Annotated in this window: 36 protein-coding genes and 1 other annotated feature (1 of these 37 running past the window's edge); of the genes, 32 read left to right on the plus strand and 4 right to left on the minus strand. The window is 49.9% G+C overall.

What is annotated here, in order from left to right; translation table 11 throughout:
• The 17 genes from D7Z26_RS15785 to D7Z26_RS15865 all read left to right on the plus strand — a co-directional run.
• Positions 1 to 1,179: the 3' portion of a hypothetical protein gene (locus D7Z26_RS15785; protein ID WP_120977931.1), read on the plus strand. The gene continues 81 nt to the left of window position 1, outside the view; 1,179 of the gene's 1,260 nt are visible here — the last part of the coding sequence; the start codon falls outside the window, past its left edge; its stop codon occupies positions 1,177 to 1,179.
• The gene (locus D7Z26_RS15790) at positions 1,154 to 2,272 is read left to right on the plus strand and encodes a glycosyltransferase family 4 protein (RefSeq protein WP_120977932.1); all 1,119 of its coding nucleotides are present in this window, start codon (positions 1,154 to 1,156) and stop codon (positions 2,270 to 2,272) included. The genes D7Z26_RS15785 and D7Z26_RS15790 overlap by 26 nt, the downstream gene beginning before the upstream one ends.
• Entirely contained in the window at positions 2,242 to 3,402 is a 1,161-nt protein-coding gene (locus D7Z26_RS15795; protein ID WP_120977933.1) for a glycosyltransferase family 4 protein, read from the plus strand. Before D7Z26_RS15790 ends, D7Z26_RS15795 begins: the two co-directional genes overlap by 31 nt.
• Positions 3,402 to 4,427, plus strand: coding sequence for a GDP-mannose 4,6-dehydratase (gene gmd, locus D7Z26_RS15800; protein ID WP_120977934.1), 1,026 nt, complete (start codon positions 3,402 to 3,404; stop codon positions 4,425 to 4,427). Before D7Z26_RS15795 ends, gmd begins: the two co-directional genes overlap by 1 nt.
• A 31-nt stretch (positions 4,428 to 4,458) precedes the next feature.
• A complete protein-coding gene (locus D7Z26_RS15805) occupies positions 4,459 to 5,406 on the plus strand; it encodes an SDR family NAD(P)-dependent oxidoreductase (protein ID WP_120977935.1) in 948 nt (315 codons plus the stop codon).
• A complete protein-coding gene (locus D7Z26_RS15810; RefSeq protein WP_120977936.1) occupies positions 5,390 to 6,829 on the plus strand; it encodes an MOP flippase family protein in 1,440 nt (479 codons plus the stop codon). The genes D7Z26_RS15805 and D7Z26_RS15810 overlap by 17 nt, the downstream gene beginning before the upstream one ends.
• A gap of 35 nt (positions 6,830 to 6,864) precedes the next feature.
• Entirely contained in the window at positions 6,865 to 8,223 is a 1,359-nt protein-coding gene (locus D7Z26_RS15815) for a sugar phosphate nucleotidyltransferase (protein ID WP_120977937.1), read from the plus strand.
• A 4-nt stretch (positions 8,224 to 8,227) separates the two neighbouring features.
• Complete coding sequence (locus tag D7Z26_RS15820; protein ID WP_120977938.1) at positions 8,228 to 9,121, plus strand: glycosyltransferase family 8 protein; 894 nt, start codon at positions 8,228 to 8,230, stop codon at positions 9,119 to 9,121.
• Positions 9,118 to 10,041, plus strand: a complete 924-nt coding sequence (locus D7Z26_RS15825) for a glycosyltransferase family 8 protein (RefSeq protein WP_120977939.1) — start codon at positions 9,118 to 9,120, stop codon at positions 10,039 to 10,041. Before D7Z26_RS15820 ends, D7Z26_RS15825 begins: the two co-directional genes overlap by 4 nt.
• A gap of 30 nt (positions 10,042 to 10,071) precedes the next feature.
• Positions 10,072 to 11,310, plus strand: a complete 1,239-nt coding sequence (locus D7Z26_RS15830) for a glycosyltransferase (protein ID WP_120977940.1) — start codon at positions 10,072 to 10,074, stop codon at positions 11,308 to 11,310.
• A 102-nt stretch (positions 11,311 to 11,412) separates the two neighbouring features.
• Entirely contained in the window at positions 11,413 to 12,546 is a 1,134-nt protein-coding gene (gene rffA / locus D7Z26_RS15835; protein WP_120977941.1) for a dTDP-4-amino-4,6-dideoxygalactose transaminase, read from the plus strand.
• A gap of 26 nt (positions 12,547 to 12,572) precedes the next feature.
• Positions 12,573 to 13,490: a glucose-1-phosphate thymidylyltransferase RfbA gene (gene rfbA / locus D7Z26_RS15840; RefSeq protein ID WP_120977942.1), complete on the plus strand. Its 918-nt coding sequence runs from the start codon at positions 12,573 to 12,575 to the stop codon at positions 13,488 to 13,490.
• Entirely contained in the window at positions 13,487 to 14,713 is a 1,227-nt protein-coding gene (gene lhgO, locus D7Z26_RS15845) for an L-2-hydroxyglutarate oxidase (protein WP_120977943.1), read from the plus strand. Before rfbA ends, lhgO begins: the two co-directional genes overlap by 4 nt.
• Entirely contained in the window at positions 14,710 to 15,735 is a 1,026-nt protein-coding gene (locus tag D7Z26_RS15850) for an NAD-dependent epimerase/dehydratase family protein (RefSeq protein ID WP_120977944.1), read from the plus strand. The genes lhgO and D7Z26_RS15850 overlap by 4 nt, the downstream gene beginning before the upstream one ends.
• Positions 15,736 to 15,750: 15 nt before the next feature.
• On the plus strand, positions 15,751 to 16,521 hold the full coding sequence (locus D7Z26_RS15855; protein ID WP_158602341.1) for a 4'-phosphopantetheinyl transferase family protein: 771 nt from the start codon (positions 15,751 to 15,753) through the stop codon (positions 16,519 to 16,521).
• A gap of 19 nt (positions 16,522 to 16,540) precedes the next feature.
• Positions 16,541 to 19,111 carry a non-ribosomal peptide synthetase gene (locus D7Z26_RS15860; protein WP_120977946.1) on the plus strand — a complete coding sequence of 857 codons (2,571 nt, stop codon included), beginning with the start codon at positions 16,541 to 16,543 and terminating at the stop codon, positions 19,109 to 19,111.
• Positions 19,112 to 19,139: 28 nt separating this feature from the next.
• Complete coding sequence (locus D7Z26_RS15865; protein WP_120977947.1) at positions 19,140 to 20,231, plus strand: acyltransferase family protein; 1,092 nt, start codon at positions 19,140 to 19,142, stop codon at positions 20,229 to 20,231.
• Positions 20,232 to 20,294: 63 nt separating this feature from the next.
• Here the strand turns inward: D7Z26_RS15865 and D7Z26_RS28010 are convergent, their stop codons facing one another.
• Complete coding sequence (locus D7Z26_RS28010) at positions 20,295 to 23,057, minus strand: glycosyl hydrolase family 28-related protein (protein ID WP_120977948.1); 2,763 nt, start codon at positions 23,055 to 23,057, stop codon at positions 20,295 to 20,297.
• A 321-nt stretch (positions 23,058 to 23,378) separates the two neighbouring features.
• On the opposite strand from D7Z26_RS28010, the gene cls reads away from it, so the two are divergent.
• A complete protein-coding gene (cls, locus tag D7Z26_RS15875) occupies positions 23,379 to 24,821 on the plus strand; it encodes a cardiolipin synthase (protein ID WP_120977949.1) in 1,443 nt (480 codons plus the stop codon).
• Positions 24,822 to 24,825: 4 nt separating this feature from the next.
• Here the strand turns inward: cls and ligD are convergent, their stop codons facing one another.
• Positions 24,826 to 25,710: a non-homologous end-joining DNA ligase gene (ligD, locus tag D7Z26_RS15880; RefSeq protein WP_120977950.1), complete on the minus strand. Its 885-nt coding sequence runs from the start codon at positions 25,708 to 25,710 to the stop codon at positions 24,826 to 24,828.
• A gap of 186 nt (positions 25,711 to 25,896) precedes the next feature.
• Between ligD and D7Z26_RS15885 the strand changes: the two genes are divergently transcribed.
• Together D7Z26_RS15885 and D7Z26_RS15890 are read left to right on the plus strand one after the other, a co-directional pair.
• Complete coding sequence (locus D7Z26_RS15885) at positions 25,897 to 27,537, plus strand: MDR family MFS transporter (RefSeq protein ID WP_120977951.1); 1,641 nt, start codon at positions 25,897 to 25,899, stop codon at positions 27,535 to 27,537.
• The gene (locus D7Z26_RS15890; protein ID WP_120977952.1) at positions 27,509 to 28,450 is read left to right on the plus strand and encodes an ATP-dependent DNA ligase; all 942 of its coding nucleotides are present in this window, start codon (positions 27,509 to 27,511) and stop codon (positions 28,448 to 28,450) included. Before D7Z26_RS15885 ends, D7Z26_RS15890 begins: the two co-directional genes overlap by 29 nt.
• 17 nt (positions 28,451 to 28,467) lie before the next feature.
• Here the strand turns inward: D7Z26_RS15890 and ku are convergent, their stop codons facing one another.
• Entirely contained in the window at positions 28,468 to 29,361 is an 894-nt protein-coding gene (gene ku, locus D7Z26_RS15895; RefSeq protein WP_120977953.1) for a non-homologous end joining protein Ku, read from the minus strand.
• Positions 29,362 to 29,476: 115 nt separating this feature from the next.
• On the opposite strand from ku, the gene D7Z26_RS27515 reads away from it, so the two are divergent.
• The 3 genes from D7Z26_RS27515 to D7Z26_RS15905 all read left to right on the plus strand — a co-directional run bounded on the left by D7Z26_RS27515 (position 29,477) and on the right by D7Z26_RS15905 (position 30,504).
• On the plus strand, positions 29,477 to 29,650 hold the full coding sequence (locus D7Z26_RS27515; RefSeq protein ID WP_199731721.1) for a hypothetical protein: 174 nt from the start codon (positions 29,477 to 29,479) through the stop codon (positions 29,648 to 29,650).
• Positions 29,647 to 29,835: an H-type small acid-soluble spore protein gene (locus D7Z26_RS15900; protein WP_120977954.1), complete on the plus strand. Its 189-nt coding sequence runs from the start codon at positions 29,647 to 29,649 to the stop codon at positions 29,833 to 29,835. The genes D7Z26_RS27515 and D7Z26_RS15900 overlap by 4 nt, the downstream gene beginning before the upstream one ends.
• Positions 29,836 to 29,940: 105 nt before the next feature.
• Positions 29,941 to 30,504, plus strand: coding sequence for an FAD-dependent oxidoreductase (locus D7Z26_RS15905; RefSeq protein ID WP_120977955.1), 564 nt, complete (start codon positions 29,941 to 29,943; stop codon positions 30,502 to 30,504).
• A gap of 69 nt (positions 30,505 to 30,573) precedes the next feature.
• On the opposite strand, the gene D7Z26_RS15910 is transcribed toward D7Z26_RS15905, so the two are convergent.
• Positions 30,574 to 31,302: a CAP domain-containing protein gene (locus D7Z26_RS15910; protein WP_120977956.1), complete on the minus strand. Its 729-nt coding sequence runs from the start codon at positions 31,300 to 31,302 to the stop codon at positions 30,574 to 30,576.
• A 280-nt stretch (positions 31,303 to 31,582) separates the two neighbouring features.
• Here D7Z26_RS15910 and D7Z26_RS15915 point away from each other — a divergent pair, with 280 nt between their 5' ends.
• The 9 genes from D7Z26_RS15915 (at position 31,583) to D7Z26_RS15955 (ending at position 39,865) form a co-directional block, all read left to right on the plus strand.
• Positions 31,583 to 32,497: a hypothetical protein gene (locus D7Z26_RS15915; protein WP_120977957.1), complete on the plus strand. Its 915-nt coding sequence runs from the start codon at positions 31,583 to 31,585 to the stop codon at positions 32,495 to 32,497.
• 126 nt (positions 32,498 to 32,623) lie between these two features.
• Complete coding sequence (thiL, locus tag D7Z26_RS15920) at positions 32,624 to 33,658, plus strand: thiamine-phosphate kinase (RefSeq protein ID WP_233566951.1); 1,035 nt, start codon at positions 32,624 to 32,626, stop codon at positions 33,656 to 33,658.
• Between the two features lie 9 nt (positions 33,659 to 33,667).
• Entirely contained in the window at positions 33,668 to 34,189 is a 522-nt protein-coding gene (gene tsaE, locus D7Z26_RS15925) for a tRNA (adenosine(37)-N6)-threonylcarbamoyltransferase complex ATPase subunit type 1 TsaE (protein ID WP_120977992.1), read from the plus strand.
• Positions 34,186 to 35,004 (plus strand): tRNA (adenosine(37)-N6)-threonylcarbamoyltransferase complex dimerization subunit type 1 TsaB, encoded by an 819-nt coding sequence (tsaB, locus tag D7Z26_RS15930; protein ID WP_120977958.1) that lies wholly within the window; start codon positions 34,186 to 34,188, stop codon positions 35,002 to 35,004. The genes tsaE and tsaB overlap by 4 nt, the downstream gene beginning before the upstream one ends.
• A gap of 19 nt (positions 35,005 to 35,023) precedes the next feature.
• Positions 35,024 to 35,503, plus strand: a complete 480-nt coding sequence (rimI, locus tag D7Z26_RS15935; protein WP_120977993.1) for a ribosomal protein S18-alanine N-acetyltransferase — start codon at positions 35,024 to 35,026, stop codon at positions 35,501 to 35,503.
• The gene (tsaD, locus tag D7Z26_RS15940; protein WP_120977959.1) at positions 35,500 to 36,582 is read left to right on the plus strand and encodes a tRNA (adenosine(37)-N6)-threonylcarbamoyltransferase complex transferase subunit TsaD; all 1,083 of its coding nucleotides are present in this window, start codon (positions 35,500 to 35,502) and stop codon (positions 36,580 to 36,582) included. Before rimI ends, tsaD begins: the two co-directional genes overlap by 4 nt.
• Positions 36,583 to 36,676: 94 nt before the next feature.
• Positions 36,677 to 36,943 (plus strand) — a binding site (T-box leader).
• A 95-nt stretch (positions 36,944 to 37,038) separates the two neighbouring features.
• Positions 37,039 to 37,263, plus strand: coding sequence for a hypothetical protein (locus tag D7Z26_RS15945; RefSeq protein WP_120977960.1), 225 nt, complete (start codon positions 37,039 to 37,041; stop codon positions 37,261 to 37,263).
• A 152-nt stretch (positions 37,264 to 37,415) separates the two neighbouring features.
• Entirely contained in the window at positions 37,416 to 39,011 is a 1,596-nt protein-coding gene (locus D7Z26_RS15950; RefSeq protein ID WP_120977994.1) for a 2-isopropylmalate synthase, read from the plus strand.
• 35 nt (positions 39,012 to 39,046) lie between these two features.
• Entirely contained in the window at positions 39,047 to 39,865 is an 819-nt protein-coding gene (locus D7Z26_RS15955; protein ID WP_120977961.1) for a class I SAM-dependent methyltransferase, read from the plus strand.
• The last annotated feature ends 520 nt before the right edge of the window (positions 39,866 to 40,385 follow it).

Consider the following 40,385-nt stretch of genomic DNA (forward strand, 5'->3'; position numbering starts at 1 on the left):
TCCGTGCAAGGCACGACAATCGCCTATGTGTTTGCTTTGGCATCCGTTGTCGTCGTTCTATTCGGATCTGTATTCAGGGAGAAGCTGTACATCAGCAACATCGTTCTCTTTATTCTGCTCTATATTCTGCTTTATCTGCTGAGTCAATTCGGATTGCTCTATGGCCATGCGGTAGATTTTACCGGAATCAATCTCGTCGATAAAGAAAAGCTGAACGTATTTTTCAGGAGCAGCTCCATCACGCAATCTTTATATTTATTTTCCGGCGTATTAACTTTTCTATTCGTCAAAAATTTCTACAAAGAAACTTGGGATCGTTACATTTACATAGGGGCTTTAATTATCGCGGCGTATGGATTTTACGAAATTACGTACTTCCAAGTTTTTCATACGAACGGAGACTTCGTCAGTAATCGAATGTTCGGCGAACATACGGGAAGCTGGTTTCAACTGACGCAAATCGGATCGTTGACGATCGAGAGGCTTAAGAGCTTGACGGGAGAGCCCAGCATGGCCGCTTTTACTTTGCTTCCGTATTGGATTTACGCATTGCACAAACGAAAATATTTGATCCAGTTTATTTTTCTAGCGGCCCTCCTACTGACCACGTCGACCACGGCCTATATCGGGATTGTCCTATATGGAGCGTGCATGATCGCCTTCTTCAGACTCAAAGACAAGTTTAATGCCATGATTCCTATCCTTTGCCTCATCATGGGCTTAGCTCTATATAACCCTATCAGCAACTATTTCAAATTGTTCCTCTGGGACAAGTTTTTTACGACGAATATCTCCGGCACGGAAAGGCAGAATAGTTTCGACTTTCACTTGGATTTCTTTCATCATCTTTCTTTAATGAACAAGCTTTTCGGTATCGGATTCGGCGTTATTAGATCCGCGGATATGTTCAGTACGTTACTCGTAAATGTGGGAATTGTCGGGATACTCCTCGTTACGCTCTTCTTTCTCGTTCCGATCGTAAAGTTGAGACGTTCATACGAGAACAATGGACTGAAAATTCTGATCATCGTCATTTATGCGACGATGATGATGGCCGTTTCCGAATTCGCGTATCTCCCAACCTGGTTATTCTTGGGAATTGCTTATAACAAGTTGAACCAACAAAAACGAACGAGTAGCGAGGCGGGGCAGCATGACCTTAAAAAAGATTTATATTAACGCCAGATTTTTAACCCAGTCCATAACCGGGGTGCAACGTTATGCGATCGAATTGGTTAAGTCGATCGATAGGCTTATCGATCGCGGCGATATCGACGCATCCGAGCTCAAATTTACGTTAATCGCTCCGCGCGGAGCGATTAACGGATTGGAGCTCAAACATATTGAGGTTAGATTCGTAGGTAAGCTAAAAGGCCATCTGTGGGAACAATTCGAGCTTCCTTTCTTTACCGGAGACGGTCTCTTGCTAAATCTGTGCAATACCTCTCCGATCGTCAAGCGGAATCAGGTCACCACGATCCATGATGCATCCGTATACGCCGTTCCGCAAACCTATTCCTTTCTTTTTCGGGCTTGGTATAAATTGCTGTTTAGCGTTTCGAAGGTGATCTCCAGATCGATCATCACGGATTCGGACTTCTCTAAGAAGGAGCTGATTCAATATTGCAAAATCGCCCCCTCCAAGATTCGTACGATCTATCTTGGTAAGGAGCACATTCATGATCATAACGCGGATCCCTTGTTTTTATCGAAGATTAATGAGGGTAGGCCATTCCTACTGGCGGTCAGTTCGATGAGTCCGAATAAAAACTTCGGTTCGATCTTGCAAGCGGTCGAGTTGATGGGGAAGGTGGACTTCGATATCGTGATCGCGGGCGGAACCAATCCCAAAATATTCAGTTCGTCCCACCCAACGGACTTAAGCGCATATCGCTATCTGGGCTACGTGGATGACAGCCAACTGCGAACGTTATACGAGAATGCGGATTGCTTTATTTACCCGTCCTATTATGAGGGGTTTGGACTTCCACCGTTGGAAGCGATGGCATCCGGATGTCCGGTTATCGTATCGAATACGGCTTCATTACCCGAGGTTTGCGGGGATGCGGTTTTGTACTGCGACCCTCACAGCCCCAAGCAGATCGCCGAATCGATTCATCGAATGATGGGAGATCCCCAATTAAGAGCAAATCTTCGTACGAAAGGGCTAGAACGGGCCAAACAATTCTCGTGGGAGAAGTGTTCCGGAGAGATCGTTGCATTGATACGGGAGGTACTGAAATGCGAGTTGCCATCGTCCACGACTGGTTGACCGTTTACGGCGGCGCGGAGAAGGTGCTGGAGCAAATCATCCTGCTCTATCCGGATGCCGATATTTTTAGCTTGGTAGATTTCTTGCCGGACGATCAACGGGATTTGATTAAAGGCAAGCCCGTGCAAACCTCATTTGTCCAGCGTCTTCCGTTCGCCAGAAGAAAATACCGGTTATACCTCCCCTTAATGCCGTTAGCGGTAGAACAGTTCGATCTATCCGGATACGACCTGGTCATCTCCAGCTCCTATGCGGTCGCAAAAGGCGTATTAACCGGGCCGGATCAATTGCATCTTTGCATGTGCCACTCCCCGATCAGGTACGCCTGGGACTTGCAGCATCAATACTTAAAAGAAACGGGATTAAATAAAGGGTTAAAAGGACTTCTCGCCAAGTGGATGCTGCACAAAATCCGTCTGTGGGATTATCGTACGTCCGATGGCGTCAACGGTTTTATAGCGAATTCGGAGTTCATTTCACGGCGGATTTGGAAGGTTTACAGAAGAGAATCCACATTGATATATCCGCCTGTCGACGTTAGCGCTTTTACTTACCATGCGGAGAAAGAAGATTATTACTTAACCGCTTCGAGAATGGTGCCGTACAAAAGAATCGATTTAATCGTCGAAGCCTTTTCTCGGTTGCCGGATAAAAAATTAGTCGTTATCGGGGACGGACCGGAGTTCGATAAAATTCGCGCAAAGGCCGGTAATAACGTGCTTATGCTCGGGTACCAGCCTTTCGAAGCGTTAAAAGAAAAAATGCAAAGGGCTAAAGCTTTCATATTCGCGGCCGAGGAAGATTTCGGAATCGTTCCCGTCGAAGCCCAAGCGTGCGGTACGCCCGTAATCGCATTTGGCAAGGGAGGGGCATTGGAAACGGTAAGAGGATTAGACAGCCATGCTCCAACGGGAGTGTTCTTCGAGGAACAAACGGTTTCTTCCCTTGTCGCTTCCATCCTCCGTTTCGAGGACAGGCTAGATGATATCGCTCCCCAGGCTTGCCGGGAAAACGCGTTGAGATTTTCCAAGGAGAGATTTCAATACGAATTCCGGCAATACGTCTCCGAACAGCTCAAACTTTTCGATTCCGATTGGAATAAACAAAACAATAAGCGGGAGGTAATCTAATGCGATCCGTGCTGATTACAGGCATTACGGGGCAAGATGGCGCTTACTTAGCCCATCTACTGTTAGGCAAAGGTTATAAGGTATATGGACTTCTTGCTCGTAGGAGCACGTGTACGTTATGGAGATTGGAGTATCTTGGGATCTCTAAACAAGTGGAATTAATCGAAGGCGATATGGCGGATCTCTCTTCGTTGATCCGTGCGATACAAATCGCCAAACCGGCCGAAATTTATAATTTAGCGGCTCAAAGCTTCGTGGGCACGTCATGGGATCAACCGATTCTTACGGCGCACGTCACCGGCTTAGGGGTTCTAAATTTGCTCGAGGCCATTCGGCTTACGGATCCGGGCATTCGGTTCTATCAGGCCTCTACGAGCGAAATGTTCGGGTACATTCAAGAAGCGGTCCAATCCGAAACGACGCCTTTTCATCCTAGAAGCCCCTATGGGGTAGCTAAGTTGTACGGACACTGGATCACGGTTAATTATCGGGAAAGCTTCGAGATGTTCGCATGCAGCGGCATCTTGTTTAATCATGAATCGCCGTTAAGAGGAATCGAGTTCGTTACGAGAAAAGTAACGGACGCGGTCGCGAGAATTAAGCTCGGCAAGCAAACGAAGCTGCACTTGGGCAATATTGATGCCAAACGAGATTGGGGATTCGCGGGGGATTACGTGGAAGCCATGTGGCTGATGCTTCAGCAGCAAGAGGCGGATGACTACGTAGTCGCTACCGGATATACGACGACGGTTAGGGAAATGTGCAGGATCGCATTCGAATACGTCGGGCTGCATTACGAGGATTACGTTATGCACGATCCTAAACTTTATCGGCCGGCTGAAGTCGATATTTTGCTAGGCAATCCCGAAAAAGCAAATACGAAACTAGGGTGGGAAGCAAGAACGCCGCTCGAGCAACTCATTCACATGATGGTGGATGCCGATCTTAACCGCGTAAAAAAGGAAGGTTCCTCATTGGTCCTGGTCGGCGAGAAAGACTGGAGCAAATCATTGGCCAGCTTCTAACGGGAATTTATGCGGAAATAGGTGAATAAGGATGCGAGTATTGGTAACCGGAGCAAGCGGGTTCGTAGGCACGTATCTGGTCATGAAGCTAGCGGAAAGAGGCCATCAAGTATACGCCTGCATGCGCAATAGAAGCAACGCGTTTCAGGAGCCCGTTAATAACTTGTTTTTCGATTTGTCGGATGAGTCCATGCTGTTCGACGCAATGGAAATCGCGAAGCCGGAAGGGGTTATTCATCTGGCGGCCCAAAGCGAAGTCAGAGTCGCTTGGGCCGATCCGATGCAAACCCTGATAACAAATGCGGGGCACACCGTAACCTTGCTTAAATCCATTATTAAGTTATCGCCTTATGCCAGAGTAATAACGGTCGGATCAAGCGAGGAGTATGGCTGGACCGGCAAGCTAGGTGCTCCCCTCACGGAAGAGGACGCTTGCTTGCCTCAGAATCCTTATGCAACCAGCAAGCTGGCCGCAGGTCAATTAGCTTTGCAAATCGCGAGTCATAACGACTTGAACTTGATTCATGCGAGGCCGTTCAACCATTTCGGTCCCGGTCAAAGAGAAGGGTTCGTGATCAGCGATTTTGCCTCCCAGATCGCGAGAATCGAGAGCTTGAAGGCTCCTCCTATCATTAGAATCGGCAATTTGTCAGCGGAAAGGGATTTTACGGATGTTCGCGACGTAGTGGACGCTTATATCAAGCTGCTAGAAACCGAGACCGGCAGGGGCGTCTACAATATTTGCTCGGGCAAACCCATCAAGATTAAAGAAATACTGGATTTTTTCGTTTTGCAGTCCCGACTGCCCATTGAAATTCAATCGGATCCCTCGAAATTCAGAAAATCGGAAGTACCACTATTCGTAGGTTCCTCTAACAAACTAGTTCAAGCAACAGGGTGGAAACCTATCAGGGATTTTGAAAATAGTTTAACTGAAACTCTAGATTGGTGGCGTAGGGGCAATGTCATTAAGAACTAAAGGAATAACGGCAATGAAATGGTACAGCATGGCAGCGGTTTGCATAACCCTCATCCAGCTTCTTCAATTCGTCGTGCTTTCCCGAATACTGACCCCTTCCGATTACGGCCTTATCGGCATGATTACGGCGGTAGTCAATATTTTCATGGGATTCAGCGATATGGGAATATCCAACGTAATCATTCAGAGACAGAATATGTCCAATAACAATCTGTCCAGTCTGTATATCCTTAACTTGATGATTTGCGGGATCGTTTGCGCGATTGTTTGGGTACTCGCTCCGACGATCGCCTGGTTCTACCATGAACCCCAACTGGTCCCGTTAATTCACTGGATGTCTTTTATATGCGTCATCCCGGCAATCGGCCAACAATTTCAGATCTTGTTCCAGAAGGAAATAAAGTTCAATAGCACAACCTTAATCGAAATCCTTTCCCACGTCATTAGCTTCACGGTCGCGATAGCGACCGCCTACTTGGGGTTTGGGGTATATGCTCTTGTTTGGTCGTTCTTGGTCAATGTTTCGGTAAAATCCATTGGACTCGTTATCATAGGCCGCAAAGTCTGGAAGCCGACGCTGCACTTCGCTTGGGTGGATGTCAAAAGCTTCATTAGCTTCGGAATTTATCAAACGGGGACCAGCGTATTATATACGGTTAATTCCAGAATCGACTATTTGATCTTAGGAAGCACGCTCGGCGCCGAGAAACTCGGATACTACATGTTCGCCTATCAATTATGCATCATCCCCATGCAGAAATTAAATCCAATGATCGCGCAAATTTCGTTGCCGATCTACGCCAAAATCCAAAACGAAATCGATTTGCTCAGAAAAGGGTATTTGCAGATGATCGGGATGATCAGCTTTATTTGTCCGCCTATTTTTTTCGGATTGATGGTCACGGCGCATAATTTCGTTCCTCTCATTTTCGGTAGCCAATGGGAGCCGAGTATCATTATCGTGCAGATTTTATCGGGCGTCATGTTAATGCAATCCGTCACGACGTCTGCCTCTTTATTGGCGGCTAAAGGAAAAGTAAACATAACGTTTAAGTACATGCTCATTAGCATGGTCGTACAGTTTCCGGGCGTGGCGTTAGGCGCTTATTTGGGAGGTACGCTGGGCGTAGCCATAGCGTATTTATTCGTGCAGTTTATTTTGTTCCTGATTCATTATTTCTATATTATCCGGCGAATCTTAGGCTCTTGCTTCCGGCAATATATCGGCAGCATGTCCCAAGGCGTGTTATACAGCGCGAACATGGCGGTGTGCGTATTATTGATCAATAAGTTCGTTAGGTTCCATTCCGAGTACGTTCAATTATCGATACAGGTGGGGGCCGGCGTTATTTTGTACGTGACGGTATTTTACTATTTCAAAAGGGATCTGCTTCGCAGCTTGTTTCGGAGAGGCGTCAATTAACGGACTGATTACCTGGGAAAGGACGTGTGGAAAAGATGAAGTTGGTTTTGCTTTCCGGAGGATCGGGGAAACGCCTATGGCCGCTATCGAACGATCGGAGATCCAAACAATTCTTGAAGGTGCTCATGAACGAAGACGGAGAAATGGAGTCGATGGTTCAGAGGGTATGGAGACAGTTGAAGGAAGCGGGATTGCAAGAAACCTCCTACTTGGTAACGGGAGCCTCCCAATTAGAAATACTTCAAAGCCAGCTTGAAGACAGGGAACGAATAATAGTGGAGCCCGAAAGGCGGGACACGTTTCCGGCAATCGCTCTAGCCGCAACCTATTTATACTCTATAGAAGGGGTTTCTTTGGACGAAGTCGTAGGTTTGTTGCCTGTCGACCCGTACGTCGAGGCAAGTTTTTTCGATAAAATTAGGGAGCTCGAGAGCACGATTGAGCAGACGGGAGCCGATATCGCCCTAATAGGCGTAAAGCCCCTGCACCCTTCGGAAAAGTATGGCTACATCGTTCCCGAAGAGCAGGAAGAAAACGCGGAAGCCCATATGAAGGTCAAGTTTTTTAAGGAAAAGCCCTCCGAATCTTTAGCGCAGTCGCTTATTCAGCAAAACGCGCTATGGAATTGCGGGGTTTTTGCTTTTAAGTTGGGCTATATTATCGAATTGCTTATCGGTAACGGATATCCGATTCAGTACGAGGAAATGAAGAAGCAGTATCGCAAGCTCCCCCAAATTAGTTTCGACTATGAGGTCATCGAGAAAGCCGATCAAGTGGTAGTAAACACTTATTACGGATACTGGAAAGATTTGGGTACTTGGAACACGCTTACGGAAGAAATGAGCACGACCACGTTAGGCAATGTCCTACTATCCGAGGATTGCATCAATACGCACGTCATTAATGAGTACGATGTGCCCGTAACCGTTATCGGATTGTCCGATATTATCGTGGCTGCCAGCCCTGACGGCATTCTTGTCGCGGACAAGCAATTGAGCCCCAAAATTAAAGATCTGCTAAAGGATAACGTGCAACGCCCGATGTACGAGGAAAGGCAATGGGGAAGTTATCGTGTTCTAGACTTCAAACAAACCGGCGAAGGACATGAAACGCTAACCAAAAGAATCAGCCTCTCCGCGGGGAAAAGCTTGGATTACGAGATGCACCTTCTAAGAGAAGAGATCATCATGATCGTCTCGGGAACCGGGGAATTTACGATTAACGGGACGACGAAGCCGGTAAAGATCGGAGACGTATTATCGATTTCGGCGGGTAACGAGCATAGTCTCGCTACGAAAAGCGGGTTGGAATATATCGAAGTCCAGATTGGAGATCAGCTTCTCGAAGATGACAAAATTTCCTTGATCAATCCCTTCTTAAGGAGGAGTAAGTAACATCATGAATTCTAAGGAGATCCACGTGGTCGCGGGAGTCGATAACAACTATGCGCAGCACCTCGGCGTCACCTTCGCATCTTTACTCGCCAACGTTCCTCAAGAAACCTCGGTTCGTTTATACATCGTTCACTCAGGATTATCCGTTGATAATCAATCGAAGCTGGAGAGCACGTTCAAGCGATTCGGCGCCGACATTCGCTTTATCGCGATTGATGGTGCGCTGTTCGAACGTTTCCCTACTACCGGGCACATTAATAGGGCAATGTATCTTAGGCTGACGATTCCCGAAGCTTTGCCGCCAACGGTATCCAAAGTCATTTATTTGGACAGCGACATCGTCGTTACCGAAAATATCGCCGAGTTATGGGATACGGAATTAGGCGATAAAGCAATTGCCGCGGTTGGCGATCACTTTGCGGAATATCGATGCAGCAGTCTACGGATTCCTGAAGGCAGGTATTTTAATTCGGGCGTATTGGTAATGAATTTAACCAAATGGAGAGAACAATCCCTAGCCAAGAAAGTAATCGACTATATTTCCCATTACGATGCGAAATTGCATTTTCCCGATCAGGACGCGCTGAATGCATTGTTATTCGATGACTGGGTGGAAGTACCGCATAAATGGAACGCCGACACCAAGAAATGGGAAGGACAGAGACCCCCGGCAATTATTCACTATACGGATATAAGCAAACCTTGGCACTTCGATAATTATCATCGCTATAAAAATGAATATTACAAATACTTGCGGATGACCGAATGGAGAAACTATCGGCAGGAAGTGAATTGGGGCGTAGTCGGAATTCGAATAATCAGGCTTATTAAGTGGAGCGCCAAGCGATTCCTCCCCAAAAAAGTAATCATACTCATGAAAAGGAGGGAGATAGGATGACCGATAACGGGCCCGCACAAGAAATCATTGTCGTTTCGATTGCGGACGATAACTATGCGCAGCATCTCGGCGTCACATTCGCGTCGGTACTGATGAATGTATCTCCGGGAGCAAACGTTCGGTTATTCGTCATAAGCACGGGGTTAACCGAGGAAAACCAAGCCAAACTCATAGGGACAGTCGAGAAATTCGGGGCTCATATTCAATTCGCCGCGATAGATTCTTCTCCTTATCAAGGATTCGATTCCATGGGGAACAACAGCAGAGAGACTTATTTACGGTTGGCGATCGCGGATGTCATTCCGACTTCGATGAGCAAGTGCATTTGTTTGGACAGCGATGTCGTCGTGACCGGCAACATCGCCGAATTATGGGAAACGGATTTGCAAGGGCGCGCAATCGCGGCGGTGCCTGATACATGGGCGGCTTCTCAATGCCAAACGCTGGGGATTCCGGAAGGCGTATATTTTAACGCGGGGATCATGATAGCGGACTTGAACAAATGGCGGGCCGAGTCTATCAACCTTAGAGCAATGGAATACATCGGTCTAAACACGCAGCTATTGAAATATCACGAGCAGGATGCCTTAAATGCGCTTTTGTATGAGGATTGGGTTCCGTTGCCTTCGACATGGAACGCGCATAGCACGATTATTAAAAATTGGAAGAGTTCTCAGCTTCCTGCCGCCATACATTTTACGGGTCTAAGCAAGCCGTGGCATTTCGATAACATTCATCCGTACAAGCAAGAGTACTATCGTTATTTAGAGATGACCGAATGGAAAAATTACAAACCTCAAGTAAATACGATTCGGATGATCAAACGAGCGACAAGACCTATGATGCCGGTGTTAGAAAAAATATTGCCGCGTCCGGCGTTCTCGTTGCTGCAGAAATTCAAGTCGCAGCTATTGAATTAGCCGGAATTACGAAAGCCGCCGGGAGGGATTATGATCAAATCTAAATCCATATTGTATATATGTCCCGAAAATCCGTTCCCGCCCGCCGGCGGAGACAAAATTCGGATCGTTAATCTTCTTCGCTTATTATCCGAACATTTCGAAATCGATTTACTTGCCTATGAACCCGTAGCTCGCGACGAGGAGCGGCAAGAGTTGAATATTCCGAACAATTGCCGACTGCATACCGTTCCAAGCATGGATTATAAATCCTGGTCGCTACGTTTGAGATCCTTGATCCTAAGAAGAAATAACTCTCTTCTAAGCCATGCCGATTTGCATCTTTCGCATAGGCTTAAACAATTATCGGAGAGACGGCAGTATGACTATGTAGTCGTTACGCATAGTTTTCTAGGGTATTTGTTGCCTTTGCTCCGGGCTTTGCAACCTAACTCGTTATTAGTCACGGACGCGCACAACTTCGAAACCAGTTTGTCCCGGCAGTTTGCTTTAACGCAAACCTCAATGCTTAGAAAAACTTATTTTTTGTTGGCTAGCCATTGGAATAGAAAGCTGGAGAAGGAAATTTGCAAACGTACGGATTTGTTGCTTACGACTTCGGAACCGGATGCCGAGGCCTTTCAATCTTTATCTCCATCCGACAAGCACAAAATCAAAGTCATTCCTAACTTTGTGGATATGAGATCTTATGAATCGGATCGAGCGGAGAATGTTACTCCTCGATCGCCCAACATCATTTTCCCGGGAACGATGTCCTATTTCCCCAATGTTAACGGAGCACTCTACTTCGGCCGGAAGATTTATCCCATTCTTAAAGCGGTTATACCCGATCTAACCTGGCATATCGTCGGGCGGGGTATACATCCGGAAGTGCAAGCATTGGCGGAATCGGATTCGAGCATCGTTGTCACCGGTTTCGTTCCCGACATGGGAACCTATATGCGGAATGCCTCGGTCGTTATCGCGCCTTTGCTGGAAGGCGGAGGAACCCGGCTGAAAATCTTGGAGGCATGGGCATATGGTATACCTGTTGTATCCACCGAGAAGGGCGCCGAAGGGATCGTTTGCGAGAACGACCGGGACATCTGCCTCGCGGATGAGCCGCAAGCTTTTGCCGATGCGATTCTAAAGCTGATTCGCGATCGGACATTTGCTGCGCAAATCGTTAGTAATGCCCGCAACCAGCTACTTAATTTGTACGAGCGGGAATCGGTCAAAGAACGGCTTCTCTCCTTGTTCATGGAAGAAAGAAAAGAAAAAACAAGTTAAGAGAATAAAAATAAAATTCCATTGACATGTTACGAATTGTATCTTATCCTTGCAATAACGACACAATTTGTATACAAGAAAGCTGTCGAGGAGAGTAGATTCATGATTCCTTTTAATAGACCCGCGGTTACCGGAAAAGAAACGACTTATATTCAAGAGGTCGTTGCCAGTCGCAGATTGTGCGGGGACGGTCCGTTTACCAAAAGGTGCTCGGAATGGTTAGAGAACTATAGCCAGACCCGGAAAGCCCTTATAACGACATCGTGTACGCATGCCTTGGAAATGACGGCAATTCTCGCGGACATACAGCCCGGAGACGAGGTCATCATGCCATCGTTCACCTTCGTTTCGACAGCAAATGCTTTTGTACTCCGCGGAGCTAAAATTGTTTTCGTGGATATTCGACCGGACACGCTTAACCTAGATGAAACCTTAATTGAATCGGCCATTACTCCCCGGACGAAAGCGATCGTTCCGGTCCACTATGCAGGCGTCTCCTGCGAAATGGATGCCATCATGGATTTAGCCAATCGATATGAATTAAAGGTCATCGAAGACGCGGCGCAATGCTTAATGAGTACCTATAAAGAAAGACCGCTTGGATCGATCGGCCACATGGGTTGCTTTAGCTTCCACGAGACGAAAAATTACAATTGCGGCGAAGGCGGAGCTCTTCTGTTAAATGAAACGAGGTTCGCCGGCCGAGCCGAAATCGTTCGGGAAAAAGGGACGAATAGGTCGCGTTTCTTTAGAGGCCAAGTGGATAAATACACCTGGGTAGACGTCGGTTCCTCCTACTTGCCCAGCGAGATGAACGCAGCATACTTAATGGCTCAATTCGATCACGCGGATGCGATTAATTCGGACAGGCTTGCAAGTTGGAACCGCTATTATGAAGGACTGAGGGGATTAGAAGAGAAGGGGAGAATTACTCTTCCATCCATTCCGAATCACTGCAAACACAACTCTCACTTGTTCTACATCAAGACGAGAGATCTAGAAGAAAGAACGGATTTGCTGCTCTATCTGAAAGAAAAGGGAATTTCGGCCGCGTTTCATTACGTGCCGCTGCACAGCTCGCCTGCAGGAGTAAGCTTCGGTTCGTTCCAAGGAGAAGATCGGTTTACGACCAGAGAAAGCGAGAGACTCGTCAGATTACCCTTGTACTATCAGTTGCGGAAGGACGAGGCGGATCAAGTAATAGACAGCATTTATTCTTACTATGAATCAAACTAATCATCATTTTCGGGAGTGGTCTTAGCATGAAGGGAATCATATTAGCGGGCGGTAGCGGAACCCGATTGTACCCTTTAACAAGGGTAATCTCCAAACATCTGTTACCCATTTACGACAAGCCGATGATCTATTATCCGCTTTCCGTACTGATGCTTGCCGGGGTGAGGGAGATTATGATTATTTCGACTCCCGAAGACAGTCCGCGATTCAAAAAGCTTCTTGGAGACGGAGCCGACTTCGGATTATCCCTTTCCTACGGTGTCCAGACTTCCCCGGACGGCATCGTTCAAGCTTTCAAAATAGCCGAATCGTTTATCGGGAGAAGCAGAGTCGCTTTAATTCTTGGAGACAATCTATTTTTCGGCCATGGCCTGACCCCGATTTTGCAAAATTCGATGCGCCGTACGCGGGGGGCAACCGTGTTCGGATATTACGTGAAGGACCCGGAGCGATTCGGAGTCGTGGATTTCGATGCGGCGGGAAAAGCGATATCCATCGAAGAAAAACCCACGGATCCCAAATCGAACTATGCGGTTACCGGGTTATATTTCTACGACAATCAAGTCGTTGAAATCGCCAAAGGAATTCAACCTTCCGTACGCGGCGAATTGGAAATCACGGACGTGAATAGGGAGTATCTGGCACGAGGCGATTTGCATGTCGAAATATTGGGACGGGGCTTCACTTGGTTGGATTCCGGTACGCATGAATCATTGCTGGAAGCTTCTCAGTTCATTGAAACGATAGAAAAAAGGCAAAGCTTAAAAATCGCATGCTTGGAAGAAATAGCTTACGAGAAGGGCTACATTTCGCAAGAACAATTGATCAATCTCGCGGAAGCAATGATGAAAAACGACTATGGGAAGTATTTGCTTCGGGTCGCCTATCATCACGATAAGAAACGAGTTGTCTTCGCTAAAGAAAACGAACCGGTGAGAATATGAAAATAGACAGGATAGAGACAATTAAAAAAGTCGATTACCTAGTAATAGGCGCAGGCATTATCGGTTTGACGATCGCCAGGGAGTTAAGACGAAGACTTCCTCGCAAAACGATCTGCGTTATCGAGAAGGAAGCCAAAGTCGCGATGCATTCCAGCGGCCGGAACAGCGGAGTGCTTCATGCGGGTTTTTATTATCCGGTAGACAGTTTAAAGGCCAAGTTCACTAGGGATGGCAATCGGGCTATGACCCAATATTGCGATGCCAACGGACTTAAGATCAATAAGTGCGGCAAGTTTATCGTGGCGACCAGCGAGGAAGATTTGGCTGGACTAGAAGAGCTTAAAAGAAGAGGCGACAGGAACGGCGTGGAGCTCGTCTGGCTTAGCGCGGATGAAGCCGCAAAGGTTGATTCGAATGTAAAAACGTTCCGGAAAGCTCTCTTCTCGCCGTCGACATCGACCGTGGATCCTATCCAAGTCTGCCAAGAGATGCAAGCGGAAAATGAACGGAACGGGGTGGATTTTCATTTCGAAACCGTGTATTTACGACACAAAGGCAATCGAATGGTTACGAATCGCGGGGTATTCGAAAGTAACTACGTAATCAATGCTTCCGGTCTTTATGCCGACAAAATCGCACAGAAGTACGGTTTCGGCAAAAAGTATACGATCATTCCCTTTAAAGGAATTTACTTAAAATACGAAAAAAACAATTCCGAAATCGGAACAAACATATATCCGGTCCCGAATATTAACAATCCGTTTCTGGGCGTCCATTTTACGAAAACCGTAGACGAAAGCATCAAAATCGGACCTACCGCGATCCCGGTTTTCTGGCGAGAGAATTACTCGGGCTTCCAAAGATTCAATGCATGGGAATTTTTCCAGATCGTCTATTATCAATCCAAGCTGTTAATCCACAACTCCTTTAATTTCAGGAGCATGGCCTTAGAGGAAATTAGAAAATACAAGAAAATGAACTTAATCAATCTGTCTCTTAAGTTGATTAGCCGATTGGATGCCAAAGGATTCGGAGATTTTCTGAAACCGGGCATCAGAGCTCAGCTTTTGAATAAACAATCGCTTGAACTGGTACAGGATTTCGTTATTGAAGGGGACCATCGGTCGATGCACGTATTGAATGCGGTTTCTCCCGCGTTCACATGCAGCATTCCCTTCGCGGAGTTCGTAGTGGATGAAATCGTAAGGGAGTGTCGAGCATGAATACGGTATTGGTTACGGGCGCGGGCGGTTATATCGGCAGCGTATTGGTGCCTAAGCTGCTTAACAAGGGGTATAAAGTCGTCGCATTGGATCGCTTTTTTTTCGGGGAAGACAAGCTTCGACCTCATCCGAATTTAACAATCGTTAAAGACGATGCCCGCATGATGAAAGATGCGTATTTATCCGGAGTTTCGGCGGTTATCGACCTCGTGGCGATTTCCAATGATCCCAGCGGAGAGCTCTTCTCGGAATCGACGTATCAAATTAATTACGGGGCACGGCTAAACACCGCGATTAAAGCTAAGAGGTTAGGCGTGGAAAGATACATCTTGCCCTCTTCATGCAGCATTTACGGGTTTACCGACCCGGAGACGATCGTAAACGAGACTTCTCCTTCCCGTCCTTTAACGGCTTATGCGAAAGCCAACGAAAAAGCGGAACAATCGATATTGCCGTTAGCCGATTCCGACTTCACCGTCGTTGTTATTAGACAGGCGACAGTGTTCGGATTTGCGCCTCGAATGAGGTTTGATCTGGCTATCAACGGGATGACTCTAGGTGCGTTTAATACCGGTATCATTCCTCTCATGAGAGACGGTACGCAGTGGAGACCGATGGTACATGTGCAAGATACGACGGATGTGATGTGCTTATTGCTTGAAGCGGACACGTCGATCATCAATAAGCAAATTTTCAACGTAGGGTCGAACCGCAATAATTACCAACTCGGACAACTAGCCGATGAAATCTCCGCGGCGCTTCCGAGGGACGTGGAAGTGGAATGGTACGGAGATCCCGATCACCGTTCTTATCGGGTCAGCTTCGATAAGATCAATACCGTACTGAACTGGGAAGCGAAATGGACGGCTGCCGACGGCGCGAAAGAAATATACAAAGAACTCGAAAGCGGTAATATGACGCAGTTGGAGCAGTCGATCACTTTAAGCTGGTACCAACAATTAATCAAATGGCACAAGATCATTAAAAACGTCGAGATGTACGGCTCGATTATTGATCTCTGAACGAGGATGATCCATTTGCCGGAAGAGATAAACCGTCGCGAAGAGCTCCAACGATTCGAGAATATGCCGGAGATGAAGTGGCAAGAAGTTAAGGGGTTCGAAGGCATTGTCGGAGAACCCTTTCGAGCGGGCAATGAAGTACACGTATGGCAAGCGTCGGCTAGACGGGAATCGCATTCGATCGGGGCATATTACCGCATCTTATCCGATGAAGAAAAGAGCAAGGCCATGAATTATAAGTTCCCGGAGGCTCGGGAACTGTATGCGGAATCCCGAATAAATCTGAGGCTCCTTCTAGCCGCGTACACCGGGCTCGACGCCAGCACGCTAAAGTTCGAGAAAACGAAATACGGAAAACCGTTCTTATCGGGCCAGCCGCAAGGGGAAGAAATATATTTTAATATGACCCATGACGAACGGAACGTATTGTACGTCGTATCAAGCAAACGCGATGCGGGAATCGACTTAGAAAAAGTAAAGGATCATTTAGACTGGCAAGATCTAGCTCGTCGCTACTTTACAGCCCAGGAAATTTCGTTTGTCGAAGCCTTACCCCATGATGATCAAGTACATGCATTTTATTATTTATGGACGAGAAAAGAGGCTCTGCTAAAGGCAATCGGGATTGGCTTAAGCGGAATCGAAATGATGAAGCATACTAGGCTGTTATATCATCTCCACCAACAATTTCATCTCGCCTCATTTAGGTTTTCCCCAATGCGTTATTGCAGCTTGGCCATAAGCCCGACGGCATCCAAGATCAACTTTTATCATCTGCCGAGCTGATATTATCGGAGGTTCATTTATGAACAGCAAGCAGAATATTTTGACTCCATTGATGCACTTTGCTAGCCAAACCCCCCGTGCAATCGCATTTGTCGCTCCCGACTTGGATGCGATCACTTATTCGCAGCTGGCCAATTCCGTAGGAAAGATCGTGAATCGCTTGCTGCGAACGGGATTAAGGAACAAGAGCCGAGTGGCGCTGATTGCGAAGGATGGACCTGAAATGGCCACCCTCTTTTTAGCGGTAGCCGGAACCATGACATGCGCGCCTCTCAACCCGAAATATACGTATGAGGAGTTTAAGTTTTACCTCTCGGATCTACAAGCGGATTCGGTTATTTTGGATGACGATTCTTATCCGGCAGTACGGGCCGCCAAGGATCTCGGAATCCACGTGATGCGATTATCCGAGTTATTCAACGCCACGACGGCGGATTCGAATAGCTCGTTCGACGATAAGGAGCTATCTCCGCACCTGGCTCATTACGCGGAAAACGCGCTGATCTTGCATACTTCGGGTACGACCGCCAAACCAAAGATCGTGCCTTTAACCCATCGGAATATTAGTGCTTCGGTAATTCATATCATAGATTCATTAATGTTGACCCGATCGGATCGTTGTTTGAACGCGATGCCGATGTTTCACATTCACGGCCTCATCATAACCCTATTGTCGTCCTTGGCGGTCGGAGGAAGCATCGTATGTAGCCGTGGTTTTATCCCCGAGCAGTTCTATAACAGCATAGAACGATTTTCGCCAAGCTGGTATACTGCCGTGCCGACGATCCATCAGGCTATTGTTGCCCACGGCAGGATAACTGAATTTAATACGAATCGATCGACTTTTCGGCTCATCCGTTCAAGCTCGTCCGCGCTTTCGCCTCAGCTTGCAAGGGATTTGGAACAATTGTTTCATGTGCCCGTGTTGGCAGCTTACGGGATGTCGGAGACGGGCCAAATCACGATTAATCCGCTTCCTCCCGGCGAGCGGAAATCAGGATCCTCGGGAAGAGCGACGGGGTGCGAAGTCGCCGTCATGGATCCGAATGGCGGATTCGTTAGCCCCGGGGTTGCCGGGGAAATCGTTGTTCGCGGCAATAGCGTTATTGGCGGGTACGAGAACAATTCGGAAGCCAACGTTAACAGCTTTCACGAGGATTGGCTCCGTACCGGAGACCAAGGGTATCTGGATGAGGAAGGTTATTTGTTTATTAATGGCCGTATCAAGGAACTGATTAATCGCGGCGGAGAAAAAATAATGCCGAGAGAGGTAGAAGAAGCCATACTTGGTCATTCGTCCGTGGAGGAAGCGGCGGCTTTTGCAAGCCCGCACCCGACTCTAGGCGAAGAAGTCGCGGTTATTATCGTGACCAAGCCCGGGGTGAAAGTAAGCGAGAAGGAGCTTCGTCGTCACGCGGCCGTCAGATTAGCCGAATTTAAAGTGCCTTCCAAAATATTTTTCGCCAACGACATCCCGAAAGGACCGACGGGTAAAATTCAAAGAGCCTTTCTTGCGAAGAGTCTTGGTTTAGATGCAGCACCGCCCAGACGTGAGGGGAATGCCGTCATGGGAGGATCGGCAAGCGCGAGCCCATGGATTCGCCCCAGGAACGAAATCGAAGCCAAGCTGGAGCAAATATGGTCGAAATTATTAAATGTGCATCCTATTAGCGTTAGGGATAGCTTCTTCGAGCTTGGCGGAAATTCGTTGTTGACGATGCAGCTTGTCGTGGAAATCGGTAAAGCTTTTATGACGAGCTTGCCCGCTTCGGTCGTTTTCGAACGAAATACAATTGAACAACTGGCTTCCTATATTTATTCTTCGCGACTGGCCCATACTTCGACAATGGTCAGCATTCAGCCTAACGGCGCCAAACCCCCGCTTTTTTGTATTCATGATTTGAGCGGCGACGTTATACCTTATTGGAATTTAGCTAGCGAGTTAGGAGTGGATCAGCCGGTATTCGGACTAAGATTCTCGGCGGATAGCGATGCTTCGCATGTAACGATCGAACAATTGGCTAGCGGGTATATTCAGGAAATCGGAAAAATTCAGCCGCAAGGCCCTTATTTTCTCCTGGGTTACTCTCTCGGAGGTATGATCGCGTACGAGATGGCGATGCAATTGCGCGAACGATCCCAGGAAGTATCGTTGCTGGCTATGATCGACAGCAGGAATCCCAAACGCTATCCGCATTCCAAAAACTCTTTTATCATTACGATCGTAAAAAACACGGAAATGATCATTAAAACGCCCATGGGCAAGAAGCTCCCTATTATAAGGAGAAAGCTTCGTAATATTTTAATAAAAATGAAATTGCTATCCGCGAACTCAAGCGAGAATGCGGAAAGAAGAGCGTTAAACTTTATCAAAGCCTCTAACTCGTATAAACCCAAGCCTTATCCGGGCAGATTCGTGTTCTTCCGCGCAATCGAAGATATGATCAACCAAAAGTCGGAAGAAAACTATGGTTGGGAGAGCCTGGAGGAGGACGGAGTCCAGGTATACAAGGTTCCCGGAATACACAGTACGATCGTCGATAAGCCGAGTATGAAAATGGTAGCGGGTTACTTGGGAGCCTTATTATAATTACGAGTCCATCTTAGGGGCGGGTCGAATGGAAAAAAAGTTTATCAAAGAGGTTAATTCGATTAGGGCAATAGCTTGTTTATGCGTTGTTTTCCTGCATGCGATTCAGCAGCGTTTGTTTACTTGGAACAATAACGCGTTACATACGGTCTTGGGGCTTCTCGCCTTCGGCACGGCGACATTCGTCTTTTTGTCGGAACTTATCCTGTCGCGCTCTTATCCGGATCGACTGCCGAGCTTTTTTATTAAGAAGCGCGTAATCCCGATCCTTGTTCCTTTTATCGTTTTTTGCTTCTTTTATGCCTTTATCGCGAACTACGACAACATACCGCATCTCATCAGAGCTTTCACGTTTAACCTATTAGGCAACTATCACGGCCCATGGTTTATTCTTGTCATCTTGCAGTTTTATGCCCTGCACCAAATCTTCGTCAAGTATTTAAGCAAGGTATCGGCATTCATCATCTTAACCGGATCGTTTTTCATAAACATGGCCTATCTCGCCATATTCAATCTCTGCGCGCCTCCCAGAGAAACCGGATTTATTGCTTTCCTTTGGGAAGGCGGTTATTGGGTTCCTTGCCTCGGTTGGTTGTTCTACTTTTCGCTCGCGTACTATTGCGGCAAAAATTACGAAAGATTCATCCAGGAGCTGACAGAGCACCGTTCTTTCGTACTTATCGCGCCGATATTCGCTATGGCTTTAGTTGTGTACGTCGATTCGTTCCATATTATGCCTTACGGTTCTAAAAGAATGGATATGATTCTATTCACGGTTGCGATGGTTCTGTCCCTGTTCCTTATCTTTTCTCAGTTAAAGAAACAACCCGCGATCTTGGAATTCGTAAGCCAATACTCATTCGGAATATTCTTGATTCACCTGTTCTTTATCAAAGTGACGAATAAAGCGTTACACGTGCTCGGGTTGCGATTGGGATACTTCGAAATTCCGATTCTGTTCTTGTCGGCGGTCATAGCTTCCGTAATCGTCGTACACGCGGTGAATAAATTACCGCTAGGAAAATACTTGATCGGAGGTTTAAGGTCGACCGTAAAGACGGTTGATCCTTATAGGCAAGAAATTAGAACGGGGGAAGGGCTTGAAGTTATTAAACAATAACAATATGAAGCAGCACCGGGAGATGAATACGATGAAAATCGTATCCATCTCCCGGCATGAAGTTTATCCTACGATGTTAATCTCGACATCATCGAAATAAATGGCTTGGTTCCCTCCGCTGTCCCATACCGTCATATAACAACGAATGAAGTAATGCGTGGCCCATACCGGGCTGCGTCTAAAGGGTTCTCCGTCCGTAAACCGAGTCCATCCGCTAGGACTGCTCGTTAAGTTATACGGCAGGCTACCCCGGACTTGCTCGTAGGAAATGATCGGAACTCCGCTGCTGTTCGACGACAAGATCGCCCAACCGGATTCGATCGTAAAGCTTCCGGACCCGCCGGTTCCCGCTTTGTTAAACCAAATGCTCGCATTTATCATGGCTTGCGGAACGGTAATGGGAACCGCGATTACGAACGCGCATCCGGAGTAGGGACCATACGTTTTATTCGCTTTTAACGAACTGTTTCCCGATCTTTTGAAGGCGGTACTGATCGATAGGGAAATATTGCTGCCGGTGAATCGGTTCGTAATGGGGCTCGTATCTTCCGTAATAAAGATATTGTCTTTTATCGTTGATTGTTCGAATCCGCCATCGACGAGCGAGTTTTGAGTGCTCGATAGCAATAACGGGTTCTGCGTGATCACATAGGAATGGATGTTTTGCAAGATGAACGAACCCGGGCCGGTTGCCCAATAGTCGGTAGAGGTTTTAGCGTTGTTAACGAAACAGTTGGCAATGCGGCAGGAACTGTTTGCATTGATCAGGTTCACGATATAAGGGGCGGTATGAGGAAGCCCGTTCGTAATGAGAATCCAGCTTCCGTCGATATCCAGATAGGCATCGCTATCCAACTTGAACGGTGCCTCGGTATAATCGCTGCCTTCGATATGGCAATTCGTCAAGAACACCCTAGATTGGTAAATGTCGAATTGTTTGGAGTTATAATCGAACGAGCAGGATTGAAAAATAAAGCTCGAGGCATCGCCCTTAACTATGACGGCTTGCGTGGAGTTGTAGAACGTACAGCCGTTAAAGCTGATTTTTTCCCCGCCGTCGACGATATTCGCATTCTGATTAACGCAAATTCCGCAATAATAGACGTCAAGACCATAGTGGTTGATTAGATAGGCGCGATCTCCGTAGTCGAGCCCGATCCCGAAGTAGGAAATATTCAGATTTCTTAGCGTGATGTGCGAGCTTCCTTCGCCATTTCCGCCAACCGTATTGAATCTAATCCCCGTTACGTTTCCGCTCTGGGAGTTGCCCACCAATTTCAAGCCTTCAATGACCGTAGTCGATTGCTTATAGGGTTGATTGACGGTTCCCGTAAGATTGATCGCTACCCCGCTGGTCATGGAACTTGCGTCAAGAGTTGCGCCTCGCGATATGATGCTCACGTAACTCACGTTAACCGTAAGGGTGGAGGTTATTTTGTATACGCCCGGAGGGAATTCTAGCGCATCTCCTTTTCCTGCACTGACAATGGCATTGAGCGCTCTTTGAATAGCTGCGGTATCGTCCGTCGTGCCGTTTCCTTTGGCTCCGTAATCCGTTACGTTAACGCTAATCGTATTATTGCTGTTACTAGGGATGTTAATCTTGCCGCCTTCGATCGCTTTCCAGTCGTAAGTGCCGTCGGCAAGCTTCAAGCATATATAGCGGGTGTCTAACGTGCCAGTCGCGCCTTGAACGTGATAATCTTTACCTAAATAGGAAACGCTTGGGGCCGGCAACGCATTAACCGAAGAGACGATCGTAACCGAGCCTCCGCCTCCCGCCGGCCCGGCAGGTCCCGTAGCTCCGGTAGGGCCAGCAGTTCCAGTTGCACCCGTAGCTCCATTAGAACCGGCAGGCCCGGTAGCACCAGTAGCTCCAGTAGTTCCATTAGATCCGGCAGGCCCGGTAGCACCAGTAGCTCCAGTAGTTCCATTAGATCCGGCAGGCCCGGTAGCACCAGTAGCTCCAGTAGTTCCACTAGATCCGGCAGGCCCGGTAGCACCAGTAGCTCCAGTAGCTCCAGTAGTTCCACTAGATCCGGCAGGCCCGGTAGCACCAGTAGCTCCAGTAGTTCCACTAGATCCGGCAGGCCCGGTAGCACCAGTAGCTCCTGTAGTTCCAATAGCTCCAGTAGCTCCAGTCGGCCCCGCAGGTCCAATCGGCCCAGTCGGCCCAGTCGTTCCTCCAGAACCTCCAGCCGGTCCGGTAGCTCCTGTTGCTCCCGTCGGGCCGGCAGCGCCGGTTGCGCCAGTGTCACCTTTCGTGCCGGCTTGACCGATAGCGCCAGTAGCACCAGTAACACCGGTAGTACCAGTAGCACCAGTAGCGCCAGTAGTGCCTGTAGCGCCAGTAGCCCCCTTCGGACCGGCAGGTCCGACGGCACCTATAGCACCAGTGTCACCTTTCGTGCCGGTTTGGCCGGCGGCTCCGGTAGCGCCCGTAGTACCAGTAGCGCCAGTTGCCCCTTTCGGACCAGCAGGTCCGACGGCACCAGTCGGTCCCGTTGGTCCGGTCGGGCCGGTCGGTCCCGTCTTTCCGACTGAACCGCTTGATGGTCCCGTAGCCCCGGTCGGCCCTACCGCTCCGGTAGCGCCCGTAGCTCCTTTTGAACCGGCAGGTCCCGCAGCACCGGTCGGCCCCTTAATATTGCCGACGATTTGCCATGAACCGGATGACTTCTTGTATACGTCTCCGTTAGTCGTATTTAAATAATAGTCTCCGTTAGAGCCGGTCTTTGAACTGGGGACGCTTGTCCCATTAAACCAAGTAGAACCGTTGTTTCCACTACTTCCATTTCCGCTCAAAGACAAATTCGAGTCCGTCATAAACAATCCAACCTCCCTTCGTTTTACGCGAAGAATGGCTTTTTCATGCGAACCCGCATCTAAGCCCATTCTTGAGCAAGAACTTTTGCAGGGCTTATCCTAGAGGATTCGACGATCAAAACGTCATTACTCTAGTCCTCTCCCATAATTACAAAGTATGCATGAACTTAGGGATGGCAACGGGAACAACCGCCGATAATAGTAATGAGAATTTTGCTAGCCATTTCATAGAATCGAAGATTAGGTTTCCAAACTCCCGCGATGGGTAATGATGATATAATTACCTTGTGAAATCATTAACAAAATAGCGAGGACAACCCGATGATTGCGCTTGGAATAACGATCCTTCTCCTTATTTTCATCTTCCAGGCGGCCACGATCCTGCTCTTGGAATTTCGCAGACCCGCGCACGCCACGGCGTGGCTGTTCATTCTGTTCCTGTTCCCATTGGTCGGATTCATTCTTTACTACTTCCTGGCGACCGAATACCGCAGGAGCAGGAAGGCCCGAAGGCGGGCGATGCAAGACCAACGGAGACGGGCGAAGTTGTTGTCGATGAGCAATAATCTCAAATCCGTCAACGAGTTGCCTTGGGAAGATCCCGTTTCTCAATCCAGATTGTTCCGAGCCTTGCTTAAAGGGGGCGAGCTCCCGATCACCGGACGCAATCGAAGCGAAATATATAGCAACGGAATGGATACTTACGAGGCGATGTTGGAGGCGATTAGAGGGGCGAAGCATCACATTCATATGTCCTCTTATATCGTCAGAGACGACGAGATCGGCAGGAAGTTCCAGCAGGCTCTCATAGACAAAGCGCGTCAAGGGGTCAAAGTGAAACTGCTGTACGACGGAATCGGCAGCATTAAGCTGAAAATGACGTATATCCACACTCTGCGTAACGAGGGCGTCGAATGCGCCTGTTTCTTTCCGCTGCGGCCTTCCTTTTTGAAGAAAAGGATGAACTACCGCAATCATCGTAAAATCATGGTCGCCGACGGACTGGTCGGCTTCGTCGGAGGGATTAACGTTGGCGACGAATACGTCGGCAGACACCCTCGCCTCGGCTTTTGGAGGGATACCCACCTTAGATTGGAGGGGGATTCCGTCTATTGGCTGCAGGCCGTATTTCTCAAGGACTGGGAGATCGCGACCCGCCGGAAGCAGAATACTCCGGATGCGCCGTCGTACTTTCCGCCGCATGGATTCGAGGACGGGGAAGCGGTGCAGATCGTTCCGGCGGGGCCGAATCGGAAAGGGGACGCGATTCACGACTCCGTGTTCGCGATGACCCGTTCCGCGCGCGAACGGATTTGGATCACGACGCCGTACTTCATCCCGAGCGCGAGCATCGCGATGGCATTGCACGACGCGGCCATGAGCGGCCTCGATGTCCGACTGATCATTCCTTACGTTCCCGACACGTGGCTGGTGCATTTCGCGACGTTATCGTACGTGGAAGAGATGATGAGATCGGGCGTGCGGGTATGGCAGTACAAAAAGGGTTTTATCCATGCGAAGTCGCTCGTCGTAGACAAGCTGGTGGCGGTAGTAGGCTCGGCGAACATGGATCTGCGCAGCTTTTACAGCAATTTCGAGATCAACGCCCATCTGTTCGATCCGAACGCGATTGCCCGCGTGGAGGAACTCTTCCTTCAAGATCTTAAGGACGCCGAAGAGATCAACTTGCAGAAGTTCCTGAGAAGGCCGCGGAAGCAAAAAATAAGGGAAGCGATGTCGCGAATTCTATCCCCCTTGCTTTAAAGGTTTACTTTGGAAGCCGATTCAAGATCGGCTTCAACGATTGGCGCGGTACGTTCTTGAGCAGGTCTCCTCGGTTGCGTAGCCGCTCCATAATGTTAAGCAAATGATAATCCGTAGGTTTGACGTCTTGCCGGACTTCCTCCCAGGCGATCGGAGTCGACAACGTAGCTCCCGGTCTTGCGCGGGGAGAATAAGGCGCGGGAAGCGTCTTGCCGGCGTAATGCTGCAGATAGTCCAGATAGATGCGATTCCCCCGGTCCTTCTTTAACCGTTCGACGGTAAAGAGATCGGGTTTTTTGGCGACCAGATATTCCGAGATGAACTTGCCGAAGCCCCGCAGTTCATCGAAGGTCGGACCGCGTTCGATCGGCATGACGATCTGTACGCCCGTTGCGCCCGACGTCTTCGGCAGGGCTTGTAATCCAAGCGAATCCAGCAATTCCCCGACGAGGGAGACGGCTTCCATCAATCGGGGTTCGACTTCGAGAGTAGGATCGATATCGAGCATCCAAGTATTGGGGAGCGGGGTCGAGATCTCGTCGGAGGAAACATGGAATTCCAGACTGTACAAGCTCCCCATCCATAGCAATGTCGGCACGGAATCCATCACGACGTAACGGATGTCCCCGTCTTGCTCGGTATGAACAAAATCCGGAGCGGGACGAGGACAATTTTTCTGGTAAAAAGTCGTGCCGTGGATCCCCTCGGGATAACGTATCGTCGTTAAATAGCGGTCGGAAGTATAGGGGAGCAGATAAGGCGCGAGCTCGGCAAGCAACCGGATATAGTCGAGCTTCGTAATGCCGGCCTCCGGCCAGATCGGCTTGTCGGGATGCGTGACGCGCAGCTCGAACTCCCCGAGCCGGACGACCGTCGCGGGTTGAGGCATTGACAGCGCTCCTTTCCAATGAAGGATCTGATCGAATTTACCGACCCTTCTCATAATTTCCTTGTATAACGATTTTTGGATGATATATTAAAATGAGATTCGAAAAATCGAATCGTGTCATATAAGATAATCGTTTGCAATTATGACCGCTCTTAATCATTCTGGGTACTTATCGGGGGTAAAAGAATGGAATTAGAGTTACAATCACCAAACAAAAGCAATGAAAACAAAGTGTTGCTGATTGGAATATTTATTGCCATATTTTTCGCTTCAATCGACGAGACGGTTACCGATACGGCAGTCGCGCGAATAGTGGGCGATCTTGGGGGATTATCTTTAATGCCCTGGATTACATCGGCCTTTATGCTTGCCTCTCTATGCGTAATGCCTACGGTTGGCAAGCTTTGCGATCGATTCGGACGAAGAACAGTGTATGTTTCGGGATTGTTTATTTTTATGGTTGGTTCAGCCTTCTGCGGACTATCTAACGATATGACGCAACTGATCCTGTTTCGAGCTTTACAAGGTTTCGGAGCGGGTATTATGGTTCCAATGGCGTTAATTGTTATAGGAGATATGTATACCGCGGAGAAAAGAGCAAAAATGCAAAGCATGATCTACGCCTTATATGGAGTAACTGCGGTGTTAGGTCCTTTAGTCGGAGGATGGATCATTGTTGTATCCTCATGGAGATGGGTATTTTATATCAATCTACCCTTTGGTTTATTATCTATTCTATTGATTTCGTTGAAATATAAGAATCACAAATCAGAATCCAAAGAAAAGATCGATTTGGGCGGTATTTTCACGCTTGCTGGAGGCACTACAAGTTTAATGCTTGGTTTAACCTTTGGTGGATCAATATATGCCTGGATTTCTTGGCAAATAGGTTCAATTTTATTGCTTTCCGTTGTATGTTTTGGATTGTTTATTCGAATAGAATTGAAGACCAAACAACCGATCATTCCGCTTCATCTATTTAAGAATAAAAATTTTCTGGTGATAAACGGTATTTCATTCATGCTGGCAGCTTGTATTTTTGGAGCGCTTATTTTCGTTCCTTTTTATTTACAAGGCGTGCTCGACTATAGCCCAGCTGCTTCTGGTTTAATTATGCTCGCAATTGTATGGTCCATGACAGTCGCTGGCATCGTGGGCGGAAAATGGGTCTTTCATATCGGAGTTCGGACACAGATGATTATCGGAGCGGTGTTGATGGGGATTGGCTTCTATCTGTTATCTATCCTGGATTTGAATACCTCGATCCCGGCTATGATTGCATCGTTATCGATTACGGGTATCGGCATCGGTTTAATCATGCCACTCATCATGTTAGCTTTGTATGAGGTTTTCTCGAAAGACGAAATTACGACCATTGTTTCTTCTAGTCAATATTTCCGGCAAATCGGAGGAACTTTGGGAGCAACGATATTAGGTGCTCTATTAAATATGAGATCATCCATTATTCTAAAAGATCAATTGCTTCCTCATGTCAATCAATTGTCCGAGCCCAATCAAGAATTAGTGAATCAAGTTAAGGGTATGATAGATAACAATCCGCAACAACTATTATCTCCGCTCTTTAATGCAGATGTAGCGAATGTATTTCCTATTTCAATGAGAGACGAGATCAATCCTGTATTAACGAGTACGCTTTCAAGTTCCTTACATGCTGTATTTATAGGTGGACTCGTACTAGCATGTATCACCCTTGCCTTAGCGTTCATAGTCGGCAATATACGAATTGCCAAGAAGAGTGAGGAAGCCTCCATTTCTAATGCTGCAGAGGATCAGACGAATGAACCTAACGCCAGTTATTCCGTTTGAACCCATTAACTCGACAATCATTCCCAAAGGGGATAACTGGATTGCACAGATCAAGTGGGACGGGGTAAGAATGCTTTCTTATTATGATGGAATTGAAGTCCGTCTAATCAATCGCAGGAAAAACGATCGTACGATGCAGTACCCTGAATTTAGGAGCCCATCAGAGTACTGCAGCGCATCAAGCTTCATTGTAGACGGGGAACTCATTGCTTTTGATTCTAATAAGCCTTCGTTTCATGAGATCATGAAGCGAGATAGCTTGCGGAGCAAGAAAAGTATTGAAATCGCAACATCTCAGGTTCCAGTAACTTTAATGGTATTTGATGTTCTTTATTGCAATGGAGAGTGGGTAGTGAATAGGTCGTTAGCTGAAAGACAAATCGTATTAAGTTCAATCATAAAGCCCAACCCTCACGTCCAGATCGTTCAGAACTTTACGGATGCGGATGGCTTATTCGATGTCATGAAAACTCATCATATGGAAGGCATTGTCTACAAGAATCTATCCAGTACTTACGTGATTTCGGGCAAAGATTCTCGATGGCAGAAAAGGAAACTGCACCAAGACCTTAATATGGTAATTGGCGGCGTAACCTATAGAGATAAAGTCGTTAATTCCATTTTATTAGGCGTATTTTCTAATGGATCATTGGTGTATGTGGGTCATGCGGGAGCAGGTAAATTAACTGTAGCTGACTGGATGGATTTAACGAGCAGGATTGAACCGTTAATCATCGCTAGCAATCCTTTTGCTAATAAACCGACAAGAAATAAAGATGCAGTATGGGTAAGACCAGAAATCGTGGTAAAGGTTCAGTTTATGGAGTGGACGCTTGGAAAAGCAATGAGGCATCCAACCATACAGGGTATTGTCGCAAATGGATCCATACAAGATTGTACATTTGATGCCTGAACAAATTCGGCTCCCGGTCAAGGAACCGCACCCTCTTTTTTGCGTCCCCGCGTACCGCGAGGTTTCGCCTTGCTCCGATCCGTCGGACTACCGGTCTCCGGTTCGCCGGCCTTGGATGCGGCTGCACCGGGTTCTCCCGGTTTTACGGCTTCCAAGCTTGCCTGAAGCGCGGCCATAAGGTCGATGACGTTCGTCCTTTCGGCAGCCGGCGCGGTAACCACGTCAACGCCTTCCCCGGATATTTTCCGCTGAATCGCATCCTGCAAGGCGATGCGATAATCGTCCGTATATTTCATCGGGTCGAAAGGGGTGGAGAGCTGGTCGATAAGCAGCTTCGCCATTGAGAGTTCCCGTTCGTTCACCGTTGTTTGCTCGGGCAAATTCGGTACTTGCTGTAACGGCCGAATCTCGTCCGGAAAATGCATCGTTTCCATGCAGATGCAATTTTCCAGCGGACGAATCGCGGCCAGACTGCTCTTGCTGCGGATCGCGATTTTGGCGATGCCGATTTTGCCGGATTGGCGCATCGCTTCGAGCAACAGATTATAAGCGCCCGATCCGGCTTGGTCCGGGGACAGGTAATAGGCTTTCTGGTAATAAAGCGGGTCGATTTCCGTCAAGTCGACGAAGTCGAGAATCTGAATCGTTCGCGTGTTTTCCGGTTTGATCGCCTCCAATTCGTCGGATTCGAACAGCACGAATCGACCTTTTTCAACTTCGTAGCCCTTGGAGATTTCCTCCCAGCCGACTTCCTTCTCGCAGTGCGCGCAAGTCCGGACGTTGGAGATCGGAGTGCCGCACTCCTTATGGATCATCCGAAGATGAACGTCTTTGTCTTCCGTGGCGGTGAACATCTTAACTGGAACATGGACTAATCCGAAGCTGATGGCGCCTTTCCATACCGTATGCATGTGCAGTTGCTCCTTTGGGGGATGACGTTCCTTTAAGGTTCCCTTTCGCATGGAAAACAACCGTTTCGGGCATATTGGATAAAGTTAAAAGCCATAACCGAGAGGAGCGATTAAGATGGGCGAGGAAGATTTCGACGGACATCCCGATTCGAAGCACGAAGGGAAAGACGTTTACGACATGGATATAGACCGGATGATCAACGAGGGATTAGGCGGAGGGCAAGTAACCGTTCATAACGGATTAATTACCGAATCTTCGACCGACTACATGGAGGCGGATAACCCATGAACGCGCAGAGAGCTCAGGAAATATACGAATCATCCGACAGGATCGCCGTTCAGCTTGATGACGGTCAGTCGGTGTGGATCGAGAAAGTGGACGTCGCGAACGGCGTGGCTACCGTTCAGGTTGGCCAAAGTCCCACGAACACGCAAACGGTGGATGTGGAACGGCTTAAGGAGCATAACCACTGAAATGGATAACTATCGATCTCTCCGCGGCGCTTACTTTTTGAAAGTAGGTTGATCGCATGTTACAATGGGGTAAGTTCCATTATATCCCTTGAAGGAGTGATTGAGATGTATGATGTTGCTATTATCGGCGGAGGTCCCGCAGGCGCTAGCGCGGCGATTTACACCGCTAAATCCGGAAAGAAGACGATCGTGATCGATAACGATCAGAGCGTTACCAAACGCGCTTGGATCGAAAACCATTACGGAGTCGAAGGAATCGCCGGCCCGGAGCTCGTGGCGATCGGCAAGAAGCAAGCCGCCAAGTTCGGAGCGGAGTTCGTGACGGCGAAGGCGACGAAGCTGACGGCCGGCGACGGCTTCATTACGGTGGAGACGGACGGGGAAACCTACGAGGCGGGTCACGTCATTATCGCTACGGGGATGTTCTTGGATATCGCGGAAACGAGCGGCGTTCGCACGAAACCGGGAACGGAGCCGAGAATCAAGACGATCGTCGATTGCACGCCCGAAGGCAAGACAAGCCTCGATAACGTATGGGTTGCCGGTACGGCTGCGGGCGTCAGCATGCATACGATCATTACCGCCGGAGACGGGGCGAAAGTCGCCATCAACGTCATTAGCGAGATTAACGGCGAGCGGTATGTGGATCACGACGTTCTGAAAGTATAGGAAGACGCCGAAAGGCCTAGCCGTCGCAGCGATGCGGGGCTAGGCCTTTTGTTGCTTCATGTCTAATCATTATCCGATAAATTCTTGAACCCATTCGCCGTTATAATAAGCGACGCCGATCGTCGTGAAGTTCGCGCTCAGGATGTTGGCGCGGTGACCGGGGCTATTCATCCAAGCCGTCATGACTTCTTGCGGAGTACGTTGGCCTTTGGCGATATTTTCGCCGGCGTAGCGATAGCTGATGCCGTAGGATTTCATCATGTCGAACGGCGAACCGTAAGTCGGCGAGGTATGGTCGAAGTAACCTTTGTTATACATATCCTTCGCTTTGTCCAACGCCATTTTCGTCAATGTTGCGTTCGTTGACTTAAGCGCGCTTAGACCGGCTTTGGCGCGTTCTTGATTGACCAAAGATACGACTTGAGTCGCGAATTCGGAAGTCGCGGTCGTCGATCCGGTGCCACCGCTGCCTTGGCTAGGCTGCGAAGGTTTGGATGGAGTCGTTGGAGTCGTAGGCGTTGTCGGCTTGCTCGGTTGCGTCGGCGGAGTTGTCGGCTTGCTCGGTTGAGTAACCGTACCGCTTCCGCCCGTTCCGTTCGGGTAAAGGTTTTTGAAATATTGTTGCAACAGGGCGTTCAGATCGTAACCCTGTAAAGTGTATGTTTGCACCGTCGTAACTACCGTCGCGTTCGGAGTAGCTGCCGAAGCGGCGCCGACGCCCGCCGGAATGGAAATGGCCAATGCCAGCGTACCTAATCCAAGGATTTTCGTGAAGCTGCTTTTTTTGTGCTTATTCATGAGAAAGTTCCCCCTTAAGTTGTGTGTTGGCTCGGTCTATCTCAAAGTCTATCAGCAGTCGCATGCGAAAACATTCCATAAAATATGTAAGAAGCCCGGCGGATCGTGCGGAAAGACCGGAGCGGCGGGGAATTGCGCGGTTGAATTACAAAACTCTCATTCTCGGAAAATGGAAATATGGAGGTAGATAGAAGGGTTTGAAGGTTGAAAAAGCGAATACCTATTCGCATGATGAGAGGCTCTGATCATAACCATACAAGGAATGCGGGGGGATTAAATAATGAACGCGATACTGACAAAACGCGAGTACGAGAAGGCGCGGCAATTTCTGTTGACGAAGGCAAGGAAGCTGGAAGCGGCGCAATTCCATTATGAATTCGAGCAAGGTTCGGAAGACGAGGTGCTCCGGGAATTGCTGCGATATCAGAACGACGACGGCGGCTTCGGGAAGGGGCTCGAACCGGATCTGCGCTGCGAGGAATCTTCGGCGCTGGCAACGACGACGGCTATGCAGTCGCTGGTTAGACTAACCGAATCCGCGATTCCGTTAATAGAGCGTGCCATGCGGTACTTCCGGAATAGCTATTCGGATTCCGGCAACGGATGGGACATCATCCCGAAGGAAGCGGAGCAAGCGCCAAGGGCGATCTGGTGGGAGTACGGAGCGTTCAAGGATAATTGGGGAAATCCGAACGCGGAGATCGCCGGCTACTTTAACCGTTTTACTGATCTTGCCGGATCTCACGGTTCGGAGTTTGCCGATCGGCTGAACGGATATGCTTTGCGTCATTTGCGGGAGAGCTGCGATCTTCGCGAGATGCACGAGATGTTGTGTTACGTTCGCTGGCAGGAGACGCTTCCCGCGGAAACTCGTCATGAAATTTCGGGACAATTGGATGAGTTCGTCGACAACTGCGTCATAGCCGATCCGGGCGATCGCATCGGATACGGGGGTTATCCGCTGATGGTCGTTCAGAGTACGGAAGATCGCTACTATTCGAAATACGCCGACGTCCTCCCGGGCGATCTGGATCGTTTGATCGAGAGCCAGTCCGCCGAAGGATGCTGGTCGCCGAATTGGGCTTGGGGCCGATATGATGAAGCGTGGGAGACGGCGAAGATGGAATGGCAAGGCGTCCTCACGCTTCAAGCTCTGCGTACTTTGCGTAACTTCGGCCGGCTCGAACGGAACTAGCGGACGTTATCCCTTTCGCGGACCGAAATCGTCATGCAGCCCTTTCGGCAAATGCCTTTCCGGCCTTTGCATGTTCAACCCTGCCCCGATATAATGAAGGGACATTATGACGAAAAGGGTGACGCCGTGCCGTCTCAGGATGAATTCGCGCTTATACGCGACTGGAATGATGGCCGGCAATCCGAGGAATTCCTCGACTCCGCCGGAATCGTACTGGGCATTGGCGACGATGCGGCCGTCGTAAGCGGAGCTTCGGATCGGGAATGGCTTTTCGCCGTGGATACGATGGTAGAGGACGTCCACTTCCGAGACGATACGATGGGCGAAGCGGACGTGGGTTACAAGGCGCTAGCGGCCAACGTCAGCGATATCGCGGCGATGGGCGGCGTACCTAGGCAAGCGCTCGTATCGATTAGCGCGCCTCCGTCATGGAACGGCGAACGAATGAAGCGTTTGTACGACGGGCTTTACGAATGCGCGGAGCGATATGGCATCGCCATCATCGGAGGGGATACGACTTCGGCTCCCCGGCAGCTTGTCGTTAGCGTGACGATCATCGGAACGGTCGAAGTCGGCCGGGCGATTCGCAGGAACGGAGCAAAGCCCGGGCAGTCGGTGTTTGTGACCGGGCCTACCGGGTTGTCGGCAGCCGGACTTCATGGCTTGTTGAAACAGAGGGATAGATCGAAGGAAACGTCGGTTGAGGAAGCAATTCCGCAGAGGCTTGTCCTTTCCCATAGACGTCCGGCGCCATCGGTAAGAGCGGGACGAATCTTGCTCGAGACGGGCTGGGGTTCTTCCCTGAACGACGTAAGCGACGGACTGGCCAGCGAAGCTTGGGAGATTGCCGAAGCTTCGCAAGCGAGGCTTGTGCTTCGCGAACGAGCGTTGCCCGTTTCCGGAGACTTGGCATCCTATGCCGGCGCTCAAGGCGTGCGTCTGCTAGATTGGATGCTCTACGGCGGCGAGGACTACGTGCTGATCGGAACCGTCGATCGGATTCACGAACTAGCTTTGAAGGAACGTTTTCGGGCGGAAGGTCTCCCCTTGTTCATTATCGGGGAAGTAGAGTCCGGGACGCCCGAAGTTGTGCTGGAGACGGCTTCCGGTACGCGCAAACCGCTCCGCAAGGGCGGTTATAATCATTTTCCGAAGGGATAACGTGGGATGATGCAGGGGAAACAGACGGACGGGGATTCGACGATCTATGTTCGGGTAGCCGGTACCGTGGAGGACACGGTCGCTTTCGCGGAAGAGCTCGCCCGATTGGCGGGACCGGGAAGCGTTCTGGCGTTGGACGGCGATCTTGGCGCGGGCAAAACGAGATTTGCCCAAGCGTTCGCGGCCGCGATCGGCGTGAAGGGGATCGTCAACAGTCCGACCTATACGATAATTAAAGAATACGAAGGGGACAAGCTTCCCTTCTACCATATGGACGTGTACCGTCTATCTCTCGAAGAGGCGGACGAACTGGGGCTCGACGAATATTTCCATGGCCAAGGCGTTACGCTGGTCGAATGGGCTTCCCTTATCGAGCCGATATTGCCGCCCGAACGCTTGCACATCCGATTGGAAACGACGGGGGCGGAGTCGCGCCGTATTTACTGTCGTCCGGTCGGAAGCGAATATGCGGGCTGGTGCGAACGATTAAAGCTCGACAAGTCAGACGGGGAAGGAGAATCGACGACATGAGCACGCAAGACAGAACCGGTAACAGCGAATCCAATCCGAATGTAACGATACTCGCTTTCGATACGTCGACGGCGGCATTTGCCGCGGCGATCGTAAGGGACGGGGTGCGGTTGGATGCTACGATTTCCTTCACCGAGCGGAATCATTCGGTCAAGCTATTGTCCGAGATCAAGGAATTGCTCGGCCGTAACGGGCTGCAAGGCAAAGATTTAGATGCTATCGCGGTAGGACAAGGACCGGGGTCGTATACCGGCGTTCGAATCGCGGTTACGGCTGCCAAGACGCTGGCTTGGACATGGGGTAAGCCTCTGATCGGCGTATCCAGCCTGGAAGCTCTCGCATTAGGGGCGTGGTCCGAGCTTCGAGAAAACGGAACGGATGTCGCGGAGCTTGGTGAACGAGCTTGGATCGTTCCGCTCATGGATGCAAGGAGAGGACAAGTATATACGTCCCGTTACTTGGTGGATCGAACGGGTAGCTGGGAACGTGCGGACGGCGACGGCATAAGGTTGATCGAGGATTGGTCGAAGCAGCTCGGACATCAGGCGGCGTCCGCTGACGGGAAGGGTTCGCCGTCTGTCTGGTTCGTCGGCGAGATCGGCGCGACCCAGCAGACCGCGATTGAACAAGCGCAGCTGGAAACCGATGTCCGCTTGCGGACGCTGGCCTGCGAGATGAGCGCCGTCGCCGTCGGCCAACTTGCCGGAATTCGATATCGGCAAGGCGAAAGAGACGACGTTCACGGGTTCGTCCCGAATTACACGCAGTTGGCGGAAGCGGAAGCGAAGCTGCTGGCGGTATCGCGGGGAGAGTGACGAAGTGGAATACCGTTTGATGAATTTGAACGACATCGCGGCCATCGTCGAGATCGAACGCGAAGCTTTTACTGCGCCATGGTCCGCGGAAGCGTTCCGCAACGAACTGACGAATAACCTGTTCGCCAAATATATGATCATGGAGCTGGACGATCAGATCTTAGGCTACGGCGGGATGTGGCTCATTATCGACGAGGCGCATGTCACGAACATTGCCGTCAAGGAAAAGCATCGGGGAATGGGGTATGGGGAGAAGCTGCTCCGGGAAATGATGCGGACGGCTTATTTCCTCGGCGCCAGGAGAATGACGCTTGAGGTTAGGGTATCCAATGAAATCGCGCAGTCCTTATACCGTAAATTAGGATTTACGCCTTCCGGCGTTCGACCCGCTTATTACTCGGATAATCTAGAGGACGCGCTCATTATGTGGGCGGATCTCTTGCCGGGCGAGGGCGAGGACGCGGAATACGAAGAGCTTGCAGAGGGGGAAGAGGCATGAGCGAAACGACGAACACGGCAGCATCCCCTTCGGATCATATAGAAAATCAGGAGCTTCCGGATAGCGGTTATTTGCTGCTGGCTATCGAGACGAGCTGCGACGAAACATCCGTAGCTGTCGTACGGAACGGCCGGGAAGTTCTTTCGAATATCATATCCAGCCAGATCGACACGCATCGCCAATTCGGAGGCGTCGTTCCGGAGATCGCTTCCCGTAAGCATGTCGAGAGCATGACTTTGATTATCGAAGAAGCGCTACGGGAAGCGCAAGTCGAATTGCCCGACATCGACGGAATCGCGGTAACCCAAGGGCCCGGATTGATCGGAGCTCTTCTCGTCGGCGTCGTGGCGGCGAAGAGCTTGGCGATGGCGCTAGACGTGCCTTTGATCGGAACCCATCATATCGCGGGTCACATTTACGCCAATCATCTGGTCGGGGACATCTTGTACCCGGCGATCGCGTTAGTCGTATCCGGCGGACATACGGAAATCGTGCTCCTCGAGTCGGAGGGCAAATTCCGCATGATCGGCCGGACGAGGGACGATGCGGTGGGCGAAGCATACGATAAAGTGGCGCGTGCGCTGCGTTTTCCTTATCCCGGCGGACCTTACGTCGATCGACTCGCGCAAGAAGCGACCGAGGAGGTCGTCTTGCCGCGCTCCTGGCTGGAGCCGGACTCGTACGATTTTAGCTTCAGCGGGTTGAAATCCGCCGTGCTGGCCGAGATCAATCGTTCCCGGATGAAAGGGGAGACGCCGGAGTTCTCGGCTTTGGCGAGAGGCTTCCAGCAGTCGGTTATCGACGTGGTGACGGGAAAAGCGATCAAGGCGGCGAAGGAATTCGGCGCCAGGCAGATGCTGCTTTGCGGCGGAGTGGCGGCTAACAAGGGACTGAGGACCAAACTGACGGAGCTGTGTGCGGAAGTGGGACTGCCACTGCTTATTCCGCCTAACAAGCTTTGCACGGATAACGCGGCCATGATCGCCGCGGCCGCGGATATGAAATGGCGCAGAAAGCAGTTCTCGTCGCTCGACTTGAAGGCCGAAGCGGTCATGTCGTTGGAAGAATGGTCGGTCTAACCCGGCGCTTCGCGAAAAAAAGTGCGGCTGGGGAATTGACAGACTATTTTTTGGTGAATATAATAAGACCAATCCCCGAGGGGAGCATAACACAACAAACGCGATGAACAGGAACAGTAGGGCAAACCCGGATATCAGAGAGCTGCGGGACGGTGCAACGCAGCGGATGGGAACCCGAAACTCACCTGGGAGCGGATGAGTGGAACTTGCGATGCCGTTAACGGCCCAAGCGTACATTCATACGGTTAACCCCCGTGAAGAGGTCCAAGCGGATATTTCCTGCCTGCCCTTTGCGGAATGGCGAACGGAAATGTCAACGAGAGTGGTACCGCGGATGGCTAATTAGCCCACCGTCTCTTATTCAGAGACAGTGGGCTTTTATATTTTTTACGCAATGAACGGGAGCAGTAAGCTTTCATCGGGTCCAGAGAGCTGCGGGGTGGTGCGACGCAGCCGATGAAGAAAGCCGAACTCGCCCGGGAGCGGAGCGGTGGAAAGGAATCGGCCGGAAGGACGATCCCGCGTACGTCGCTACGGTTGGCCCTCGATATCGGGCGCTCGCTGCTTTGGTCGACCGAACGACCGGAGAAGCGCACAAGTGGGAGAAACGTTCGTCCGTCGGAAGACGAACGCCTCCAAGCGGAGTGGTACCGCGGCGGCCTTAAAGCCCGTCGTCTCTAGCCTTAAGAGACGACGGGCTTTTTGCGTTATCCGGCGGAGGCAGGCAGCGCACCTGCAACCCCCGTTTCGACCGGTCCGGCGTTCTCTTGGATTGATCCGACATCCCTTACGGGATCCAAATCTAAGGAGGATGTACCCCTATGACAACGAACATGAACGTAAACTCGAACGTAAACGCAAATGAAAACGTGAATGAAGCCAAACGCCGCATCCAAATCTTCGATACGACGCTGAGAGACGGAGAGCAGGCGCCTGGCGCTTCCATGAAACCGGAGCAGAAAATCGTCATCGCCCGCCAACTGGCGCGACTGGGCGTCGACGTCATCGAGCCGGGCTTCCCGATTTCCAGTCCGGGAGAGTTCCAAGCGATACAGCAAATCTCGCGGGAGATTCAGAACGTGGAAATCTGCGGATTCGCGCGTTGCATGAAAGCCGATATCGACGCCGCCGTCGCGGCTACGCAGGATGCGGCCCGTCGCAGGCTTCACCTGTTCATCTCGGCTTCCCAAATCCATCTCGACTTCCAATTGCGCAAAACGCAGGATCAAGTGGTCGAAATGCTGCGATCCATGGTTGCATACGGCAAGCAATTCGTCGATCAAATCGAATTTTCTCCGATGGACGCTTCCCGTTCCAGCGAGGAATTCCTGTTCCGGGTCGTAGAAGCGGCCATCGAAGAAGGCGCGACGATCATTAACATTCCGGATACGATGGGGTATGCGCTGCCGGAGGAATTCGGTCCGTTGTTCACGCGGGTACGGCAAGGCGTTAGGGGCGGAGACAAAGTCGTCTACAGTACGCACTGCCATAACGACTTGGGCTTGGCCGTCGCGAATAGCTTGGCTGCCATCCGGCATGGCGTCACTCAAGTCGAAGTCAGCGTGAACGGGGTCGGCGAACGCGCGGGCAACTGTTCGCTGGAGGAGCTGGTCATGGCGATCGAGACGCGCGGCGAGTCCATGGGCGTCGAGACTGGCATCAACGTCGAGCACATTTACGAAACGTCGCGCATGGTCAGCCGCACGATGCATTTCCCGATCTCGTTCAATAAGCCTATCGTCGGCCGCAATGCGTTCCAGCACGAATCCGGAATCCATCAGGACGGTTTGCTGAAAAACCGCAATACTTACGAGATCATGGATCCGGAAGCGATGGGCATTCCCCGCAGCATGATCATTCTCGGCAAGCATTCCGGCCGCCACGCGATCAAACATCGCGTATCGGAGTTCGGCATTAAGCTGGGCGAGTCCGAGATAGAGGACCTGTACAACCGGTTCAAGGAAAAAGCCGACGAGCTCAAAATCGTGACGGACGACGTGCTGATGCAATTGGTCGGAGAGTCGACGGATACGATCGTACAGCCGTTCAGCTTGGTCGACTTGCAGGTGTTGGCGGGTTCCAACCGTTCTCGGATCGCGTCCGTAACGATCTATGACTCGGAGAACGAGACGGAACGGACATACACGGGATCGGGAGAAGGGCCGCTTGAAGCCGTCATCCAATGTATTCGCGAAGCGATGCCGGTCGACGCCGTGTTCGAGGATTTGGAGTTGCACTCCCTGTCGACGGGAGAGGACGCATCCGGAGAAGCGGTCGTTACGGTCGTTAGCGGAGGCCGCCGAAACATCGGATCGGCCATCCATAAGGACATCATCCTGGCTGCGGCGAAGGCGTACGTAGCGGCAGTGAATGGCGTCATCCTGACTCGTAAAATGCAAGAAGTTCGCAAGGAAGCTTCCGGAGAATAATTTTTCGGAACCTAGCGGCAGGGAGGGGGATTCGGTTGAGCGAGGCAAACGATAAAGTCATTCGTTATTACGGTTCGTTCGATGAATGGGGGCGCTTGGATCGCGAGCCGGTCGAATATCTCGTGAACGCCCATCACATCAAGGAAAACCTTTCCGGCTCCCGCCGGGTGCTCGACATAGGGGGAGGACCCGGGAAGTACGCGATTGCTTTGGCTCGGGAAGGGTACGAGGTCACGTTGGCCGATCTCTCCCCGAGACTCGTCGAGCAGGCTAGAATCAAGGCGAGGGAGTTCGGGGTAGAATCGCGTATGGGCGGCTTTCACGTGGCGGATGCACGAGATCTTAGCTTGTTCGAGGATGAACGGTTCGATGCGAGCTTGATGCTCGGACCGATGTATCATTTGCAGTCGTCGGAGGATCGTTTGTCGGCGGTCACGGAACTCAATCGCGTCACCAAACGCGGCGGCATTGTTTTCGTGGCATTTATGTCGCGGTTAAGGCACCTTGCGACCTCGTTGCTAGATCCGGTCGGATGGCGGCCGAACGATAACGCGAGGTCGATAACCGAGTTTATGGATACCGGGATGTTCGATCACAGCGACGAGGGACGTTTTACCGGCGCGTATTTCTCGGATATCGATTGGATAGAAGGTTATATGGAAGAGAACGGCTTCGAGAGCGTGAAGCTGATTGCCTCATCGAGCGTAGCGGGGGCGATGAAACCCGAGCAATGGGCGTACTGGCGTGACCGGGGAGAAGAGGAAACGATCCTGCGGATGGTGTTCGAAGCCTCGGAAAGCCCCTACTTGTTAGGAAGCTCATCGCATCTCCTCTACATCGGCCGAAAAAAATAGGTAACAGTCACGGGGCTGATCTTCATGGATTCTTATGAAGATTAGCCTCGTTAATGTTCGTAATGGGAAACCAACTACAGAGCACTCAGGAAACTCCGAGCAACCAATTAGTTTGACCAACTCCAACTACAGAGCACTCAGGAAACTCCGAGCAACCAATTAGTTTGACCAACTCCAACTACAGCGCACTAAGGTAACTCCGAGCAACCAATTAGTTTGACCAACTCCAACTACAGCGCACTCAAGTAACTCCGAGCAACTCCAAATGAACTCTGCCAACCTGTATTTTGTACAGCTACTTTTTGCGAATCTGTTGTTTTCGGAAAAAAACCTGTATTTCATACATGTAAAAACGTGTAATTGTGAGTTTTTCAAGCGAATAGCCTATTTCAAATGTACGATTCTCCAAGGCCCCCTAATTAAACTGGAGTCTTGTCCCCCAATTGAATTAGACTATTTGTATAGGGGAGGCGGACAGTATGCGTTTAGGGAAAGTGCTTGAGGAGAAACGAATGCAGAT

This window comes from Cohnella endophytica, assembly GCF_003628305.1.
In the GTDB taxonomy this organism is placed as follows: Bacteria; Bacillota; Bacilli; order Paenibacillales; family Paenibacillaceae; genus Cohnella; species Cohnella endophytica.

Coding starts and splice junctions, on each gene's coding strand:
- D7Z26_RS15815 (WP_120977937.1), top strand. CDS start 6,865: ATGAAGTTGGTTTTGCTTTCCGGAGGATCGGGGAAACGCCTATGGCCG.
- tsaD (WP_120977959.1), top strand. CDS start 35,500: ATGAGCGAAACGACGAACACGGCAGCATCCCCTTCGGATCATATAGAA.
- cls (WP_120977949.1), top strand. CDS start 23,379: ATGATTGCGCTTGGAATAACGATCCTTCTCCTTATTTTCATCTTCCAG.
- D7Z26_RS15890 (WP_120977952.1), top strand. CDS start 27,509: ATGAACCTAACGCCAGTTATTCCGTTTGAACCCATTAACTCGACAATC.
- D7Z26_RS15905 (WP_120977955.1), top strand. CDS start 29,941: ATGTATGATGTTGCTATTATCGGCGGAGGTCCCGCAGGCGCTAGCGCG.
- D7Z26_RS15825 (WP_120977939.1), top strand. CDS start 9,118: ATGACCGATAACGGGCCCGCACAAGAAATCATTGTCGTTTCGATTGCG.
- D7Z26_RS15900 (WP_120977954.1), top strand. CDS start 29,647: ATGAACGCGCAGAGAGCTCAGGAAATATACGAATCATCCGACAGGATC.
- D7Z26_RS15805 (WP_120977935.1), top strand. CDS start 4,459: ATGCGAGTATTGGTAACCGGAGCAAGCGGGTTCGTAGGCACGTATCTG.
- D7Z26_RS15820 (WP_120977938.1), top strand. CDS start 8,228: ATGAATTCTAAGGAGATCCACGTGGTCGCGGGAGTCGATAACAACTAT.
- D7Z26_RS15795 (WP_120977933.1), top strand. CDS start 2,242: ATGCGAGTTGCCATCGTCCACGACTGGTTGACCGTTTACGGCGGCGCG.
- D7Z26_RS15810 (WP_120977936.1), top strand. CDS start 5,390: ATGTCATTAAGAACTAAAGGAATAACGGCAATGAAATGGTACAGCATG.
- D7Z26_RS15945 (WP_120977960.1), top strand. CDS start 37,039: ATGAAGAAAGCCGAACTCGCCCGGGAGCGGAGCGGTGGAAAGGAATCG.
- lhgO (WP_120977943.1), top strand. CDS start 13,487: ATGAAAATAGACAGGATAGAGACAATTAAAAAAGTCGATTACCTAGTA.
- rfbA (WP_120977942.1), top strand. CDS start 12,573: ATGAAGGGAATCATATTAGCGGGCGGTAGCGGAACCCGATTGTACCCT.
- D7Z26_RS28010 (WP_120977948.1), bottom strand. CDS start 23,057: ATGACGGACTCGAATTTGTCTTTGAGCGGAAATGGAAGTAGTGGAAAC.
- tsaE (WP_120977992.1), top strand. CDS start 33,668: ATGCAGGGGAAACAGACGGACGGGGATTCGACGATCTATGTTCGGGTA.
- ligD (WP_120977950.1), bottom strand. CDS start 25,710: ATGCCTCAACCCGCGACGGTCGTCCGGCTCGGGGAGTTCGAGCTGCGC.
- D7Z26_RS15860 (WP_120977946.1), top strand. CDS start 16,541: ATGAACAGCAAGCAGAATATTTTGACTCCATTGATGCACTTTGCTAGC.
- D7Z26_RS27515 (WP_199731721.1), top strand. CDS start 29,477: ATGGGCGAGGAAGATTTCGACGGACATCCCGATTCGAAGCACGAAGGG.
- D7Z26_RS15910 (WP_120977956.1), bottom strand. CDS start 31,302: ATGAATAAGCACAAAAAAAGCAGCTTCACGAAAATCCTTGGATTAGGT.
- D7Z26_RS15950 (WP_120977994.1), top strand. CDS start 37,416: ATGAACGTAAACTCGAACGTAAACGCAAATGAAAACGTGAATGAAGCC.
- D7Z26_RS15850 (WP_120977944.1), top strand. CDS start 14,710: ATGAATACGGTATTGGTTACGGGCGCGGGCGGTTATATCGGCAGCGTA.
- tsaB (WP_120977958.1), top strand. CDS start 34,186: ATGAGCACGCAAGACAGAACCGGTAACAGCGAATCCAATCCGAATGTA.
- rffA (WP_120977941.1), top strand. CDS start 11,413: ATGATTCCTTTTAATAGACCCGCGGTTACCGGAAAAGAAACGACTTAT.
- D7Z26_RS15885 (WP_120977951.1), top strand. CDS start 25,897: ATGGAATTAGAGTTACAATCACCAAACAAAAGCAATGAAAACAAAGTG.
- D7Z26_RS15865 (WP_120977947.1), top strand. CDS start 19,140: ATGGAAAAAAAGTTTATCAAAGAGGTTAATTCGATTAGGGCAATAGCT.
- D7Z26_RS15790 (WP_120977932.1), top strand. CDS start 1,154: ATGACCTTAAAAAAGATTTATATTAACGCCAGATTTTTAACCCAGTCC.
- D7Z26_RS15830 (WP_120977940.1), top strand. CDS start 10,072: ATGATCAAATCTAAATCCATATTGTATATATGTCCCGAAAATCCGTTC.
- gmd (WP_120977934.1), top strand. CDS start 3,402: ATGCGATCCGTGCTGATTACAGGCATTACGGGGCAAGATGGCGCTTAC.
- rimI (WP_120977993.1), top strand. CDS start 35,024: ATGAATTTGAACGACATCGCGGCCATCGTCGAGATCGAACGCGAAGCT.
- ku (WP_120977953.1), bottom strand. CDS start 29,361: ATGCATACGGTATGGAAAGGCGCCATCAGCTTCGGATTAGTCCATGTT.
- D7Z26_RS15915 (WP_120977957.1), top strand. CDS start 31,583: ATGAACGCGATACTGACAAAACGCGAGTACGAGAAGGCGCGGCAATTT.